This is a genomic window from Mariniflexile sp. (genome assembly GCF_052728615.1).
On the sequence record NZ_JBFVFE010000004.1, the window covers coordinates 57,672 to 115,342 of the forward strand.

At 35.3% G+C, this 57,671-nt stretch carries 46 protein-coding genes (2 of these 46 cut by a window edge); 21 read left to right on the forward strand and 25 right to left on the reverse strand.

Annotation, left to right across the window (positions count from 1 at the left end; translation table 11 throughout):
- The 13 genes from recN to ACU1LP_RS03115 form a co-directional block, all read left to right on the forward strand.
- Nucleotides 1-1,440, forward strand: partial view of a DNA repair protein RecN gene (gene recN / locus ACU1LP_RS03055; RefSeq protein ID WP_445735526.1) — the 3' portion only. The gene continues 213 nt to the left of window position 1, outside the view; 1,440 of the gene's 1,653 nt are visible here — the last part of the coding sequence; its start codon lies off the left edge, out of view; its stop codon occupies nucleotides 1,438-1,440.
- Nucleotides 1,441-1,567: 127 nt separating this feature from the next.
- Nucleotides 1,568-2,386, forward strand: coding sequence for an enoyl-ACP reductase FabI (locus tag ACU1LP_RS03060; RefSeq protein ID WP_445735527.1), 819 nt, complete (start codon nucleotides 1,568-1,570; stop codon nucleotides 2,384-2,386).
- 169 nt (nucleotides 2,387-2,555) lie between these two features.
- Nucleotides 2,556-3,020 carry a PIN domain-containing protein gene (locus ACU1LP_RS03065; protein WP_445735528.1) on the forward strand — a complete coding sequence of 155 codons (465 nt, stop codon included), beginning with the start codon at nucleotides 2,556-2,558 and terminating at the stop codon, nucleotides 3,018-3,020.
- Complete coding sequence (locus tag ACU1LP_RS03070) at nucleotides 3,010-3,165, forward strand: hypothetical protein (RefSeq protein ID WP_445735529.1); 156 nt, start codon at nucleotides 3,010-3,012, stop codon at nucleotides 3,163-3,165. The genes ACU1LP_RS03065 and ACU1LP_RS03070 overlap by 11 nt, the downstream gene beginning before the upstream one ends.
- Nucleotides 3,166-3,793: 628 nt before the next feature.
- Complete coding sequence (locus ACU1LP_RS03075) at nucleotides 3,794-4,417, forward strand: phospholipase D family protein (RefSeq protein ID WP_445735530.1); 624 nt, start codon at nucleotides 3,794-3,796, stop codon at nucleotides 4,415-4,417.
- 302 nt (nucleotides 4,418-4,719) lie between these two features.
- The gene (locus ACU1LP_RS03080; protein ID WP_445735531.1) at nucleotides 4,720-4,965 is read left to right on the forward strand and encodes an AbrB/MazE/SpoVT family DNA-binding domain-containing protein; all 246 of its coding nucleotides are present in this window, start codon (nucleotides 4,720-4,722) and stop codon (nucleotides 4,963-4,965) included.
- Entirely contained in the window at nucleotides 4,956-5,279 is a 324-nt protein-coding gene (locus ACU1LP_RS03085) for a type II toxin-antitoxin system PemK/MazF family toxin (protein WP_445735532.1), read from the forward strand. Before ACU1LP_RS03080 ends, ACU1LP_RS03085 begins: the two co-directional genes overlap by 10 nt.
- Before the next feature lie 199 nt (nucleotides 5,280-5,478).
- Nucleotides 5,479-6,273 (forward strand): hypothetical protein, encoded by a 795-nt coding sequence (locus ACU1LP_RS03090; protein ID WP_445735533.1) that lies wholly within the window; start codon nucleotides 5,479-5,481, stop codon nucleotides 6,271-6,273.
- Nucleotides 6,274-6,502: 229 nt separating this feature from the next.
- Nucleotides 6,503-7,513 carry a glycosyltransferase gene (locus ACU1LP_RS03095; protein ID WP_445735534.1) on the forward strand — a complete coding sequence of 337 codons (1,011 nt, stop codon included), beginning with the start codon at nucleotides 6,503-6,505 and terminating at the stop codon, nucleotides 7,511-7,513.
- Nucleotides 7,507-8,466 carry a CdaR family protein gene (locus ACU1LP_RS03100; protein WP_445734935.1) on the forward strand — a complete coding sequence of 320 codons (960 nt, stop codon included), beginning with the start codon at nucleotides 7,507-7,509 and terminating at the stop codon, nucleotides 8,464-8,466. The genes ACU1LP_RS03095 and ACU1LP_RS03100 overlap by 7 nt, the downstream gene beginning before the upstream one ends.
- A complete protein-coding gene (gene coaE, locus ACU1LP_RS03105) occupies nucleotides 8,463-9,047 on the forward strand; it encodes a dephospho-CoA kinase (RefSeq protein WP_445734934.1) in 585 nt (194 codons plus the stop codon). The genes ACU1LP_RS03100 and coaE overlap by 4 nt, the downstream gene beginning before the upstream one ends.
- An 80-nt stretch (nucleotides 9,048-9,127) precedes the next feature.
- Nucleotides 9,128-10,699, forward strand: a complete 1,572-nt coding sequence (locus ACU1LP_RS03110; protein ID WP_445735535.1) for a sensor histidine kinase — start codon at nucleotides 9,128-9,130, stop codon at nucleotides 10,697-10,699.
- A 2-nt stretch (nucleotides 10,700-10,701) separates the two neighbouring features.
- Complete coding sequence (locus ACU1LP_RS03115; protein ID WP_445732433.1) at nucleotides 10,702-11,403, forward strand: response regulator transcription factor; 702 nt, start codon at nucleotides 10,702-10,704, stop codon at nucleotides 11,401-11,403.
- A 420-nt stretch (nucleotides 11,404-11,823) separates the two neighbouring features.
- On the opposite strand, the gene ACU1LP_RS03120 is transcribed toward ACU1LP_RS03115, so the two are convergent.
- The 7 genes from ACU1LP_RS03120 to ACU1LP_RS03150 all read right to left on the reverse strand — a co-directional run bounded on the left by ACU1LP_RS03120 (nucleotide 11,824) and on the right by ACU1LP_RS03150 (nucleotide 20,224).
- A complete protein-coding gene (locus ACU1LP_RS03120; RefSeq protein WP_445733710.1) occupies nucleotides 11,824-12,708 on the reverse strand; it encodes a hypothetical protein in 885 nt (294 codons plus the stop codon).
- Nucleotides 12,709-13,147: 439 nt separating this feature from the next.
- A complete protein-coding gene (locus ACU1LP_RS03125; protein ID WP_445732431.1) occupies nucleotides 13,148-14,386 on the reverse strand; it encodes an ATP-binding protein in 1,239 nt (412 codons plus the stop codon).
- Nucleotides 14,387-14,479: 93 nt separating this feature from the next.
- Nucleotides 14,480-15,139 carry an alpha/beta hydrolase gene (locus ACU1LP_RS03130; RefSeq protein ID WP_445732430.1) on the reverse strand — a complete coding sequence of 220 codons (660 nt, stop codon included), beginning with the start codon at nucleotides 15,137-15,139 and terminating at the stop codon, nucleotides 14,480-14,482.
- A 2-nt stretch (nucleotides 15,140-15,141) separates the two neighbouring features.
- Nucleotides 15,142-15,474 carry a hypothetical protein gene (locus tag ACU1LP_RS03135; RefSeq protein ID WP_445732429.1) on the reverse strand — a complete coding sequence of 111 codons (333 nt, stop codon included), beginning with the start codon at nucleotides 15,472-15,474 and terminating at the stop codon, nucleotides 15,142-15,144.
- Nucleotides 15,475-15,476: 2 nt separating this feature from the next.
- Nucleotides 15,477-16,733 (reverse strand): dihydroorotase, encoded by a 1,257-nt coding sequence (locus ACU1LP_RS03140; RefSeq protein ID WP_445732428.1) that lies wholly within the window; start codon nucleotides 16,731-16,733, stop codon nucleotides 15,477-15,479.
- On the reverse strand, nucleotides 16,730-18,655 hold the full coding sequence (locus tag ACU1LP_RS03145; RefSeq protein ID WP_445733709.1) for a vWA domain-containing protein: 1,926 nt from the start codon (nucleotides 18,653-18,655) through the stop codon (nucleotides 16,730-16,732). The genes ACU1LP_RS03140 and ACU1LP_RS03145 overlap by 4 nt, the downstream gene beginning before the upstream one ends.
- A 561-nt stretch (nucleotides 18,656-19,216) precedes the next feature.
- On the reverse strand, nucleotides 19,217-20,224 hold the full coding sequence (locus ACU1LP_RS03150; protein WP_445733712.1) for a glycosyltransferase family 2 protein: 1,008 nt from the start codon (nucleotides 20,222-20,224) through the stop codon (nucleotides 19,217-19,219).
- 107 nt (nucleotides 20,225-20,331) lie between these two features.
- Here ACU1LP_RS03150 and ACU1LP_RS03155 point away from each other — a divergent pair, with 107 nt between their 5' ends.
- On the forward strand, nucleotides 20,332-22,224 hold the full coding sequence (locus ACU1LP_RS03155) for a M61 family metallopeptidase (protein WP_445733708.1): 1,893 nt from the start codon (nucleotides 20,332-20,334) through the stop codon (nucleotides 22,222-22,224).
- Nucleotides 22,225-22,473: 249 nt separating this feature from the next.
- Here ACU1LP_RS03155 and ACU1LP_RS03160 read toward each other — a convergent pair whose 3' ends face one another.
- Nucleotides 22,474-23,238 carry a TIGR02757 family protein gene (locus ACU1LP_RS03160; RefSeq protein ID WP_445733707.1) on the reverse strand — a complete coding sequence of 255 codons (765 nt, stop codon included), beginning with the start codon at nucleotides 23,236-23,238 and terminating at the stop codon, nucleotides 22,474-22,476.
- Between the two features lie 204 nt (nucleotides 23,239-23,442).
- Between ACU1LP_RS03160 and ACU1LP_RS03165 the strand changes: the two genes are divergently transcribed.
- The 3 genes from ACU1LP_RS03165 to ACU1LP_RS03175 all read left to right on the forward strand — a co-directional run bounded on the left by ACU1LP_RS03165 (nucleotide 23,443) and on the right by ACU1LP_RS03175 (nucleotide 27,902).
- Nucleotides 23,443-24,252 (forward strand): hypothetical protein, encoded by an 810-nt coding sequence (locus tag ACU1LP_RS03165; RefSeq protein WP_445733706.1) that lies wholly within the window; start codon nucleotides 23,443-23,445, stop codon nucleotides 24,250-24,252.
- Between the two features lie 1,069 nt (nucleotides 24,253-25,321).
- Nucleotides 25,322-26,203: a TraB/GumN family protein gene (locus ACU1LP_RS03170; protein ID WP_445735536.1), complete on the forward strand. Its 882-nt coding sequence runs from the start codon at nucleotides 25,322-25,324 to the stop codon at nucleotides 26,201-26,203.
- Between the two features lie 811 nt (nucleotides 26,204-27,014).
- Nucleotides 27,015-27,902 (forward strand): NmrA family NAD(P)-binding protein, encoded by an 888-nt coding sequence (locus ACU1LP_RS03175; protein ID WP_445735537.1) that lies wholly within the window; start codon nucleotides 27,015-27,017, stop codon nucleotides 27,900-27,902.
- Between the two features lie 288 nt (nucleotides 27,903-28,190).
- Here the strand turns inward: ACU1LP_RS03175 and ACU1LP_RS03180 are convergent, their stop codons facing one another.
- The 3 genes from ACU1LP_RS03180 to ACU1LP_RS03190 are packed head-to-tail and all read right to left on the reverse strand — an operon-like array spanning nucleotide 28,191 to nucleotide 34,984.
- Entirely contained in the window at nucleotides 28,191-29,081 is an 891-nt protein-coding gene (locus ACU1LP_RS03180) for a transglutaminase family protein (protein ID WP_445732916.1), read from the reverse strand.
- Between the two features lie 2 nt (nucleotides 29,082-29,083).
- Nucleotides 29,084-31,639 (reverse strand): circularly permuted type 2 ATP-grasp protein, encoded by a 2,556-nt coding sequence (locus ACU1LP_RS03185; protein ID WP_445735538.1) that lies wholly within the window; start codon nucleotides 31,637-31,639, stop codon nucleotides 29,084-29,086.
- A gap of 12 nt (nucleotides 31,640-31,651) precedes the next feature.
- Nucleotides 31,652-34,984: a transglutaminase family protein gene (locus ACU1LP_RS03190; protein WP_445735539.1), complete on the reverse strand. Its 3,333-nt coding sequence runs from the start codon at nucleotides 34,982-34,984 to the stop codon at nucleotides 31,652-31,654.
- Between the two features lie 319 nt (nucleotides 34,985-35,303).
- Here ACU1LP_RS03190 and ACU1LP_RS03195 point away from each other — a divergent pair, with 319 nt between their 5' ends.
- Complete coding sequence (locus ACU1LP_RS03195) at nucleotides 35,304-36,200, forward strand: SMP-30/gluconolactonase/LRE family protein (RefSeq protein ID WP_445733865.1); 897 nt, start codon at nucleotides 35,304-35,306, stop codon at nucleotides 36,198-36,200.
- Here ACU1LP_RS03195 and ACU1LP_RS03200 read toward each other — a convergent pair.
- From ACU1LP_RS03200 to dnaA, 4 genes are read right to left on the reverse strand one after another with little or no spacing between them, the layout of a single operon-like run.
- Nucleotides 36,197-36,916, reverse strand: a complete 720-nt coding sequence (locus ACU1LP_RS03200) for an SAM-dependent methyltransferase (RefSeq protein WP_445733866.1) — start codon at nucleotides 36,914-36,916, stop codon at nucleotides 36,197-36,199. The genes ACU1LP_RS03195 and ACU1LP_RS03200 overlap by 4 nt on opposite strands.
- Before the next feature lie 4 nt (nucleotides 36,917-36,920).
- Nucleotides 36,921-38,336: a PQQ-dependent sugar dehydrogenase gene (locus ACU1LP_RS03205; RefSeq protein ID WP_445735540.1), complete on the reverse strand. Its 1,416-nt coding sequence runs from the start codon at nucleotides 38,334-38,336 to the stop codon at nucleotides 36,921-36,923.
- 54 nt (nucleotides 38,337-38,390) lie between these two features.
- Nucleotides 38,391-38,846: a low molecular weight protein-tyrosine-phosphatase gene (locus tag ACU1LP_RS03210; protein ID WP_445735541.1), complete on the reverse strand. Its 456-nt coding sequence runs from the start codon at nucleotides 38,844-38,846 to the stop codon at nucleotides 38,391-38,393.
- Nucleotides 38,847-38,856: 10 nt separating this feature from the next.
- Nucleotides 38,857-40,284, reverse strand: a complete 1,428-nt coding sequence (gene dnaA / locus ACU1LP_RS03215) for a chromosomal replication initiator protein DnaA (protein ID WP_445735542.1) — start codon at nucleotides 40,282-40,284, stop codon at nucleotides 38,857-38,859.
- Between the two features lie 189 nt (nucleotides 40,285-40,473).
- Between dnaA and ACU1LP_RS03220 the strand changes: the two genes are divergently transcribed.
- On the forward strand, nucleotides 40,474-40,872 hold the full coding sequence (locus ACU1LP_RS03220) for an acyl-CoA thioesterase (protein ID WP_445735543.1): 399 nt from the start codon (nucleotides 40,474-40,476) through the stop codon (nucleotides 40,870-40,872).
- A gap of 1 nt (nucleotide 40,873) precedes the next feature.
- Here the strand turns inward: ACU1LP_RS03220 and ACU1LP_RS03225 are convergent, their stop codons facing one another.
- From ACU1LP_RS03225 to ACU1LP_RS03240, 4 genes are read right to left on the reverse strand one after another with little or no spacing between them, the layout of a single operon-like run.
- The gene (locus ACU1LP_RS03225) at nucleotides 40,874-41,482 is read right to left on the reverse strand and encodes an IMPACT family protein (protein ID WP_445735544.1); all 609 of its coding nucleotides are present in this window, start codon (nucleotides 41,480-41,482) and stop codon (nucleotides 40,874-40,876) included.
- Nucleotides 41,483-41,487: 5 nt separating this feature from the next.
- Nucleotides 41,488-42,099, reverse strand: coding sequence for an HAD family hydrolase (locus ACU1LP_RS03230; RefSeq protein ID WP_445735545.1), 612 nt, complete (start codon nucleotides 42,097-42,099; stop codon nucleotides 41,488-41,490).
- On the reverse strand, nucleotides 42,092-43,096 hold the full coding sequence (gene ribD / locus ACU1LP_RS03235) for a bifunctional diaminohydroxyphosphoribosylaminopyrimidine deaminase/5-amino-6-(5-phosphoribosylamino)uracil reductase RibD (RefSeq protein WP_445735546.1): 1,005 nt from the start codon (nucleotides 43,094-43,096) through the stop codon (nucleotides 42,092-42,094). The genes ACU1LP_RS03230 and ribD overlap by 8 nt, the downstream gene beginning before the upstream one ends.
- A gap of 6 nt (nucleotides 43,097-43,102) precedes the next feature.
- Nucleotides 43,103-43,555, reverse strand: a complete 453-nt coding sequence (locus tag ACU1LP_RS03240; protein ID WP_445735547.1) for an LEA type 2 family protein — start codon at nucleotides 43,553-43,555, stop codon at nucleotides 43,103-43,105.
- A 67-nt stretch (nucleotides 43,556-43,622) separates the two neighbouring features.
- Here ACU1LP_RS03240 and ACU1LP_RS03245 point away from each other — a divergent pair, with 67 nt between their 5' ends.
- Nucleotides 43,623-44,114 (forward strand): GNAT family N-acetyltransferase, encoded by a 492-nt coding sequence (locus tag ACU1LP_RS03245; RefSeq protein ID WP_445735548.1) that lies wholly within the window; start codon nucleotides 43,623-43,625, stop codon nucleotides 44,112-44,114.
- Between the two features lie 170 nt (nucleotides 44,115-44,284).
- On the opposite strand, the gene ACU1LP_RS03250 is transcribed toward ACU1LP_RS03245, so the two are convergent.
- Both ACU1LP_RS03250 and ACU1LP_RS03255 read right to left on the reverse strand, forming a co-directional pair.
- Nucleotides 44,285-45,475 (reverse strand): pyridoxal phosphate-dependent aminotransferase, encoded by a 1,191-nt coding sequence (locus ACU1LP_RS03250; protein ID WP_445735549.1) that lies wholly within the window; start codon nucleotides 45,473-45,475, stop codon nucleotides 44,285-44,287.
- 843 nt (nucleotides 45,476-46,318) lie between these two features.
- Nucleotides 46,319-46,744: a DUF1573 domain-containing protein gene (locus ACU1LP_RS03255; RefSeq protein ID WP_445735550.1), complete on the reverse strand. Its 426-nt coding sequence runs from the start codon at nucleotides 46,742-46,744 to the stop codon at nucleotides 46,319-46,321.
- 392 nt (nucleotides 46,745-47,136) lie between these two features.
- Here ACU1LP_RS03255 and ACU1LP_RS03260 point away from each other — a divergent pair, with 392 nt between their 5' ends.
- Nucleotides 47,137-49,830: a valine--tRNA ligase gene (locus ACU1LP_RS03260; protein ID WP_445735551.1), complete on the forward strand. Its 2,694-nt coding sequence runs from the start codon at nucleotides 47,137-47,139 to the stop codon at nucleotides 49,828-49,830.
- Nucleotides 49,831-50,497: 667 nt separating this feature from the next.
- On the opposite strand, the gene ACU1LP_RS03265 is transcribed toward ACU1LP_RS03260, so the two are convergent.
- The 4 genes from ACU1LP_RS03265 to ACU1LP_RS03280 form a co-directional block, all read right to left on the reverse strand.
- The gene (locus ACU1LP_RS03265) at nucleotides 50,498-51,256 is read right to left on the reverse strand and encodes an outer membrane beta-barrel protein (protein ID WP_445735552.1); all 759 of its coding nucleotides are present in this window, start codon (nucleotides 51,254-51,256) and stop codon (nucleotides 50,498-50,500) included.
- 198 nt (nucleotides 51,257-51,454) lie between these two features.
- On the reverse strand, nucleotides 51,455-53,035 hold the full coding sequence (locus ACU1LP_RS03270) for a hypothetical protein (RefSeq protein WP_445735553.1): 1,581 nt from the start codon (nucleotides 53,033-53,035) through the stop codon (nucleotides 51,455-51,457).
- Nucleotides 53,036-53,601: 566 nt separating this feature from the next.
- Complete coding sequence (locus tag ACU1LP_RS03275; RefSeq protein ID WP_445735554.1) at nucleotides 53,602-55,749, reverse strand: cation:proton antiporter domain-containing protein; 2,148 nt, start codon at nucleotides 55,747-55,749, stop codon at nucleotides 53,602-53,604.
- A gap of 257 nt (nucleotides 55,750-56,006) precedes the next feature.
- A protein-coding gene (locus tag ACU1LP_RS03280; protein ID WP_445735555.1) for a TonB-dependent receptor plug domain-containing protein crosses the window boundary here: on the reverse strand, nucleotides 56,007-57,671 show its 3' portion. The gene runs 648 nt beyond the window's last position; only the last 1,665 of its 2,313 coding nucleotides appear in the window; its start codon lies beyond the right edge, outside the window; the stop codon is at nucleotides 56,007-56,009.

Genomic DNA, 57,671 nt, shown 5'->3' on the forward strand with positions numbered 1-57,671 from the left:
AACTACAAATTGCAAGCGCTTTTTAAGGCTGAGGATTTTGATTACGAAGCACAAACTATTATTCGTAGAGAGATATTGCCTTCAGGAAAATCTAGAGCCTTTGTAAATGATTCGCCCGTAAATTTGAATGGTTTACAATTGTTGGGAGAACGACTGATCGATATTCATTCGCAACACGAAACCTTACAATTAACAAGCAACGGGTTCCAGTTTCAAATTATTGACGCCTTGGCAAATAATGATGAAACACTTCAAAGCTATAAAATAGAATTAAAAGGCTATAAAAAACTAAAAAAAGAACTTCAGGAACTTCTGGATTTTCAGGCAGATGCCATTAAAGAGCACGATTACAATTCGTTTTTATTGAATGAATTGGTGGAAGCCAATTTAGTCGATGGCGAAATGGAATTACTTGAAGAGGAATATGAAACCTTAAATAATATTGAAGCCATCAAGGAAAAACTTTCTGAGGCCTATTTATTACTGAATGAAGAGCAAATCGGGATTATTTCTGCCCTTACTTCCTTAAAAAACACGTTTCAAAAGCTATCTGGTTTTTCGTCAAAATACGAAGATTTATTCAATAGGGTAAATAGTAGTCTTATTGATATGGACGATATCTATTCCGAAGTAGATGTGTTGCAGGAGCAATTGGAAGCAGATCCCAATAGGTTGGAAGTGGTCGATTCTAAATTGAGAGTGCTTCATAACTTGATGCAAAAACATGTTGCGAATAATATTTCAGAATTAATCGACATTAAAAATCAACTGGAAGAAAAGGTGTCTTTTACCGAAAACCTGGATGACTCCATTCAAAAGAAACGGTTGGAAATTGATGCAAAAGAGATCGAACTCAATACGATTTCCAATGACATCCATAATAAACGAACTGCCATTATTCCGCAGTTAAAAGAACAATTGGAAACTATTTTAGGAAGTTTGGGAATGCCCAATGCACAGTTTAAAATAGAGATAATTTATGGTGAAGAATTTTTTGCCAACGGAAAAGACGATTTGTCATTTTTGTTTTCTGCCAATAAGGGAGGCAATTTTAATGAGCTTAAAAAAGCGGCTTCAGGTGGTGAATTATCACGTATTATGCTGGCCATAAAATCGGTATTATCAAAATATATTCAATTGCCAACTATCATGTTCGATGAAATTGATACAGGAGTTTCAGGAGAAATATCCAATAAAATGGGAGATATCATGTTGCAAATGAGTAAAACGATGCAAGTATTCTCCATCACGCATTTGCCACAAATTGCCGCCAAAGGACATTCGCATTTTAAAGTGTTTAAAGAAGATGTAAACGACGTAACCCAAACCAATTTGGTAAAACTAAACCACGATGAGCGCATTGTGGAAATTGCACAAATGCTGGGAGGATTGGAAATGTCGTCATCAGCCATCGCACATGCAAAAGAATTACTCAATTAAAAAGTTTAAAGTTTAAAGTTTTAAAAAGTTTAGTATTTTTGAACTTTAAAACTAACTAAGATAACAATTACCCGATTTTCCCCTTTGGGGAAATGTCCGAAGGACAAAGGGGCATAAACCAAAAAATATGGCATACAACTTACTAAAAGGAAAAAGAGGGATCATTTTTGGAGCATTAGACTCTAATTCAATTGCTTGGAAAACAGCCGAACGTGTTCATGAAGAAGGGGGAACATTTGTTTTAACCAACGCACCGGTTGCGATGCGCATGGGACAGATAAATGAGTTAGCTGAAAAAACAGGGTCACAAATTATTCTTGCCGATGCGACTTCTGTGGAGGATTTGCAGAATTTGATTGAAAAATCTACTGGGATTCTTGGCGGTAAATTGGATTTTGTATTACATTCCATCGGGATGTCCATTAATGTTAGAAAAGGAAATCACTACACAAATCAAAATTACGAATGGACACAGAAAGGAACCGATGTTTCTGCCATGTCTTTTCATAAATTGATGCAAACACTTTACAAGCAAGATGCTATGAACGAGTGGGGAAGTATAGTGGCGTTAACCTATATGGCGGCACAACGTGTGTTCCCAGATTATAATGATATGGCAGATAATAAAGCGTATTTAGAAAGCATTGCCCGTAGTTTTGGGTACTTCTTTGGTCGCGATAAAAAGGTACGTGTCAATACTATATCCCAATCGCCAACCCCAACCACAGCAGGTAGTGGTGTAAAAGGTTTTGATGGGTTTATTGCCTATGCCGATAAAATGTCGCCACTTGGTAACGCCACGGCTTTAGATTGTGCGAACTACACCGTGACCTTGTTTAGCGATTTAACAAAACGTGTTACGTTGCAAAATCTATTTCATGATGGCGGTTTTAGCAATATGGGCGTTAGTGATGCTGTAATGAGTACCTTTATGGGAGAAGAGTAAATATGAGCACCAGACCTCACGGGTTTTGAAAACCTGTGAGGTCTTAATAAATAAAATCTAGCCACTTGCATAAGGTGGCTTTTTTGTTTTGGTTATATTTGTGTTAGCCACAAGGCAAGAAAAATCGTGCTAACATTAAACATCTCGCTGAATTTCGTAAATTTATAAAATGAAAAAACAGCGAATATATTTTGACACGTCAGTTTTTGGTGGATATTTTGACAAAGAGTTCGAGGAATTTACCAAACCTCTATTCGAACGAATAAACAACGGCGAATTCAAAGTGTTGCTGTCTGCTGTTTTGCAAAGAGAACTTGAACCTGCACCAGAAAAGATTGTCAATCTAATTACCAATCTGAAAAGTGAATTTACGGAATTCCTTGATGAAGATGAAGATGCGGTGGATTTGGCGACGGAATATATAACTGAAAAGGTTGTCGGACAAACAAGTTATGCGGATTGTCTGCATATTGCTCTTGCTACAATAAACCGAGCTGATTTGCTCGTAAGTTGGAATTTTAAGCATATCGTAAACATAGAGCGGATACGTGGCTACAATTCCATCAACATAAAAAACGGATATAAACAATTGGAAATCCGCTCGCCAAGAGATTTAATGAATTATGGAAACTAAAACAAAAAAAGGATTTGATGCTGTCAAATTTGCGAGAGAACAAAAAGACAAATTGAGCGCTGAATTAGCAAAAATGACCAAAGAAGAAATCGTTGCTTATTTCAAAAAAGTAAGATTGGAAAGCCGGATAAAGCCCTGTGGCTAACACCGTATATAAAACATAGTGCGAGCCGTTGCTAACACGAAGGTTCGGGCATTTTTGCGAGGTCGCCATCCCGATAGCTATCGGGATTAAATTTGGCTAATTGAGAAAGAAAGGTAATTAGAAAAATTTAAAAATTCGGCTTGTGCCTATCCGAAACGTAACTGCCTATTTTATGCACTACGTTTCATATACAAGACCGTTGGCAACAATTTGAACAAAACGAAATTAATCAACACAAAAACCAATTTATTATAAATTTTTATGGATGAGTACATGACAAAAATTGAAAAATAAATGTTATATAACTAATTGTCAGCAGTTTAATAATCTCATGTGTTCCAGACCTGTCAGGTTTTAAAAACCTGACAGGTGGGGTGTCAAATTTGAAGTATCCAAAATTTAAAATTCCGTTCTCTTTTTTATCTTCATAATGAATTTAAAAATGACCTAAAGTCTTTATTTTACTAACTTTTTAGGTTTTAAACACCGAAAAAGTTTAAAAAACAGACCGAACGATTTTTTATGAATACGCACAAATTTGACATCCCACCTGACAGGTCTCAATTTCAGTGGGATTAGTACCATTTACAGAAGGTCAATCTAATTTTTTGTCATGTACTTAATTTTTATGGCTAAATATTTAAGAACTTCTAGCATTACAGCAGAATTAGAAAACTTAATCAGAGATGCAAGAAAGGAACTTTACATTATAAGTCCTTATCTGAAACTTTCTGATAATATGAAAGAATTATTAAATGATAAAGAAAGAGAGAAAGTAGATGTTAGAATCATTTTTGGAAAACAGGAACTTGCACCAACTGAAATGAGTTATTTAGAAAAATTAAAGTATGTAAGACTATATTTCTCTAAAAATCTTCATGCAAAATGTTACTTGAATGAAAATAAAATAATCATTGCATCAATGAATCTTTATGAATTTTCTCAACAACACAACCGCGAAATGGGAATTTTAATTGATACTGTAAATGAGGAAGATAAAGAAGTATATGATGATGCATCTAGTGATATTGAATCAATTATGCATAATAGTGAGGATTTCTCTTATATACAAGCTCCACAAAAAATATTAAATGAAGAAAAGGATTCTGGTGCTTCTAACACTAGAAGAGAAGAACAAAAAGTACATAATTATGCAAATTCAAAATTATTAACAACTAAAGAATTATCACAAAAAACTGGACTCAGTAGCCGAAAAGTAAATTCTTGGTTTGTAAACAATAAATTAATGTAAGAAAAAGATTATGATTGGTTTGCGACAAAAAAAGGAAATGAAATAGGAGCAAAACAAATGGAAGGTTCTTATGGCAAGTTTATCATTTGGCCAGAAGAAATAATTGCTGAAATAAAAGAATAAATACTTTTTACACTTAGAGTTAAAATAATTGCTCGCTTGTTGCCTACTTTGAATATTCTACGGATTTTGTTTTACTAAGTTTATTATTTGCACGCTCTAAAATCATATACAACCTGTTACCACAAAAAAACTTGCACAATAAATAAAATGTGATAACTTTGTAATTACAATATAAGGTTATGGAAACAGCAATTATAAAAATAGGAAATTCAAAAGGATTACGTCTAAGCAAAACGATTTTGGAAAAATATAATATTAAGGACAAGGTTGAAATGATTTTGGAAAAAGGACAAATTATTTTGAAACCAATTGATACTCCAAGAAAAGATTGGGACAAAGCTTTTGAAAAAATGCACGCAAACAACGATGACCAACTCTTGTTCAACGATGTTTTTGAAGAGGAGAATTTTGAGGAATGGAATTAAAACAATATACCATCGTTCTCGTAAATCTTGACCCAACTATTGGTAGTGAAATCAAGAAAACCCGTCCTTGCGTAATTATATCACCCAATGAAATGAACAAGTTTTTGAATACCATTGTTGTTGCACCCATAGCAACGAATTTGCAAAAGTATCCAACACGCATTGAGGTAGTGCATAACAATAAAAAAGGGATGGTTGCCATTGACCAAATTCGGACTATTGACAAAACACGTATCATAAAAAAGTTTGACCGATTAGCAAAATCCGAAATACAAAAATGCAAAGATATTATCAGAGAAACTTTTGTGGACTGAAAATAAAAACTGTATTACCACAAAGGGTTAATTAATCTAGTGCGAACATTTTGACCAATAGCTAAAAATAAGGAATTTATTTTTTCATATCTTCTATTTATTAGCGTTTCAAAAAAACTGAAAATCTAGCCACTTGTATAAGGTGGCTTTTTTGTTTGGATTAGTTACATTTGTGTTATGAGTAAATGGCACTATTGAAATGAAAGTTTTACTTCATTTAGCAATTATTTTATTTCTGACTGTTTTAACACAGATAGGAGGTGTTATTTATTTAATAACAATTTTAATAATTAATCGAAAGTCAGAAAGAAAAAGATTGAAAAGAACGTTTACGTTTTTGCTTTTATATGCTTTTACAACTTTTATGATTATTCCACATGTAGCAGAAATATTTGGAAGGGAAAAAGTTAAAGAGACTGAAATAATTAAGGCAAATACATTTTTTACAAAACTTTTGAATCGGAATTATGTGAAGCCTGAATTAAATATGTTACTTCAGAAAATTTCAACTGATTTCAGGGAAAGTCATCAAGGAATTAATATTGTTTATCTAGATGCAAATTTCCCATTTATTAACAAATTCCCACTCCTTCCTCATTTGAGTCACAATGACGGGAAAAAAATAGATTTATCTTTTATATATCAACTGGAAACGGGAGAAATTACCAATAAAAAGCCTTCTATTAGTGGATATGGAGTATATGTAAATCCAAACGAAAACGAAATAAAGCAATATCAAATTTGTGAAGAAAATGGTTATTGGCAATATGATTTTTCTAAATATTTGACTTTTGGAACAATTAATAGGGATATTCAGTTTTCACAAAATGCCACTAAGGATTTAATATACTCAATTATAAAACAACAAGAAACAGGAAAAATTTTCATTGAACCTCATTTAAAAAACAGAATGAAGTTAACGAGTGATAAAATTAGATTTCAAGGTTGTAGAGCCGTAAGGCACGATGACCATATTCATGTTCAACTAAAATAATTAGGCACATAATTATTTGATTAAAAATTTATTAACATCAAATTATAAAAAAAAGCTCCTTAAATAATTCCTCCCCTTTTTTCAAGGGGAGAGCCTGTGCCGAATTTATTTCGGTATGCCGATAGGCGGAGGGGTCAACTTTATTAGTTATTTTAATCATATGAGATTATTTTTATCATGCACTAAAATTAAAAATATTAAAAACTTAAAATAGCGAACAAACTTTTTTATGCCATTACAATTCTCATTCATCATTCCCGTTTATAACCGTCCCGACGAAATACAAGAGCTTTTACAAAGCTTTGTAGGATTGAAAACGACCACGGATTATGAAATTGTTATTGTTGAAGATGGTTCCTCCATTTCTTCCAAAGAAGTAGTGGAAACTTTTAAGCAGAAACTAAGCATATCTTATTTTTTTAAAGAAAATTCAGGACCTGGAGATTCCAGAAATTTTGGTATGAAACATGCCAAAGGTAACTATTTTATTATACTGGATTCCGATTGTATTTTACCGGAGAATTATTTAAATGAATTTGAAAAAAGCTTAAAACAGGATTATGTTGATTGTTATGGCGGACCCGATGCTGCACATCCATCATTTTCCAATTTGCAAAAAGCCATCAATTTTTCCATGACGTCTTTTATTACCACTGGTGGTATTCGAGGAAATAAAAATAGTGTGGACAGGTTTCAACCTAGAAGTTTTAATATGGGTATTTCAAAAAATGCGTTTTTGGCTTCAAACGGGTTTGGTTTTATACACCCCGGTGAAGATCCCGATCTGTCCATCCGCCTTTGGGATTTAGGTTTCAAAACAAAACTGATACCCGAAGCATTTGTATACCATAAGCGACGGATTTCTTGGAGTAAATTTTATAAACAAGTACATGAATTTGGTTTGGTACGCCCCATTTTAAACTTTTGGCACCCTTCAACAAAAAAAATCACCTATTGGTTTCCGAGCTTATTTGTTTTAGGTTTTTTATTTTCAACTTTATTGTTTCTTTTTAATGTAAAAGTCTTTTTATTGGTATATGTTTTTTATTTTGTGTTCGCATTTATCATCGCATTAATATCAACAAAAAATGCAGTAGTTTCAGTGTTGTCATTAATCGCCATTGCGGTTCAGTTTTTTGGTTATGGCTATGGGTTTTTAAAATCGACTTTAGCCATTAACTTATTTAAAAAAAATCCAGAAACATATTTCCCTAATTTGTTTTTTAAATCGACATGCTAAAAAAAATAAAGTCCGACATACTCGCTTCCATAAAGAACAAAAGAATAAATGTATTTTTTTTATTTTTATTGTTGGCATTTATCATTTTAATATTTACCAAGCTTTCCAAAGAATATACCAACACCATTACATTTGCTATTGAAAAAACAAATGTGCCGCCGGAAAATATTATTTTGAATAATAAAACGCCGTTAAACATCACTTTAAAAACCCATGGGTTTAAATGGCTTAATTATTACATTTCCAAACCAAAGATCAAAATTGATTTTGGCAAAGATGTTTATAAAAAGGATTCAGTTTTTATATGGCATAAATCAAAAGTGTATTTAGAAAACACCCAATTTAATAAAAACGTGCAATTGCTTAATATCTCTCCAGATACGTTGTTTTTTAATTTTAGTGCCAACATGGTAAAAAAAGTCCCCGTTAAGTTGGATGCAAACATTCAATTCAGTCAAGGCTACGATGTTTCAAAATCGTATGTTTTGCAACCCGATTCCATTGTAGTGATCGGTCCAAAAAAGGTAGTGTCCAATATCGATTTTATTGAAACATCAAAATTTAATTTAAAAGAAGTAAGATCGGATATTTCAGAAAGCGTCAAACTTAAATTTCCAAAAAACAGTCCAGATTTAACGTACTCCACTAATGCCATCACCTTGAAAGCTACCGTGGAGAAATTTACGGAAGGCACTTTAAAGATCCCGGTAACCATGTTGAATGTACCCAACAATATAAAACTTAAATACTTCCCTAAAGAAGTAAACGTGTCCTACTATGTAAGTTTAAACGATTTTAAGTCCGTTTTGGCAAAAGATTTTAAAGTGGTATCCGATTTTAATAAGGCCACAAGCGAGCAATCGTTTATAGTGCCAGAGATTGAAACGTTTCCAAAAGTGGTAAAACATGTAAAAATCAATCAGCAGCATATCGAATTTATAATAATAGAATGACTATAGTTGGCTTAACAGGAGGTATAGGAAGTGGTAAAACTACCGTTGCAAAACAGTTTACGGATTTGGGGATCCCTGTTTATATTGCCGATGAAGAAGCTAAAAAACTCATGGCAAGGTCTAAAATCATTAAACGGAAACTCATTAATCTGTTTGGTAATGATGCGTATATAAACAATCAATTAAACAAACCATTTGTTAGAAATATTATTTTTAAAGATGCATCCTATTTGCAAAAAATGAACGCTATTGTACACCCAAGGGTTGCTGAACATTTTGAAAAATGGGTGTTAAAACAAGATGCACCCTACGTAATAAAGGAAGTGGCTATTTTATTTGAGAGCGGTGGTTACAAACAGTGCGATTTTGTTATAACCGTTACCGCTCCCAAACAACTCAGGATAAAACGTTTGTTAAAGCGCGATGGTTCCACTGTTGAAACCATTGAAACCATTATGAAAAACCAATGGACGGATGCCCAAAAAGTGAAGCTTTCACAGTTTGTAATTACCAATACCGAACTTGAAAAAACTAAAAATCAAGTGGTTAAAATACATCAGGAAATTCTTAAACTAATATAATAAACATAAAATTTTAACATTTTTGTTAATGTAAGGTTAAAAGGCAATAACCCTAAATGTTAAAATGTTAATTTTGACCGATGAGCAAAAAAATATTCGTCCTATTGATCATACTAATGAGCTTGTCTCTAATAGGAATTATTTTTGTACAGGCTTATTATATCAATGCTTCGGTAAGCAACGAAAGGGAACGTTTTAAGTTTAATGTCAATAAAGTACTTAATTATGTTTCCAACACTTTAGAAGACAGAGAGAAGGCTGAATATGTTTACAAGCTTCAAGACCTAATGTCCCAGGGAGTCGCCGTTGATACTGCCGCCATTCGGAATTTGTACATAATTCAGGAAGATTTTGACTCTAAGGAAACCGTTGTTTACAGAAATGGTACTTTAGAGGAAAACTATAAATTTAATTCGTCGGTCTTTGACATAGGTTTAGATACCATTAACGTAAAGCGTATTTTAAGCGAACGTGAAACCAAGGTTTTTAAAAATACGGGTTCGGATATAGATTTCGATCTAAGCTCGAAAGACAAGTTGCTGTTGTTGGATAAAATGTCCAGCACCGATAAAATCATTTTTGAAGATGTTTATAAAGATTTGGCTTCCAGATTGCCCATCCATAAACGGGTGGCCAAAGAAGAAATTCAGGAACTTTTATCCACTAAGCTGAAAGAAGATGGTATAAATATCGATTTTGAATTTGCTATTTACAGTAATGATTTAGCAACCAGGATACGAAGCGATAATTTTGAAAACGATAAAACTTCACCATTTAGCGTACACATGTTTTACAATGAAAATAATCAGAGCTCGTACAAACTTTTGGTAAATTTTCCAGATGACAAAAAGTTTATATTATCGTCCAATATGGGAATGATTATATTGTCAATAATTTTTACGTCCATCATTATTATTGCTTATGGCAGTGCTTTGCACCAATTAATCAAACAACGTAAAATTTCTGAAATTAAAACAGATTTTATAAATAACATGACGCATGAGTTTAAAACGCCCATAGCCACTATAAATTTAGCCTTGGACGCCATTAGAAACCCAAAAATCATAGATGATAAAGAAAAAGTATTGCGCTACCTTGGCATGATAAAGGAAGAAAATAAGCGTATGCATGCTCAAGTAGAGAACGTTTTAAGAATATCTAAACTAGAGAAAAACGAGTTGAATATAAGTAAGGATAGGTTAGATTTGCACGAGATAGTTGAAGATGCCATTACACATGTTGAATTGTTGGTTGAGGACAGACAAGGTTATATCAAAACTTTTTTTGATGCACCAAAATCGTCTGTATTGGCAAATGAAACCCATTTTACCAATGTGATCGTGAATATTCTGGACAATGCCATTAAGTATTCGCCAGATGCACCAAAAATAGAAGTGTACACAGAAAATGTTGGGAACAATATTTTATTGAAAATAAAAGATCATGGTAGCGGCATGAGCAAAGCGGCTGCCAAACGGGTGTTCGAAAAATTTTATAGGGAACACACCGGGAACATTCATAACGTTAAAGGCCACGGTTTAGGTTTGGCCTATGTAAAACGGATTGTAGAAGACCATCAAGGTCATGTATCAGTAGAAAGTGAAAAAGAAAAAGGAAGCACCTTTATAATAAAGCTTCCAATAATATCATAAACATGGAAGAGCAAAAAAAGAGAATTTTATTAGTTGAAGACGACCCCAATTTTGGAACCGTTCTTAAAGATTATTTAATGATGAACGATTACGATGTGGTCCATGCTAAAAACGGTATGGAAGGATTCGAAAAATTCAAAAAAGACGATTTCGATTTATGCATCTTGGATGTTATGATGCCCTATAAAGATGGGTTTACATTAGCAAAAGAGATACGCGAAAAAAACACCGATGTACCAATCGTTTTCCTAACCGCTAAAACGATGAAAGAAGACGTGTTAAAAGGCTATAAAGTGGGTGCGGACGATTATTTAAACAAACCTTTTGACAGCGAAGTGCTGTTAATGAAAATAAAGGCCATTATACAACGTAAAGCCACTGAAACCATTTCAGACAGCAAGCAATTTGAGTTTAAAATAGGTAGGTTCGATTTGAATTCCAAACTGCGTTTTTTAAAATTTAATGGTGGCGATCCCATAAAATTATCACCAAAGGAAAACGAATTGTTGCGCTTATTGGCATTGCATGAAAACGATTTAATGCCTCGGGAATTGGCACTTACCAAAATTTGGAGAGACGATAATTACTTTACCTCGCGTAGTATGGACGTGTATATTGCGAAACTGCGTAAATACTTAAAATTGGATGATAAAGTAGAAATACTTAACATCCACGGAGAAGGTTTTAGATTGGTGGTAAACTAATTGAAGCTTTTACTTTCACATAATTAAAATCCAGCAATAAGCTGGATTTTTTTGTTTTTGGACGTTACACTAAAAAGGGTCGGGCTATACATTACAATCTTTTTAAAATGTCATAGCGAGGACGAAGGACGAAGCTATCTGTCAAATATTTGTTCCGTCCAAAATTTGTTTTTCACATCTATTAAAAAGGATTTTCATTTCTATCCCTAACGCAAATAAAATCGTAACTAACAATCAACCTTTTTGTTATATCTAATAATTGATTTTTCGTTTAATGTTCATGTTCTTGGTAAGTTGCGTGTTTGTATGTGAGGATTTCTGCAGGAAAATAAGGATGGGCAGGTAAACACGCAAAGTCCTTAAAGTAAGTCTAAAAAAGCAATTTTTAATTTGTTATATACGCATGTTGTGCCTTGTTGTTTATTTCCGTTCATATTTTTTTATCATATCTCCATATTCATCGAGTGTAATTATTTGATAAATTTCAAAATAGTATCTCGGTAAATCCGTTCCGTTATAGTTGTTCCTTACAATCTTACCGAATACATTAGCTCTGTTTAAATTTCTCAAAGCATTCTCATCTGATTTGTAAAGTTCTTTATCAGAGATTATTTCAAATGCCATTTCCTCGGAAATCGTTGGGTAAATTTTATAACTGTTTTGCGAGAAGTCGCCAAGGTCAATCCCAATAATTGGAAATCTATAATTTTTATAGTCATTTAAAACTTCACGAATATTATAATCCCATTCAATCGATTCGTCAGGTAATACTAAATAATTTTCAAATTTATTGGGGAATTTTTTAAGTAATTCGAAATCCTTTATTGTTAAAACGGAAGTCAAAGTATCTTTGATAAAATTTGATTGAGTTGTTTGTTCTTTGTTTTTGTTTAAAGTTAGTTTATAGAAAGATTCAAAGTCATAAGGCGATGTGTATTGCTCATTTCCTCGATAAATATTTCCTTTATAAACAGCTAAAGTAGAAGCACCACCATCTACTAAATAGTCAAATACATTATTTAGGGTGTCAGCTTTTATTGTGAAAACTGTAACTCCATTGCCTAAAGTTCTGGTTGCTCCAAAATTTGTCTGTGTCAAAAGACTGTAATCTATTATCAAATCAGAAACTCCATCTTGGTCAATGTCCGAATTAATTACATTTTTATTTAATTGAACTTCGTCTGGTGGAAATCTCTTTTCCAAAATTCCTTTGTGATATTCTAAAATTCTACTCTCTAAAGATTGGGCAAATATCTGTCCCGTAAAACTAAAAAGAAATAAAAATGTCAGTATAATTTTCTTCATATTTGGTTTTTTTTCAATAAGGCACAACTCGTTATATAGTTACTTTTATCGTCCATATCCCGTAAATAGGTCAGGATATGGTACCTTTTTTGTTACTGTTATCCTGTAAATATAATTAATTTTTCCTACGGAAAACCTAATAGTTTTCTATTGGCTGTTTTTATATCTTCATCATCAATCTTAAACAGGAAAAACAATATACTGGTACGCCCCTAAGTAGCGAGTAATAGTTCTATTCATATTTAAAATATCAAAAGAAACTTAGGTTTTTATAGTTTCGAATGTATAGCGAACATAATTCCGTCTCAATAAATTGTGTTCAAAGTTAAACGAATTTATAATTTTTTCCGACAAAGTCATATTGAATTTTTTTGTTTTCTTAGGCAGTTAAGATAGAAAATTTAGTATTTATTATGTTGCGTGTTATAGCCAGTGTTTATTATTGATTTTGGTTTGCGTCAAGCAGCCAATTAAAAACATTTAGGTGTTTTACTCCGCTTCGGTTTTGAGTAAACGAATCTGTTGTAAGCAAATATTTAGGATAATTGTCATTGATTTTTTCTAATGCACCAAACTCTCGCTCTACGGTACTTTCGTTAGTTATTTGCCATGCTACTTGGTAGTATTCGATGTCGCCTGTGGAAGTTTTGCATACAAAATCTACTTCGGTGTTGCGTGTTGTTCCTGTCCAAATTTTGTTTCCTCTGCGTAGAAGTTCAAGATAAATAACGTTTTCCAATATATGTCCTCTGTCAGTGGTTCGTTCTTTACCAGCCAAAATATTTAGCAAACCAGGATCTACCAAATAATATTTTTCTTGTGTAGCCAATTGTTTTTTGCCTTTTAAATCAAAACGGTTTACTTTGTAAAACACAAAACTTGCCACCAAATATTCCAAATAATTTTCAACGGTAGCGTGGTGTGTGTATTGTTCGTCTTGTTTGAGTGCTTTGGAAATATTACTTGGGGATAGTGAATTGCCAATATTAGAAGCTACAAATTTTACGATGTTACTAAAAGCCCGTTTGTCGTTTATTTGGTGGCGTTGCGTAATATCTTTTTCAATTATGGTAGTATAAATGGCTTCCAAATATTCATAAATTTTATCGAAACCACCTTCACGCAATGCTACGCCTTTGGGCAATGATGTTTCGTTTATATAATCAAAAAATAAGGCTTCGTAATTAAGGTATTTGTTGCTTGTGTCTATGCTACGTGCCATTAAATACTCTTTAAACGAAAAAGGTAAAATTGAAATTTCAATATAACGACCACTCAACAAAGTTGCCAACTCACTACTAAGCAAAAAAGCATTTGAGCCTGTTATGTAAACATCTGTATTTTCCGTGGCGAAAAGGCCATCGACTAATTTTTCAAAAAGCGTAATATTTTGTACTTCATCTAAAAAAATATAGTTTGGTTTTTCCGATTGTAGTTTTTTCTTTATCTCAAAATAAATGTCACTCCACGTTTTGTTTAAGTAGTTTTCAGGCAATTCAAAATTGTAGAACTGAATTTGTCGTTTACCAATACCTTGTTTTTGCAGTTGTTCACGGTAAAGTTCTAATAAAGTACTTTTACCAGATCTACGTAAACCGCATATTACCTTTATAAGGTATTCATCTTTGTAAGCTAGCAGTTTTCCTATGTACTCTTTGCGATTTGTATAACTATTCATATTCAAATATATAAAATAAATTATCAAAACTTGTATTTTTTACAAGTTTTGATAATTAAAAAATATTTAGAAGAATGAATTATAAATGTAAAATCACAATATCCGCTTACTCAACCAATCCTTAAGTTCATAAAAATTTTGAGGTGCCACGCCATGTCCCACAGGAAATTCAGAGTAATTGTTCTTAATTTTTAAACTATTTAAAAACGGTGCGGTTTGTCGCGCCCATGCCACAGGGATTACTTGGTCCACACTTCCGTGCGAACAATAGAAATCTAAATTGGAATAATCCTTTTTCTGTATATCCTCAGGCAAGATATCTTTGTTTATATAGCCACTTAAAGCAATGATGTTTTTCACTTTTTCAGGATAGGTCAATGCCACGGCGTAACTTAAAATACTGCCCTGGCTAAAGCCCAATAGGGTTACATTGTTTTTATCAACAGGATATTCGGCAATAGCTTCATCTATAAACCTCGCCATTAGATCCCGCGATTGTGTTGCTTGTTCGTTGTCGTTCCATCTGCCTTGTTCTTCATCAAAATTAATGGCATACCACGCATTTCCGTAAGGTTGCATAGGGTAGGGCGCTCTTGCTGAAATGATAAAAAGTTCCGCTGGTAACTCAGAAGAAAATGAAAACAGATCGTTTTCATCGCTTCCATAACCATGCAACATAATTAATAGGGGCGCATTTTTTTGTAGTGATGATTTCCGAACGATGTGGTGTAAAGAGCGTGATGTATTCGTCATAGTTATTTTCCTAAATTAGCAAACCATTTTTGAAATAATTCTCCCATTAGTGGCACCGTTTGGTATTTTCCAGCAATGGCATTTACAAACCCGTATATAAACAATACGCCAAAAAACAACCAAAAACCAAAAGTGGCAAACCAACTATCCAATCCGCTAACCACCCATGCCAAAATAAAATACATGGCCCACAAGCCTAATGCCTGCCTAACATGAAAACTGGTAAAGTTGTTTTTTTTGTCGTTATTCATAAAATAGGCGATGATGGTGCCAATAATGGTTAAGTAGCTAATAATGGCCAATCCTTTTCCTTCTTCAATCTCTTGCTCGGTCATAATTATGGGTTTAGAAAAACCTTATTGTTGGATATGATTCCGTACACTTTCCCTTTTAAGGTTTCATTTTCAAAAATAGCATTTTTGGACTTGGAAATAATATTTTTAATTGAAAAGATATATTTGGAATCTGGATTAAAAAGCGTGATATTCAATTTGTTGCCGATATTGATGGGTGTTTGCTCCAAACCAAACCTCAATTTTCCTTTGGTTAAAACCTCAATGGTTTTTTTGGTTGTAAAAATGGTTTGCAATGCGCCAAAAGCAGATTCCAATCCTATGCTCCCGTAAGCTGCGTAATCAAATTCTATTTTTTTATGTTCAATGTCGAGTGGAGTGTGGTCGCTGGTTACCATATCAATGGCGCCGTCTTTAACAGCTTCTATTAAAGCATCCACATCTGTTTGTGTTCGCAAAGGTGGCAACACTTTAAAATGGGTGTTAAAATCGGTTAATCTCGCATCGGTAAAGTATAAATTATGAATGGCAACACTACAGGTAACGTCCAGTTTTTTCTTTTTGGCTTCCCGAATCAATTCCACCGATTTTGCGATGGAAATGGTTGGGATGTGTAATTTGCCACCTGTGTATTCCAATAAAAACAGATCGCGCGCCACTTGCATTTCCTCGGCTAAGGCAGGAATGCCTTTTAAACCCAATTTGGTACTTGTGATGTGTTCGTTCATAACCCCGTTTCCTGCAATTTTGTTTTCTTGCGGAAATGAGCATACCAACCCATCAAAATTACTGGCGTATTGCAGTGCTATTTTCATGAGGTTAGGGTTTGAAATCGTTTTTTTATAATCGTAAAATGCCACAGCCCCAGCAGTGTTCATATCGAACAATTCCGCTAAATCCTCACCTTTGCTGCAATTGGTCAATGCCCCAATGGGCAACAGCGTAACCGCATGATTTGCGGCTTTTGAGTTAACAAAAGTAATGTCGGCATTCGAATCTATTACCGGATGGGTGTTCGCATTCATTGCCACGGCTGTAAAACCGGATGCTGCTGCCGTTTTTAATCCGTTTACAATGGTATCGCGTTCTTCAAAACCAGGTTCCCCAAAACTAACGCTACTATCAAACCAACCTTGCGAAATATGCAGGTTTTCAAAAGTGATTTCTTGATATGTTTTTGGGTTTTTAATGGCCTTGGCAATTTTGGTAATCACGCCGTTTTCAACCAAAATATCTTGAGTGGTGTTATGAAACTCGCTTTTAGAATCGATTATGGTGGCAGATTTTATAAGTATGTTCATTTAAAGTATTTTAATATGAGCATTTCAATAATCAATAACGCTATCGCAAAAATAACAAACCATTTCCACAAGGCATTCACTTTTGTGTCACTTTTTATGGTATCGAAAATTTTACTAATGGAATCGCTGACAGTTATGTTTTTTGACCCGGAAATGGTTCGGTAAACCAAAGTGCTTTCATCTCTATTATAATTATAGCTCACGTTATTAATGGTTTCCTCTTTATTTTTAATGGTATAAATACCTGATTCGTAAGGAGTTTCAAGAGTTGTTATCACTACTTTATCATTAAAATACTGCTGTTTGGGTATAATGTTTACATCTTTTTTAGCAAGCGATAAAATATGGTCTTGCTGTAATTGGGTTTCTACATCAAAAGCATTTTCTGTTCCAATGGTGTAATATAAAGCGGGATTTTTAAAACTGAATTTCCCAATATTATAAAGTGTCGGCACAATTAAAGGCGAGTTTTTAAAATTGGAATTAGCGGTGTTTAAAGCCGAGGTAAATACAAATAGGTTGTTGTTTTGGTATAAAAATGGTTTGCCATCCTCAAATTGTAAAATGCTGGAAACCTTGTTTGAAGCAACATTATAAAAACTGTTCACTTTTGGATATTGAAAATTACTGACTTGCTTTTCAAACACCCCATTGCTAAACAGGGGATGCGAATAGTTTATGGTTGTGATGCTTTTTTCAGTCTCGGTTAGGCTATTGAAATTGGAGCCGTAATGAGTTAAAAACGTGCTATAAGATGCTTTTTCAATGGTTTTTGAAGGAATGACCACAACCGAACCACCTTGTTCGGTAAACGATTTCAATGCGACAGATAAAGCATTGGGTATGCTGTTCAATTCGTTTAAAACAATCAACCGTTGCTGATTGATGATGTTATAATCCAACTGATTTGAAACGGTAGAAGTGACATTGAATTCATTCGCTGAATAAATGCGTTTTAAAAACGAATCGTCCTCAGCATTTATAACCAGCACGTTTACTTTGGACGTTTTATTGATATTGAAATAAAGCGTGTTATCAAATTGCAAATTGGCATCGTCAATGGTTATTTTTCCGTTGATTTCCTTACCAATAGGAAGTGAAAAAGTCGTTTCTGTTTTATCGTTGATGGCCACTGATGTTTTTGCAATAAGCACCTCATTATTGAACAAGGAAACGGGTAGGTTTTCAATGGCAGTTCCGCTGTTTTTTAAAAGGACTTTTAATTGGATGGCAGTAGCAGTAGTTTCAGAAATGTTGGCACTCTCAATAGTTATATTAGTAGTGTTAATGGGTTCAAGTTTAACTAAATATACATAAAGCGTTGAGTCTGTTTTTATATTAAAATCATTCCCATCTTGTTGAAAATCAGAAATAAAAACCAAGTTTTTTAAAGTATTGGTTTGCTTGCTGAAAAACGTCCTGCTTTTTAATAAAGCGGCTTCAAGCGATAATTTATTTGAAGAATACCCCATCTGTAACAAGTTGTTTTTAATGGCTTTTAAACTGGTATTTCTAAACGTGTCATCGTTGGTAATTAAAGATATATTTTCATCTTCGGGAATATTACTAATAATATCCTGCACTGCACGTTTTAAAAGTTCGCCTTCGCGTCCTTTAGCCTGCATGCTAAAGGAATTATCCATATAAATAACCGTTTCTTTTTTAGTGTTGAAAGCGTTTGTGTTAGAAGTGAAAGGTTGTGCGAAAGCCAATACAATAGCGGTAAGCAATAAAAGCCGTGTACAAAGCACCAACCACTTTTTAATTTGGGAACTTTTACGTGTTTGTAAAGTAGCTTCCTTTAAAAATGCCACGTTTGTAAACGCCACTTTTTGGAATTTCCGTAATTGAAATAAATGGATAATAATGGGGATGAGCAGTAAAAATAAGGCGTAAAGAAGTTCGGGGTGTTTAAACTGCATTGTGTGTTATATTTTTCAAAACTACATATTTTTTTTTCATCTGTGGGTATTTATTGTTTTTTGCAGGGTAAACGTATGAGTTTATTTACCGCAAATTCGCAAATTTATTCATCAATTATTAATAAAATATAAATTTTTAAGAAAAAATCTGCGACACGAGCCTGAAAGAGGGAACTGGCGAAGCAATTTGCGGTTGTTTTTTTACTCATGCGTTGCCAGGTTCTTTGAACCTTTATTTTTTAATTATTTTGTAAAATGAAATGTATCAAGTTTATTTTTTATAAATTTCGCTTACCGGTTTCGCTTCATTCCAAAATTTAATTAAAGCTTCGTTATCCAACATCAATTGGCACAATCGTTCCATCGGCGATTTTTCGAGCCATATTTTTAATTGTAAATCCTTAATATTTTGTGGCGTATCAGTCTTTTTTTATATAAGATTAAAGGTTTTAAGGTTCAATTTTAAAATCCATTCATTTATATAATCCCAATTTAAGGTTTCTAAGTATGAAAGATTTATTTTCACGCTTCATTAAAAGGCAATTTTTCAAAATCATAAAATTAACAAAAGAAGATATAAGCTTGCACGGGTTCCATATTCAACGTTTCCAAATAACTTCTAATTTCCAATTGTGCCGTTTTGTTGGCTACCGTAATGATGCTTTGCGGGTTTTTAATTTTTGAAAGGGCATCAAAGTTTTTCATTTCTTTTCCATAAATAGCTTTGCCAATTTTTTTTGGGTTATCGCAAATCCATTCAAACGGAATGTTTTGTTCAATCAATATTTTGGCTATCAGTTTCCCTTTGGTACCTGCGCCCCAAATTATTAGTTTCTTTGTTGTGTTGTAATCAATGTCTAAAAAATGATGCGTTTTTAATTCCGTAAAGTGGTTTTGTGCATAATGCACATGGGTGCGCGAGGTTCGGGTACTGTAATCGCGCCATTTGTGTAATATTTCATTACATGGAATACACTTAATTTGGTTTTTATAAAACCGAAACGTTAAGTCGTAATCTTCAGGATATATATTTGGGTTAAATGCATCACAAGCTATAAAATCGCTTCTGAAAGCCATCCAACAAGGGGAGGGGATCACACATTCTTTATAAATTTCAGAATAATTATTCCCCATTTTTGTTAAGTTGTTCAACCAAGTTTCATAACTTTTATAACCTTCGCCAACGCCCGTTTCAGAAAAATATTCCACTAGCCCGATGGCGACATGTTTTTTTCCGTTGGCAATCAAATGTTGCAACAGTACTTCAAGTTTATTTGGCAACATGATGTCATCACTATCCATTCTAGTAATAAAATCGCCTTTGCTGTGCTTAAAAGCCAACTGTAACGCATCGATAATACCGTTTCCGTGGTTTTTAAAAAGCTTTATCCTGCTATCAGTTTCCGCGAAAGCGTTAACTATTTTATAGCTTTCATCCGTTGAAGAATCATCAACAATAAGCAGTTCCCAATTAGTATAGGTTTGTTCTAAAATAGATTGAATACAGTCCGCTAAATAAGCTTCCGTATTCTTAAAAGGCGTTATGATACTTATAAGCGGGTCTTGCATGGCACGAATATACATATTAAAGCTTTTTAACAAAACCTTATGACAGCAATTTGCCGCATAATAGTAATTTGGACGTCAATAAAAAAAATCTAAAAAAAAACGCATTGATGAACACCAAGACTTTAGCCGCTTTTTGTGCGGGTATTTTGCTAGCTAGCTGTAGTACTACAAAAACTTCCGGTAACGATTTAGCTACAAGTTTACCCATTGAAACCTCCATAAATTTAACTAAAATTGAAAATGATAAAGCACCGGTAACGATTGATCCGGGGCGTTTTACCGAGCAAACCGTTACCTATCATTTGCCCAAAGTAGTGCCTGGAACCTATTCTGTAAGCAATTTTGGAAAGTACATTGACAGTTTTAAGGCTTTTGATTATAAAGGCAACGAAATGCCTGTTATTAAAACCGATGTGAACACATGGACCATTAAAAACGCCAAACAATTGGATAAGATTACCTATTTGGTGAATGATACTTTTGATATTGAGGAAGAAGGTGGCATTGGAAAAGAAGAACCTTTTTCGCCTTCCGGGACTAATATAGAACCATCCAATTATGTGCTTAATCTTCACGGATTTATAGGGTATTTTGATGTGTTGAAAAACAATCAGTATAAATTGGAGGTAACATCTCCCGTCGGTTTTGAGCATACGTCCTCGTTATCAGAGGTAAGCTCTAAAACAAGTGAAGACGGCAGTAGTGTAACAACCAGTTATTTTGCTACACGGTATTTTGATATTACCGACAACCCCATGATGTATGGTGATTTGGATGTTGAAGAGTTTCAAGTAGGTGACATTAAAATTGTGTTGAGCGTATATTCCCCTAATAAAGTACACACCGCAGTATCTTTAAAAGAAACCATTTTTAAAATGATGCAAGCCCAAAAAACGTTTCTGGGCGCTATTAATTCCACCCCACGTTATGATATTTATTTGTATCTGTCTGAAGGAAAGGAAAATTCCCCAAAAGGGTTTGGAGCTTTAGAGCACCACACCTCTACAGTGGTGGTTTTACCAGAATCCATGGATGAAGAAGCCTTGGCTGAAAGTATGGTTGATGTAGTGTCGCACGAATTTTTCCATATTGTAACCCCATTAAGTGTACATTCTGAAGACGTTCATTATTTCGACTATAACAACCCAACTTTCTCAAAACATTTATGGATGTATGAGGGTGTAACCGAGTATTTTGCCAACTTATTTCAAGTAAACCAAAACTTGATAGACGAAAACGAATTCTACAACAAAATAATGGAGAAAATCCAGCACTCAAAAACGTTGAATGATGCGATGAGTTTTACCATAATGAGTGAGAATGTTTTAAAAGAACCCTATAAAAGCCAATATTTGAATGTGTACCAAAAAGGCGCGTTGATAGGCATGTGCATCGATATTTTAATGCGCGAGGAAAGTAATGGAAACCGAGGTATTTTATCGCTAATGAAAGAACTGTCAAACAAATACGGGAAGAATAAACCGTTTGAGGACGATAAGCTTATTGATGAAATTTCGAGTATGACGTACCCTTCGGTGCACCACTTTTTAATGGCCCATGTTGTTGGCGATATTCCAATTAACTACAACGAATTTTTTAATAAAGTAGGGTTGGAAATTGGCGAAACCAAAGTAGAGACCAATTATATTTTAATGAATGGTGCGCCCATTGTTAGTGGCGACGGACAAAAAGGGACCATCTTTTTTACAGATATGGTATTACAAAACAGTTTTTGGGCAGATAATGGCGCACAACCAAACGATGTTATAAAATCCATAAACGGTACCGATTTAACCATGCTAAACGCCAATCAGGTTTTACAAGAAGTTTTTATGTGGAAACCTGGTAAAGATGTAGAAGTGAAATTAGACCGAAACGGTAAAGAAGTAGTCATTAAAACCAAAACAACTCCAACCTATACGATGGGCGAGGGCATTGTTGAAAAAGCCGATGCTACTCCTGCTCAAAAATCATTGCGTGACGCTTGGTTGAAAGGATAAGGTGAATTAAGTTTTAAGTATTAAGTATTAAGTATTAAGAATTAAGTAAGAATTACGATTGATGGACTTTGGTTTGTCAATCGTTTTTTTTTATGGCGTTACCCATCCCCTGGATTCCGCTCGGGGCAGGCGGTCGCACTGTCCGTTATATCTTTTTTTCGTGCCTCAAAAATGGATGCCACTTCAAATACGAAGTATTCACGATTTCCAAATTATCAAAACTAAAATGTATGAGTAATCGCTAACGCACTAAAACCCTTCAAAAACGCCTAAACCAAATAAAGCAAAATCGTATTTTACAGGGTCGTTGGGGTCAAGTTTTCTTAAAGAAGTGTCCAATTCCAACAACGCTTTTCCATCATTTTGTTTTCTTTTTAAAAGGCCTAATTTCCGGGCTACATGACCCGAATGCACATCCAACGGACATGATAGTTGCGCAGGCGAGAGGCGGTTCCAAACACCAAAATCCACGCCCGTTTTATCGTTTCTAACCATCCAGCGTAAAAACATATTGATACGTTTTGCTGCCGAATTTCTCAATGGGTCACTGATGTGTTTTTGGGTTCTTGGTAGATGGTCCACCTCAAAGAAAGTGGTTTTGAATTTTGAAATGGCGTTTTGTAATGATCTATGTTCAACGTGTTTTAAAAAAACCGATTCCAGGCCCCCGTAATTTTTATAAATATGGTTTAGAGAGCTTATAAATTGAATAAGATCTTCACCGTTAAAAGTACGGTGCACAAAAGGCAATAGTTTTTCTAAATCTTTTTCTTCATGATTGATTATAAAATCAAAAGGCGAATTATCAAGCAACACCATCATCTTTTTTGCATTATTGATAATGCTTTTACGGTTTCCCCAAGCAATAGTTGCCGTTAAAAACCCAGCTATTTCAATGTCTTCCTTTAACGAAAATTGATGTGGGATTTGAATGGGGTCGCTTTCAATAAACTGTAGGTTGTTGTATTGAGTTACTTTATTATCCAGAAAGTCTTTTAGTTCGGTTTTATTCACGGCTATTTGTTTAAAAATTCAAAAATAGGTCAATTTTTTACCCTTAGCGGTCAAATATTTTTTATAATGAGCAAATGCTCAATGTATCTTTAACCATAAAACATCGATAAAAGACAAAAATAAACTTTTAAAAGCATTATTTTATTATGGATATAAACTAAAATCTAAATTTATATCGTTATTTGGGCTGTAAATAAATATATTATGAAAAAAATCATAGCCCCAATTCTTGCATTACTTTTATTAGGTTGTCAAGAAGACGAAGTCAAGAATAATGTGGATTCGGCATCAGCTATTGAAGCATTGACCGAATATGCCACGGTAAACAAGGTGTTCCAGGATGTTGGCAACAATAGTGCTGATGCTGTTTTAAGTGGTGAAAATGCCACATCGGCTTCAAAGTTTAGCAATATTAAAACCGATGGTCCCATAATAACGGTGTTGCCGCTGGATTTCACAACCTTTCCTAAAACCATAACCATCGATTACCAATCGGGTGTGCTCTGTAAAGACGGAATTACGCGTAAAGGAAAAGCGATCATAGTTTCAACCAATTGGTATGGCGTCGTAGGGAGCGAACACACCACCACCTTTATTAACTATTATCATAATGATTTTAAAGTGGAAGGAACTCATTTTGTGAAAAATTCAGGTACGGATCAAGATGATAATTTGAAGTATAGTGTTACCATTGAAAACGGAAAAATAACCACAAGTTCAGGTAAAACCATCAATTATACCGAGAATTCTACCAGAACTTGGGTGGCAGGTTTTGATACACCCTTAAATATTTGGGATGATGAATATTTGTTGGACGGTACACAAACTGGGGTAAGTTCTAAAGGTGTTAAATACTCATTAACAGTTGAAGAACCATTGCATTTTGTGTTATTGCCAAGGAGTATAAAATCTGGTATTCTTAATGTGGACGTTGCGAATATAAAAGACATTAAATTGAATTACACCACTTCTACAATAGCCATATTGGGGCAATCATTTCCATTTAGAATTTAAATAAAGTATCACAATTATTGAACAAAAAGGGCTTACTGCATATACAGTAAACCCTTTTTGTTTTGATTTAAATCTGAGATTTCTACCAACTATTACCGAATATAGGTATTCTTAACAACTGGTTTTAAGGTTGCAAGAATAAGAGTTAGCACTTGAAATTATAAAATTAAAGAGTTAACTTAGCTTTGGATATAAAACAATAAACGGATTTTGTATATTAATGTTACACAAAATTTTGTAAACGAAAATGGGCGAAATTAATAAAGAAGTAATTTTAGAAGCGATTAATAAGTCTGATAATAATTTAGAAACGCCTAAAAAGGCACATATTGATGCACTACAAATATTTTAACCGGACAACAATAAAAATCAATATATTAACGTGAATAACTTTAGAAACTTATTGTTGGCAGACCAAATTAATGGTTCTAGAACCATTAATCCGTATTCATCAGGTCCTTTTGTTTCAATTCTAAACACAAAAACGCCTTAAAAAACACAAGGGAAATTCTTCAATTATGTAAGAAAAAATAATTATATTTACCGGATAACAACAACAAAAAACTTACCATATCCTGACCTATTTACGGGATATGAACGACAAAAGTAACTATATAACACGTTGTGCACAATGGCCAGCTACCGAACCCATAACGGCAAACAGAACTCAAAACGTTACTTAGAATTCTTTACCCGCGCGATTTTTGCCAAATTTTTGGAATGGCCAACAAAGCAAAACAACGACCGACCTTTGCGGACTTTCCAAACGCTGAATTTCGCATGGAATCTGTCGGACACTTGAAATACGTCTGACCTTAGCAGGGCGCAATCCCGATAGCTATCGGGATACGGAATTCTGGCAAAGGCAAAAAACACGCTGGAACTTACGGTAAAAAAAAGCCACAGATGCACAACAACGCATAAAAAAAATTGCTATTTTAGGCTTGTATAAAGGTGGTTGCTTTGTTTGCCCGCTTCCGATTTTCCTGCGGAAAATCCTCGCACACAAACCCGCAACTTTTTTTATACGAAACCGTTGGCAACAAGCTGACAAGCAACACTCTGAAAAATGAAAAACAAATTAAATTTACTTATATTTTTGACAATTTCGCATTTTGCAATAGGCCAGAATACAATTTTATGGAAAGTAACAGATACGATAAATAACAAAACCTCTTTCGTTGTTGGAACATTTCATCAATTCGGAAATTCATTTGTTGATTCAATACCTAAAATCAAAGAATCTCTTTTTAATTCTGAACTTGCAATTTTTGAGTCTATTGACAACATTGAAAACACAAGAAAAATGATTGAGAAAAGAGAAACTTCTCTTGAAATCGAAAAGAGGCTGAAGAAAAAAGACTTGAAAAAACTACAAGAAATCGCTAAAAAATGGAAAGTAGATTTATACAAACTCAAACCATTAGAAATTAGATGGAAATTACAACAGGAATTTCAAAAAAGTAAATGCAAAACTACTAAACCTGGTGATAAATTTGACCATTTCGACAAATACCTACAATATATCGCAGAAGAAAACAAAATTGAGGTTTTAGGATTAGAAACTGATAGTTTGCAATTAAAACTTATAGAAAAAGAAAATAAAAATCCTAATTGGAAAAAGGAAAGAAAAAATATTAGTGCTTGGATTGAACAAATGACAACCGATAAGCCTAATATGAATAATTGTGGTCTTGCCAATAAATACAGAGAATTTGATTTGAACTACGAATTTGAAAAGGAATGTGAATCTGACATCAAAATTCTTCAAAGAAATAATGATTGGATGAAAACTATTCCAAATATATTGAGAACTAAAAATACATTTATCACTGTTGGATATTATCATTTAAGAAAAAAGTGTGGAATTCTGGAACAATTAAAAAATAAAGGATTTAAAATAGAACCAGTTGAAATAAGGCCAGTTGCCAACAACACTGTGTATAATTAATTGCTTGGTCATCGCTCATCTGAAAAATCCTCACGGATTTCCCTGCTGGGTTTTGTGCTTTTAATGGTTCGTGCCCAGACCCGCAACGGCTCATAGTGTGCAGAGCAAGCAATGGGCGGCAACATTTACCCATTGTGAACTGTAGATAAGATGGTGGAACCGACCCACCAATGTCGCTTTATAGGAAGCGGGATTAAACCACCTAAATGTGCTTTGGTAAAGAGCCGAGGTACTGAGCGTTCAGGAAACGGTCACGCCAAGAGCGTGGTCAGGTACGGATAAAAGAGATGAACGCAAGTGGGCCCCTTTCGAGGTGTCGAGAAGTTGCTACATCCTGTCAAAAGCTGCGGGGTATGGTACGGAGTTACGAGTATAGCGGTTACCTATTTATTGGCTGTACGGTAGGCGCCATTCAGGGGGCATGACCTTTATCCGGGCTTATATACGGAACTCGGGAACCTGACTGTAAATGCTAAGGGAAATACACAATAGGATCGCCCTAGCGGTAGAATACCAAAGTTATATTCAGGGGCGGACTAATCCGTAGTAGTGATGAAGTTCCTGTAATGGGAATGGAGCAAAGGGGTTAGGTTATACAGTCACATAACATTTACCAACTTGAAAGAGGATGAGTTTATGGGATGGGACAAATTCAATAGCCTTCAAACAGGTTTTTACTTACCTTGGCCATTGAAGAGTATAACAAGAGCCGTATGATGGGAGACTATCACGTACGGTTCTGTGAGAGGCTTGGGGTGAAATTCCCCTTGTCTACTCGACCACATTTACGTTAGCAATCATTTTGATAAAAATGAAACGAATACTTATAACAGGAGCGACAGGAAATATTGGAACAGAGCTAGTCCATTACCTGTGCGAATTGGACAATGGATCCGAAATAATTGTTGCTGTCCGAAACGTAGAAAGAGCAAAGGAAAAGTTTCCTAATCTTTCAGGTTTATCCTTTAGATTGTTTGATTTTGAAGAGCAAAATTCTTTTGATACAGCATTTAAAGATATTGATATACTTTTCCTTCTTCGACCACCACACATTTCCGAAGTCGATAAATATTTTCAACCTCTTTTAAAGTCAGCAAAAAATAATGGAATTGAGAAAGTGGTGTTTCTTTCTGTTCAAGGTGCAGAGAAAAGCAAAGTGATCCCCCACAATAGAATCGAGCGGTTAATTAAGTCGATTGGTTTCAAATACATTTTTGTGCGTCCAAGTTATTTTATGCAAAATTTGACAACTACATTACTTCCTGAACTACAAAAGAATCAAACCATTACCCTTCCGTCAGGACAGGCGAAATTCAATTGGATAGACCTAAAAAATATTGGTGAAGTATCGGCTGTATTGATTAAATCATTCGAGAAACATAAAAATAAAGCCTATGAAATTACGGGAACAGAAAACAAGAATTTTCAAGAAGTGTCTGAAATATTGAGTGAAACCATAGGGTCTAAATTCAATTTTAAAAGTATTAACCCAATTAGTTTCTATTTCAAAAAGAGAAAAGACGGGATTGAAAATGGATTTGCCATTGTAATGACCATACTTCACTTCTTGCCAAGATTTCAAAAAGAACCAGAAATTTCAGATAACTTTAATAAACTCACAGGAAAGAAACCAACGACACTAAAAGAATTTATCAACAGAGAAAAAGATAGAATAACGACACCCCAAGCCGTGTATTAAAAATTGCTTATTTTGGTTTTGTAAGCTTCACCCAAAACCGAACTGTTTAAAAGTGTAATATTACTTATTGAACTTATTTTAAGTTTTTAGCCAATTAAATAAGTTAAATGAGTTCAGAACCAAAGGGAGTAACACTGGTAATAGAAAAGCAGGATTTAAGTTCAGAAGATTAAATATTTCATAAAGAAAAGCAAGCCTAAAAACAAGAAATCCATTGAAAGCCTAAAAGCCACATCAGAAAAATAACGCTTGCCAATGGAGCCTATACAACAAACAAAACAAGCTTCCCTAAACCGCTGGCCTGATATCCACAGCCACCTTCATCTTGTTTTTACCCGTACTGTAAATCACACCTTTTAAAGGGGGCACATCGTAGTAATCGCGTCCCCAAGACACGGTAATATGCTGGTTTTTTGGTATTTGATTGTTCGTTGGGTCAAAATCTACCCAACCAAATGTTGGGATGTAAACAGAAAACCATGCATGCGATGCATCGGTACCAACCAATTTTACTTTTCCGGGAGGAGGCAAAGTTTCAATATAGCCGCTGATGTATCTGGCGGGCAACCCAACAGCACGAACACAGGCAATCGCTATTTGTGCAAAATCCTGACACACGCCTTTTTTCTCTTTCATCACTTCATGAATGGGAGTAGCGACCGTACTAAACTCGGGGTCAAATTCAAAATCGGTGTAAATACGTTGCATCAATTCATAAGCTGCCTCAAAAATGGGTCTGTTTGGTTTAAACGATACTTCGGCATACGCTTTTATTTCTGGGGTTATAAGGGCAACTAAAATAGAATCCAAGATAAACTGGCGTACCCCTACAATTTCTGGGTCAATGGATTTTAATGCGATTCGGGCTTGTTCTAAAGTAATGGTTTTCCCCGTTTCCGATTTTTCAATATCGGGTTGTAAATTGTAATCCCTAAGCACTTTGCTTTTGGCCGTCACTTTCAATTCGGTATGGTGCTTTTGGATGGAAAATCGCGTTATGGTATTCCCAAAAAAGTCGGTGCGCTCGGAGATTTCAGATGGTGTGGGACTAATTTCCAATGTATAATCCAACAGGGTTTGCCCCAACATTGATTTGGGCTTTATGGTAGCTATATTATGGCAAAACGTAACGCCATTTTCGTAGTTATAGCTTGTGGTATGCGACAGTTGAAATTCCATGATTATTGCGGAAAGTTTTGATTGACCAATTGTGTTTGTTGGTAAGCATGATTGAAATACGTATCGGAAATTGCCATAGAGGTTTCATGAAGCAAATCACTTAACTCTGCAAGTACATCATCTAATCTTTGTCTCACAACACCGTCTTCATCCAATTCTAAAAGCGATTCCGAATTCAAACTTCGGATTCTAAAATTGGCTTCAGATATAAAAATTTGACATTCCGTAGCTTTTCCTGTAACCTCAGAATGCGGCAGTCGGTCAATATCCTTTTGTACCCTTCTTAGTTGGTAGCAAAGTGATTTCGGAAAATCCTTATCCAATAAAACCAAATTGATCACGTTTTCAATATTCAGATACGAACGGTAACTGTATCTGTAAATATTAAGGCTTTCATGGCTGGTTAGCAACGATTCTAAAATTTCATATTGCGTTTGCTCGTTATAATTAATGGCTAAAAGCGATCGGCATTTGGCGATGTTCATCATGGCTTGTTCGGTTTGCAACCCAATAAAATATAAGAGCAAGCCTTGTTCTACTAAAATACTTTCTTCAATAAGTCCCATAAACGCAATAAGGCGCGTAATGATGCGATCCAGTAATTTTGTTAACGTAGAAATGGTGTAGTTTTTATCTTCTTGAAATTTTTCCCATAATTTTTGAATCGTGTCAAAAACACGCCACATGTCTTTGGACCATAAATTCCTTAATGAATAATAAGAGTTATTAAAGCTAGACATGGTTTGGGCAAAACTTCCCACACGATCCCTATCAACAATCAATGAGATGATTTCCTTTAAAGGATTTTTTAAAAGATCTTCACTTCCTTCCCCAACAAACCCGGGAAAGGTAGAAGTAATATTGGTAAGCGATTGAAATAGAATCTCTAAACTTTCAGAATCGGATTTCCGTTCGTTATATTGAACATTACCCATTCTGTTGAGTACAGTGCGAATAAATCGGGCGGTTACCAAGGCTCTGCCCAAATATCTTCCAGACCAAAATAGGTTTTCAGCCGTATTACTGGGTAAATCGTTGATGTTGGCAATGGCTGTTTTACTTGAATTGTTCCAAGCATAGTTTTGAATGTTGGTCTGTTGTTCGTCCGTAACAATCCAAAAATCCTTACTCACGCCACCACGTTGGTTAGAGACAAATAAATTTTCGCGTTCCGCAGCAACCCGAACCAAACCACCGGGCATCACTTTATAGCTGTCTTTTTTAGCAATGGCAAAGGTTCGGCACATCACTTTGCGTGGTTCTAACGTATCCTTTACAAAATCGGGGGCTGTGGAAAATGATATTTTTTCTTGCGCAACAAAACTATAGGGGCTGGATTGAATTTCTTTTTTTAACTTTTCAATTTGGGTGGCATTTAAAAATTCGCAGAAAAAAATGCTTTCCCTATTGGAACGGTCTATACGCTTGACCACTAAACTGGACAGATTATCCAATACATGGTTTCTTTCCTTTTCCTGTCCGCACCACCAAGAAGCGATTTGTGGTAAAATCAAGTCATCCTTAAAAAAGTATTTACAAATAGCATTCATAAAAGGAATCAATCCCGAATTTTCCAGCACCCCACTACCAATGGGGTTTACAATGGTAACGTTTTGTTGCCTTACCACATCGAGTAAACCGGCAACGCCTAAATAGGAGTCTTCGCGCAGTTCCAAGGGATCCATAAACACATCATCCACACGTCTTAAAATAACATCCACTTGCTTCAATTCTTTTAAGGATTTCATCCAAAGCTTACCATTACGGACTACCAAATCGTTTCCGTTTACCAGCGGATAACCCAAAAACGAGGACATATAAGCATGCTCAAAATAAGTTTCGTTTAATGGCCCCGGTGTGAGTATGACAATGGTTGGGTTTTCCTTATTTTGTGGAGCTGCCTCAATAAGCATTTGGTTAAAATCGTAAAAGAAACCAGAAGGTTGTTTTACGTTGATGTCCTTAAAAATACTAGGAAGGATTCGGCTTGTTGAATACCTGTTTTCCAAAGCATAGCCCATACCGGACGGGGCTTGCGTTCTATCGTTAACCACCCACATTCTGCCATCGGGACCACGTGCTAAATCGGCTGAATGGATCAATAAATTTTTTGCAGTTTTATACTGAATTTGGTCACATTGTCTTAAAAAACCACGATGCGCATAAATAACCTCTGGTGGAATGATGCCATTTTTTATCAGTTCGCGCTTGCCATAAATATCCTTTAAAATAAGGTTTAATAATTCGGCACGTTGTTTTATTCCTTTTTCAACAGTGTCCCATTCTTTTTGATGAATTATGAAGGGTACAATATTTAATTCCCAAGCGCGGTGCATCCCTTTCGGGTCGTTGTAAACATTATAAGTCACCCCGTTTTCGTCCATCAACCAATCCATCTCATTTTGCTTTGAGATTAAGGTTTCGGTGCCCATTTGTGTAAGATTATTTAAAACCTTTTCCCAATTAGGGTTAATGGACATATTGGATTTTAGAACTTCATCATAATTCTTAAAATCGGAAAAATAATTTTTAAATAGAATATTCTTATCAAGCAGCATGTATGGTCTCAATTATTTTTTTCTTAAATCTAAGGTATAAGGAAATTCGAAATTAATTGGTAATTCTTTATAAGTAAATTTTTTGGAGCTTTCCAATTTCTGAACATTTTTGACTGATTTGTTATCGTTTTGCGCTATTTTTTCAACATCAGTAACTTCACCTTGTGTATGGCCCTGTTCCCAAAAACGATTGATTCTTCTGGACTCCGCTTCATAACTATTAACAGGATACGTTTCATAAGAGCGTCCACCAGGATGCGCCACAAAGTACGTGCAACCACCAATGGAACGTTTGTTCCAAGTATCAATAATATCAAAAACCAAAGGCGTATCAACACCAATGGTTGGATGTAAGGAGGAGTGCGGATTCCAAGCTTTATAACGGATTCCGGCAACATATTCGCCCTTAACACCCGTATTGTTCAATTGAACTTTAACACCATTGCACGTTAAAACATAGCGTTCATCAACAAAATTGTTCAGTTTCACTTGAACACGTTCCAAAGAAGAATCAACATATCTGGCAGTACCGCCACCGGCCATTTCTTCCCCTAAAACATTCCAAGGTTCAATGGCAGCACGTAACTCCAAATGCATATTGTTAATGGTTACCATGCCATGTAACGGGAATCTGAACTCGAAAAACGGATTGAACCAGTCTTCCTTAAATTTGTAGCCCGCTTTATTTAATTGCTCCACAATGTCTTTAATATCTTCCCGAACATAGTGTTCAATCAAAAATTTATCATGTAGTTCGGTGCCCCAACGCACTAAATTATGCTCATACGGTTTATTCCAAAACCAAGCGACCAAGGTTCTAACCAACAAGTTTTGCATTAAGCTCATTTGTGGATGCGGTGGCATATCAAAAGCGCGCAATTCCAGAATCCCTAACCGTCCAGAAGAGGAATCAGGGGAATATAATTTATCTATACAGAATTCCGCACGGTGAGTGTTTCCTGTTAAATCGGTAAGTAAATGACGAAATAAACGGTCGGTTAACCAAAAAGGCACTTCGCCATCTTCAGGAATTTGGCTGAATGCAATTTCAAGTTCATATAAATTTTCCATGCGAGCCTCATCTATTCGAGGTGCTTGACTGGTAGCCCCGATAAAAGCGCCAGAAAATAAATAGGAAAGCCCAGGATGGTGTTGCCAAAACGTCAATAAACTCCGCAATAAACTCGGTTGGCGCAGCAACGGACTATCAGCTGGCGAACTGCCTCCTAAAGTCACGTGGTTTCCGCCGCCAGTACCGGTGTGTTTTCCATCGAGCATGAACTTTTCGGTGCCTAAACGCGATTCCTTGGCTAATTTGTATAAGTTTAAGGTATTGTGTGTGAGTTCTTCCCAGTTTTTAGCAGGATGCACATTCACTTCAATAACCCCCGGATCTGGAGTTACTTTTAAAGATTCCAGTCGAGGATCTTTAGGAGGGTCGTAACCCTCTAAAATAACAGGAATATTCAATTCGATGGCAGTAGCTTCTATGGATGCCACTAAATCCAAAAATATCTCGGCAGAATCCAATGGCGGTAAAAACAAGTATAATTTTCCATCCCTAATTTCTGCACATAATGCGGTTCTAATAAAATAGTTGAATGGGTTTTCAGTAATACCACGCTCATTTATTTCTTCCACACGCTTGGCAACTTTATTTTTAAAGCTAGGAAGTTTTTTCTTTTTTGAAAAATTATCGGGTTCAAACTTTGGGAATTCTTCGTGTTCCGGTTTTTTAATTAGGGAATCCAACGGCAATCGTAATCCTATAGGGGAATTTCCGGGAATTAAGAACAAATGGTTTCTTCTAAAATTCCAATCGCTGGTGTACCATCTATCTTGTGAGTTGTTTAAAGGCAAAACGTACCCAATAGCCTTGGATTTTCCATCGTTAAGAATTTCCTTTAATTTATTTTTGACCAACAATGCGCCATCCTCTTTGGTGGGATCGACATCAATGGGCAATTTTCCTTCTTCCCACATAAAATAAAAAGCATCCTCGTAGGTAGGGATAATGTATTTATTGGTAACACCTAAATACTTGGTCAATGTTTCCAAGAATTTTTTATCGGTATTTTCGGGTATGATGGGATTATTTGAAAATAAAGACAAAAGTTCCTTGTTGCGCCAAATAGGTTTACCGTCTTTTCGCCAGCAAATTTCAATAGACCAGCGGGGTAGCGGTTCCCCAGGATACCATTTGCCTTGTGCTTGGTGCAATACGCCACCTGCACCAAATTCATCATACAATTTAGCCGATAGGTTTTTAGCCAATTCCCGTTTATGTGGGCCATCAGCATCTGTATTCCATTCGGGTGACTCCATGTCATCAATGGAAACAAAGGTGGGTTCACCACCCATAGTCAATCTTACATCGCCTTTTTGCAGTTGTTTCTCAACTTTAAATCCGAGTTTGTAAATAGCGTCCCATTGCTCTTCGGTGTACGGTTTTGTAACCCGTGGCGATTCAAAGATGCGCTTTACGGAATTTTCAAAAAAGAATTCCGTTTCACAAACATCGCTCATTCCCGAAACAGGGGCAGCACTTTCAAAAGAGGGCGTACAAGCCAAAGGAATATGTCCTTCGCCCGCCAATAAACCAGAAGTCGCATCAAAACCTATCCAACCAGCACCGGGTAAATACACTTCCGCCCATGCATGTAAATCGGTAAAATCTTCTTCAGGACCCGACGGACCGTCCAATGATTTTTCATCAGATTTTAATTGCACTAAATAACCCGAAACAAAACGCGCACCAAACCCTAAATGGCGCAAAACCTGAACAAATAACCACGCATAATCCCTGCAAGAGCCATTTTTTTGTTCCAGCGTTTCATCACAGCTTTGCACACCAGGTTCCATACGGATGTTGTAATTTAAATACTCATATATTTTTCTGTTGATATCAATTAAAAAATAAATGGTTTTTCTCGGCGTATAATCAATGGTTTTGATAAAATCCTGTAATAATTTCCCATTATCCGTAATTTCCAAATAGGGCAGAAGCTCTTTTTTGGTCGTTTCTTCATATGTGAAAGGATATTCCTCGGCGTATTCCTCAACAAAAAAATCAAAAGGATTGATGGTTTTTAAGTCGGCAATAATTTCAACATCAATAGATAGTTCTGTGGTTTTTTCAGGAAAAATCAAACGCGCCAAATAGTTCCCAAAAGGATCCTGTTGCCAGTTGAAAAACTGGTTTTCAGGTTTGATTTTTATCGAATAGGCTTCAATGGGCGTTCTGCTATGTGGTGCAGGGCGCAATCTGAAAATATGTGGGGAAAGCGAAACAGGACGATCGTATTTATATAATGTTTTATGTGAAATTACAATTTTTAAAGCCATTTAAATGCGGGTTTTAACAGGATGCAAATTACGTGTTTTTAATTGGAATGGATATGCTTATTATAAACTCTAATTTATAAATAACTGACGACCAATTATTAAAAATTTAAGAGGGACCAAGAATTTTATAAAAAAATTAAAATAACAATTTTAAATTAGGGTTATCACATATTTAGTAGTTGAAAAATCAAATATTGGTAATAGTGTTTTTGTTAAAACATCCATTCATTATTCAAAAAACTATTGGAAATCTATAATAGCATTTTAATATACATCTTTTATGTGTATTTTTAAACTTTTAATTTGAAATTATATTTCCATGAAAATCCAAAACACGGTCTATTTTCTATTAGTTATCCTATTTTCCATGCCATCCATATATAGTCAAAATACCATTGATATAGTTAAAAAAAATGCCCAAGTTGAAATGGCAGGAACTGGTTTTCTTTTTACTGAAGGACCCGCTGTGGCAAATGACGGACGTGTTTATTTTACCGACCAGCCCAATGATAAGATTCATGTTTGGGATGAAAAAAAGGGTATTTCCCTTTATTTGGAAGAAACTAAACGGTCCAACGGGATGTATTTCAATAAAAAAGGGCAGTTGTTCGCTTGTGCCGATGAAAATAACCAACTCGTTTACTTTGATGAAAACAAAAAAATAAACGTTGTTTTTCAAGACTTTGAAGGGAAACATTTGAATGCCCCTAACGATTTATGGATTGCCCCAAATGGAACCATTTATTTTACCGATCCTTATTATCACCGAACTTGGTGGCATGATGACCATAAAGAGGTCCAAGACGTACAAGGGGTTTATTTATTAAGTCCGTTAGGTAAAGTAACACGGGTCATTTCCGATTTTGTAAAACCTAATGGTATTATTGGGACACCAGATGGAAAGACCTTATATGTCGCCGATATTGGGGACAATAAAATATGGAAATACACTATTCAAGACGATGGGACTTTAGCAAATAAAACCTTTTTCGCGCCCCATGGTAGTGACGGTATGACTATCGATACTAAAGGAAATGTATATCTTACTTCAGGAAAAGTTTGGGTTTATAATGCTAAAGGCGCATTGATCAAAGAAATAGAAGTTCCTGAAAAACCCTCAAATGTTTGTTTTGGTGGTAAAAAAAGAAATGTGCTTTTTATTACAGCTCGAACCTCAGTTTACACATTGAAAATGAAGGTAAAAGGGGTTAATTAAATATTTTTATGAATAATGAATATAGTAGGTCTTTTATGAAGGTCTACACTATTTTTTTTCCACACGTGGGCAGCTTGTGTTTTTATAAATTCTGTTGGTAAAGTGATATCGCAAGCAACACAAATTTGTGTATTTAGGTCTAAAACAGAGCTTAAATCTTCAAGCATTTTATTGTTTCTATAAGGGGTTTCAATAAATATTTGCGATTGGTTATGTTCAAAAGAGAGGCGTTCCAAACGTTTCAGTTCGGCTTTTCGCTCGTCTTTGTCTATGGGTAAATACCCATTGAATGCAAAACTTTGACCATTCATGCCCGAACCCATCAACGCCATTAAAATAGATGAAGGCCCCACCAAAGGCACGACCTTGATGTTTTTTTGATGGGCTATTTTAACAATATCCGCACCTGGATCGGCCACTCCGGGGCATCCCGCTTCAGATAAGAGTCCTACATTGGTTCCTTTTAAACAAGGCTCTAAAAAACTGGGTAAATCACTGGGCTCCGTAAATTTGTTTAAATGGAACATTTTTAATGAAGGTTGCGATTTTTCGGGTGAAATCCGTTTTATAAAATGGCGTGCTGTTTTATCGTTTTCAACAATAAAAGTATCTGTACCGTCTATGATTTGTTTTACCGTAATAGGCAACACTTCTAAAGGTTCGTTGTCGCCTAATGTGGTTGGGATAAGGTATAATTTACCGAATGGGATCTTCATTTAATTAATTAACAATAAGTTTTTTTACAGCTTTTAAGTTGCTATTAAGATTTATTTCCAGAAGATACAAACCGCTTCTAAAACCCTGAGTTGAAATAGTCATGGTTTCCTGATTGGGTTTTAAAATATCTTGAATTTTTTGACCTTGAATATTATACACGGAAATAGATTCTACTTCATTAAACCTTACTCCTAAATATATAGCTACATGCTCCTTTGAAGGGTTTGGGTATAGTTTGAAACTAAAAACCTCATTTGTGTCCACACTTAAATTGGCGTCCACAATTTTATAGACCGTAGATCCACCAGCAATATAAATTTCACCATTAACATCTTCTCCAAAAGTAGTCCAACCTTCAGTAATGTTTGGAGTTTGCAAAGCGAGCGACCAACCAGCTCCACTATCGGTTAAAACTCCAATGGTCTGCTTACAATAGTCTGCAAAAAAATACTTTCCTATAAAACCGCTATATGCAGAGCCTCTATACAAATATCCTCCTGTTATGGCGCCCGAACACCCATTTCCTACGTGCGCATATTCCGCCACGGGAGCAACCGTGTTATTGAAGTTTACTGAACTGCAGTTGCCTGTTGTATTGAAAATATGGTTATTGCCCTCAAAACAACGCCAGCCAAAGTTGTTAACAGCCCCGTTTGCAACACTTATTTTATTAATTTCTTCATAGTTGTCTTGACCAACATCGGCAATCCACAAATCGCCATTGGTTTTATCAAAGGAAAATTTCCAAGGATTTCTTAAGCCTATGGCATAGATTTCCGGACGTGGGTCGTTTGCACCATTGGCAGAACCTGAATAAGGATTTGTTGGGGGGATGCTATAATTGGCGCCGCTAACATCTATGCGCAAAATTTTTCCTAAAAGGGTAGTTGGGGCTTGTGCTCTGTCGCCTGGGTCCCCACCGCTACCACCATCACCCGAACCTATATACAATAAACCGTCTTGCCCGAAAGCTAGTTTCCCTCCATTATGGTTACTAAAAGGTTGTTGGTATGTAAGCAATATTGTTCCAGAGGTATTCGCTGCATCTTGGTTAGCACTAACGGTATATCTGGCAATAATGGTTTTGGGCTGTGTAGTACTCGAATTATCGGTATAATTTACATAAAATCTACCTGATGTTGAATAATCTGGTGCAAAGGCTAATCCTAACAAGCCGCGTTCACCACCAGAGCCAACTAGAGCGCTAATATCTAAAAAGGGTGTTGGGTTGATAGTGCCATTGTTGTTGACTATTTTAATAACACCAGTTTTTTCGACAACAAAAAGTCTATTGTCACCTGCATTGACAATCTCTACCGGCTGGGAAAAACCAGTTGCGAAATTTTGAATTTCAATGGTTTGCGAAAAAAATGAATAAGGAAAGCCTATAAAGATAATCGTAAAGAGTAGTAGTTTCATAGTGCAGCTTTTTATGTAAAGTTAATAAACAAGCAGCTATTTTTTGATAAAAAATTAAGGGTTTAACTTTTTGGAAATAGCATCACATGCCTCATCCAACATGTTATAAACATTTTCAAAGCCATCGTTTCCACCATAATATGGGTCGGGAACATTCTGATTTTGATCGGGATAAATTTCATTTAAAATGAAGTTCACTTTAGCTTTATCCTCTTCGTTTCTTGCTAGGGTAATGATATTTCTATAGTTTGATTCATCCATGGCATAAATAACATCGAAGGCATCAAAATCGGACACGCTAAATTGGCGTCCTTTTAAATTTGAAATATCTAAACCATGTTTTTTAGCTACGGCTATGGAACGGCTATCGGGTTTTTTACCAATATGATAATCACCAGTACCTGCGGAATCCACAAAAAAAGCAGCACTTGATAATTTCGATTTTAAAATACCCTCTGCCAATGGTGAGCGACAAATATTGCCTAGACATACCATCAGAATTTTAGTCATTTTAATGAATTTAAACGGAGAGTTTTTTGGTGATATCTTCTACGTATTTTTTAAATTGCTTATCGGTAGAAGATAAATTATCTACCGTTTTGCAAGCGTGCAATACGGTGGCGTGGTCGCGTTTTCCTATTTGGGAACCAATGCTAGCTAAAGAAGCCTTCGTGAATTTTTTAGCAAAAAACATGGCCAATTGGCGTGCTTGGACTATATGGCGTTTTCTGGTTTTTGATTGTAAGGTGTCAACATCCATTTGGAAATAGTCAGAGACTATTTTTTGGATGTAATCAATGGAAACTTCGCGTTTTGTGTTTTTAACGAATTTTTCAACGATGATTCTGGCTAAATCAAGGGTAATTTCTTTTTTGTTGAAAGACGACTGTGCAATGAGTGAAATAATAGCACCTTCCAATTCCCTAACGTTCGATTTAATATGTTTGGCGACATACTCAACAATATCATTGGGCATTTCAACACCGTCACGATACAATTTGTTTTTCAAAATTGAAACACGCGTTTCAAAATCCGGTGTTTGCAATTCAGCAGAAAGTCCCCATTTAAAACGAGATAATAAGCGTTGCTCAATATCCTGCATATCAACGGGTGCTTTATCACTGGTTAAAATAACTTGTTTGCCATTTTGGTGCAAATGGTTGAATATGTGGAAGAATACATCCTGCGTTCCCGTTTTTCCGGAAAGGAATTGTACATCGTCAATAATCAGCACATCTATAATTTGATAAAAATGGATAAAGTCATTTCTATTGTTCTTCTTAACAGAGTCAATATATTGTTGGGTAAATTTTTCGGCCGAAATATATAAGACTGTTTTTTCTGGGTATTTATCTTTAATGTCAACACCAATGGCATGCGCTAAATGGGTTTTGCCCAAACCAACACCCCCAAAAATCAGTAATGGATTGAACGAGGTGCCTCCTGGTTTTGCTGCAACCGCTAAACCGGCACTACGTGCCAAACGGTTGGAATCGCCTTCTAAGAAGTTTTCAAAACTATAATTAGGGTTCAGTTGCGATTCAATCTTTACATTTCTAATGCCGGGAATGACGAACGGATTGCGTAATTCCGGACTTTTATTGTTTAGAGGAACGTCCACTTCCTGGGATTTCATGGCAGTTCTGTTAGAACTCGGGATTTTCTCGGTAAACGGTTGTTTGTTGCCATACGTGTTTTCCATTTTAATAATGTAAACAAGTTTGGCGCTCTCTCCTAGCTCTTTTGTAAGTGATACTTTCAGAATTTTCACGTAGTGTTCTTCAAGCCATTCGTAAAAGAATTTACTTGGTACTTGAATGCTCAATGCGTTATCGGTAAGTTTAACGGCAAGTATGGGCTCAAACCACGTTTTATATGCTTGCGGCTGAATATTATCCTTTATAAATTCAAGACAGTTATTCCATACCGATTGCGCAGTTATACCCATTTTTTTAATTCTAGCGGTTTTGTTAGTTAGCTTTGTGAAAGAAAATCAGATTCTCTTACTCCCCCTTTTTGTTTGGCAAATATGTGAACAAATTTCTTAAAAAAAAAATCATTTTCTATTGATTTTTAAGAAAAAAATGCCCATGTTTAACACATTGCCGAAGCTACAAAAAATTATTTAATTAACCTTATGAAAATCGACGAAATACAAATAAGAGTGAGATATGGGGAAACCGACCAAATGGGCGTGGTGTATCACGGAAATTACCCGTTATATCTTGAAATGGGGCGTATCGAGTGGTTACGGAAACTGGGGATTTCTTATAAAACCATGGAAGAGAATGGCATCATGCTTCCAGTAATTTCCTTGAGTATAAACTATAAAAAATCAGCGGTTTATGACGATGTAATTAATGTAAAAACGCAACTAAAAAATATGCCCACAGCCAAGATTGAATTCAACTATGAAATTACCAACGAAAAAGGGGAATTGTTAACCGTTGCAAGTACCACTTTGGTGTTTATTGATATGAAAACAAATCGGCCGGTGAAGGCGCCCCAATATATTTTGGACCTTATTAAGAAGTAGTCTAAATTTCTTTGATGTCGATTTCAAATAGATGATTAAAAATTTCAAAAACGGCATCTGCCTCTTTTTTCCGGACCGAAATGGTTATTTCACAATCCAGTTCCAGTTTTTGATTGGTAATATTTAGGTTTTTCTCCTTAATGATCCGCATGGCGGTGTTCATGTTTTTATAATCGAAAACGATAAGAAAGTCTTTGTTGATGGTTTTCTTTATGATTTTTGATGCTTCCAACGTTAATTGTGCGGTGGTTTTATAAGCACTTATCAAGCCGCCAACACCCAATTTAACACCGCCAAAATAGCGAACCACCACGATTAAAATATTGGTAACTTGAAACGACTGTATTTGACCGTAAATGGGCAAACCCGCAGAGTTGTTCGGTTCGCCATCATCATTAGCGCGGTAGCTAATAGTTTCGGTTCCTAGTTGGTAAGCATAACACCAATGTCGTGCGGCATGATGTTCTTTTTTTAAGGTTTCTAAGTGAAATTTTACATCATCTTCATTCAATACAGGATAGGCAAAACCAAAAAATTTGCTATTTTTTTCTTTGAATATAATGCCTTCCGTGGCAACTTCAATGGTTTTGTATGTGTCTTCTTCCGTCAAATAAATTAAAATAACCCAGATTTGATTTTGAAAAGATTGGAAACATCTTCTGTTTCAGGATAGATATGCCATGTTTCAATGCCCAATTGTGCAGCGGTTTTGCAATTATCTTTATTGTCGTCAATAAAAAGACATTCGTTGGCAACCAGATTATTTTCTTTTAAAACAAAGTCGAATATATCCCGATTTGGTTTTCTTAAATTGATTTCGTGCGATAAATAAAATTCATCAAAACAGTTTTTAAACTCGTCATAAAATGCAATGTGCTGTTTTACCCAATCTATATGAAGTTCGTTGGTATTGCTTAAAAGTATGAGTTTGTATTTTGATGTGGCTTTTAACTGTTTTAAAAAGTCCAACCGATGTTCAGGGAAATCTTTCAGCATGACATTCCAGATAGTTTTCAGTTCTTCTTCAGGAATATCGGGGAAATTTTCAGTATAGAATTCAATAAATTCTTCCGTTGAAATCAAGCCCTGTTCATAAAAACTGTTAAACGCCACCATTTCTTCCGAAAGGGCATCCATTTTAAATGCGTTGAAAGTGTGTTGAATGGCACCTTCAATATCTAAATTGATAAATACATTGCCAAAGTCGAATATTATGGTTTTAATCATTTTTGTATATTTTTAGAATGTCGCTTAAAATGTTTTTTTCGGAAATCAATGTCCCTGAAAATTCGGGTGCTTTCACGCCCTTTTTAAATGAGGAATTTCCTGTAAACACGCGGGCTTGGTCCCAAATATTTTCATCAATAAAAGTTTGTAAAGTTTTTGCGCCTCCTTCAACTATAACTGAATTGATGTTGTTTTTAAAAAGGACATCACATATTTGTTGGGCTACATTTTTAGAAAAATCTATGTCATTTTCAGAAACAATGATAGTTTTGGCTTCTTCATTAAAAATAGTATAATCCGTAGAAAGTCCAGCTTTTCTATCCATAGCTATTCGAATAGGGTTTTCCCCAGTCCAATCCCTTACCGTTAAACTGGGGTTGTCTTGTAAAACCGTATGGGTGCCCACTAAAATAGCTTGCTCTTCGGCACGCCATTTATGTACCAATTGTCTGGAATATGCATTGGTTATCCAAACGGGTTTTTGTTCGTTTTTAGTTTCAGGTGCGATAAAACCATCAGTGGTTTCAGCCCATTTTAATATAATATAAGGGCGCTTTTTGTTATGGAACGTAAAAAAACGTTTGTGGTGTGCTTTACATTCATTTTCTAAAACGCCTACGGTTACATTGCAACCGGCACTTTTCAGTTTGTCAATACCTTTTCCTGCCACTTGCGGGTTGTCATCAATACAACCAATAACCACATTTGGTATTTGGTGTTTAATTATTAAGTCGCTGCAAGGTGGGGTTTTTCCAAAATGGGAGCAAGGTTCCAAAGTCACATATAGAGTGGATCCTTTTAAAAGCGTTTTGTCCTTTACCGAATTAACGGCATTTACTTCGGCATGGTTGCCACCATAGGCACTGGTGTATCCTTCGCCAATAATTTGGTTTTTGTAAACAATAACACTGCCCACCATGGGATTAGGTCTGGTATTTCCTAAACCGTTTTTAGCAATTTCCAAACAACGTTTTATATATGTTTCGTGAACTGTCAACCCGTATTATTTTATTTTCACATCTTCAGTTTCATCCACAGCATAAATGTGTGAAAACCCTAAAATCTTATAGTTTATGTCTCCTTTGTACTGCACTTTCAATTTTTTGGTCAAAAAGGTTCCTATTAAACCACTCAAATTATTATCATTAAAAACACTGTCGGTGGGTACCTGGGCTTTTAACGGAATGGAAAATTCTTTTTTAGCGGGCACATTGAAACTTTCGACTGAAACTTTAGCCATTTCCCGATCGTTTATATACACTTTTATGTCATCGGTTTGCAATTTACCTCTAATAATATTCGGGTTTATAAACAAGGCATCGGCAGTGAATGTGATGTACGCTGAAGTGGATTCCAGTACTTTTATGTTTTCAACACCAACAAATTCCGGCTTTTCAATTACCGAGCAATTTAAAAAAGCAAATAATATTGTTGATAAGATTATAATGCGTTTCATTTCTGTTTTTTTTAGATTTAATGTATCTTCATCCCGATAAACATGGACACAAAATTAACATTTTAAAGTGAGTAAAGATAGGATAGTGATTCGGAAAATTGAACCCAACGATAATGCGCCCTTAGAACAGGTCATCAGGGCGTGTTTCCATGAATTTAAAATTCCTTTGGAAGGTACGGCCTATGCAGATAAGGAAACGCCACAGATGTATGAATCCTATCAAAACGATAATGAGGTGTATTTTGTAATTGATGCCGATGGTGACATTTTAGGTGGAGGAGGCGTTAAGCCTTTAAGGCATTTTGAAGCGGATGTTTGCGAGATACAGAAAATGTATTTTTCGCCTAAAGTTAGAGGCAAGGGTTATGGCAAACTGCTTTTTAAAAAATGCTTGGATGCTGCAAAAGAGCTAGGTTACAAGCAATGCTATTTAGAGTCGGCACCACAACTTAAAGCGGCTGTCCATATTTATGAAAGTTTCGGTTTTAAGCATTTAGAGGGTGCTTTAGGAAACACCGGGCATTATTCGTGCGGTGTTTGGATGATAAAAGATTTATGAATAACGATTAACGAATGTAATTCTAAGTCGTTTCTCGGGAATGATTTTTCCCTTCGAGTTGTTTTTTCAGCTTGTGCATAACTACAATCTATCACGATAACAATCCATATTGCAGTAATCGGACAGCCTTAAAAATAAATAAAAATTTACAGTTATTTTATTTAAAAAAACTAGTCTTTATAAACTTTAAGGGCTTCTTTTAAAATATGGACCGCTTTAACCAAGCTTTCTTTATTGAGCACATACGCAATGCGAATTTGGTTTAAACCCAAACCGGGCGTGGAATAAAACCCGCCGGCAGGAGCAACCATAACCGTTTCGCCATTTACCTCAAAATCTTCTAAAAGCCATTGCGCAAAATGGTCGGTGTTTTTTATGGGCAATTCTACAATACAATAAAATGCCCCTTTTGGTTTTGCCACTTTAATGCCTTCAATTTTTTGCAGTTCATGTATCAACGTATTGCGTCGTTCAGCATACTCCGCAATCACATCGTCAAAATAACTTTGTGGCGTATCTAAAGCTGCTTCGCTCGCAATTTGTGCGTATGTGGGCGGACTTAAACGTGCTTGCGCAAACTTTAATACCGTTTTCATAACGGTTTTGTTTTTGGATACTAAACACCCCACCCGTGCACCACACATGCTGTAGCGTTTTGATACAGAATCAATTATAACCGCATGTTCGTCAATGCCATCAACCTGCATAATGGAATAATGGGTGTTTCCGTCGTACACAAATTCACGATAGACTTCATCGGCAATTAAAAACAAATCATGCTTGATGGCTATCGCCGCTAATTTTTTTATTTCAGCCTTAGAATATAAATAACCAGTGGGGTTTCCAGGGTTGCATATTAATATCGCCTTGGTTCTTGGAGTAATCAATTGTTCAAAAGCTTCAACAGAAGGTAAACCAAAATTGTTATCCATGGTACATACAGCAGGCACCACCGTAACCCCATTAGCTGTGGAAAAAGCGATGTAATTAGCGTAAAAAGGTTCGGAAATGATAACTTCATCACATGGGTCCATAATGCTGCTAAATAAAAAAAGCAGTGCTTCACTGGCACCAGTGGTTACAACAATATCTTTATAAGAAACCTTAATATCAAACCTATTATAATATGCCGCCAGTTTTTGTCTGTAGATATCAGAACCTTCCGATCTGGAATAAGACAGTATTTCCAAATCATTGTTTTTTACGGCATTTAAGGCCACTTCAGGTGTCTTTATGTCCGGTTGCCCAATGTTTAGATAGTAAATATATTTTCCGTCCTCAGCGGCTTTTTCAGCATAAGGAACTAATTTTCGAATAGGAGATTCAGGCATTGATAGCCCTTTTCTGGATATAGTTGGCATTATTAAAAATTATTAGGCGCAAAGTTGAGAAAATTATCTTAAAGTTTTAAAAAAAACATCACTAAGTACAGGACAAAAATTATAATAGTGTCTTCCAGAACGTTCCCGATAATTATTGGGACGAAAGGTTGTTTATATTGAAAAAAACAAGAAAAGGTCTGGGCAAACATATCAAAATCAAATCATTCATTTCTATCTTTGCGAACCTTTGTGTGTCTCAGTGTTACAGCTATTATGCGAAGTTGCTCAAAGTTTACACGAAATTACACCTAAAGATTTATTATTTGTAACCATTTTATTTTTAGATATACTTTATTTATTTGCCTTGAAGAAAAGGTTTCGTTCCGATAATTATCCTATCGTATGGGCACATGTTTATGGATCGTCCACCCTTGCATTGCGGCTTTGAAATGTTTCAGTCCTACCCATAGGGTTGTTATTATCCTTGGGTGTCTTTTGTTTTCATATCCTTTCCAACCACCCAGTCTAGCTATCGCCCAAACCTATCTTTTTAGATCTTTTTTCTTATAGAGTCTTTTCTGATTTGGGTTGTAGATAACCAAAAGACACTTATAATTTTACCATACTGTAAAGTGAAGTTCAGTTACTATAAAAGTGGCAAATAACCGGCGCATGTCGGTACTAGGTTTTTTAAAAGAGCAAGATAAGGGCATTGTAAATAAAAGATCCTTTACAATACAAGATGATGATGCTTTTTATGGAACTGGAATTGTTTTAGATAAAAAAACCTAAGCGGTAAGCCTAGGTTTTTTGTTTAAAACATATTGAACTCATTTAAACTTTTTCAATTGGCCAAAAAGTTTAAACGAGTTGATTGTTTTTTTATTTTTGGACCATACTTTTTTCTTTCTTTTCAAGAACATTGGTACTGTTGGAGTCTATAACCTCTCCTTTAATTTTCAAAGCTACGGTTGGCGTATCGGCATTAGAAATAACGGTAATTGTTTTTCTAATTGGGCTTACTCTATTAGTATCGTATTTCACTTCAATCTGGCCCGTTTTTCCTGGTAAAATTGGGCCATCTGGTTTTTTAGGAATGGTGCACCCGCAGGTAGAAGTCACATTTGAAATTATCAGTGGGGCATCACCGGTGTTGGTGAATTCAAAAATACGCACACCATTGGAGCCTTTTTCAATCGTTCCATAGTCTATTGTATCCGATTTAAAATCGATTTTAGCTATTTTGTCTTGTGCATTTATGGATAAACTTATTAATCCAATAAATAAAATTGTAATTGTTTTCTTCATTTTTTTATTGATTTATTTTTTATTGACCTGGTTTTTGTTAACTTATATTTGCCTTTTTCAGCAATTGATAACGACCACAATTCGGTCATCATGATATGCCAAACATACTTATTTTTTCTGCAAAACGCAAAAATAATAGATGAAACGCATATTTATTAACACATAGATCTTTTTCAAAAGTACCTATTGATTTTCAGTATTGTGTTTAAAAATTGTTAAATTACTCTTAAGCATTTGTGTTATAGTTCAATCCGTTTGTTTTTATATTCTTATGTACCCTATTCAATTCGCATGGACCATCTTTTTAAATTGACATTTTAAGCCATGCCCATTTCACATAAAAAGAAATATAAGTACTTTAGCCCTTTATTATTCAAAAACTATTCCAAAGTATGCACATGCCGTCAAAATATGATGCCAACCAAGTAGAACGTAAATGGTACAACTACTGGATGAAACACAATTACTTTCATTCAGAGCCCGATGAAAGAGAGCCATATACCATTGTGATTCCGCCGCCAAACGTTACGGGCATACTTCATATGGGGCACATGTTGAACAATACCATTCAAGATGTATTGATACGTCGTGCCCGTTTACAAGGTAAAAATGCGTGTTGGGTACCTGGAACCGACCATGCTTCCATTGCTACCGAGGCCAAAGTAGTTGCGAAGCTTAAGCAGCAGGGCATAGACAAAAATAATTTAAACCGTGAGGAATTTTTAAAGCATGCTTGGGATTGGACGCACGAATATGGTGGTGTTATTTTAGAGCAACTTAAAAAACTGGGCTGTTCGTGTGATTGGGATCGGACGAAATTCACCATGGATGACGACATGAGTGAAGCCGTGATAAAAGTATTTGTCGATTTATTCAACAAAGGCCTGATATACCGCGGTTACCGTATGGTAAATTGGGATCCAGAAGCAAAAACCACACTTTCTGATGAAGAAGTGATTTATGAAGAACGCCAAGGAAATTTGTATTACTTGAAGTATAAGGTCCTCCCCCCAGCCCCCTCCGAAGGAGGGGGAGAAACTAACGGTTCCCTCTACTTTGGAGAGGGTCGGGGTGAGGATTTAATCATTGCCACCACTCGCCCGGAAACCATTTTTGGCGACACCGCTATTTGCATCAACCCGACCGATGAACGTTTTGCACATTTAAAAGGTAAAAAGGCGATGGTGCCCATTTGCAATCGCGTTATCCCTATTATTGAAGACGATTATGTGGATGTAGAATTTGGTACAGGCTGTTTAAAAGTAACGCCTGCCCACGATGAAAATGATAAGAATTTAGGCGATAAACACAACCTTGAGGTTATTGATATTTTTAATGAGGACGCCAGTTTAAACAGTTTCGGGTTGCATTATCAGGGCAAAGACCGATTTGTTGTTAGAAAGGAAATTATAAAAGAACTTGAAGATAAAGGTGTTTTGGTTAAAACCGAAAGCCATATCAATAAAGTAGGAACTTCCGAAAGAACCAAAGCCGTTATCGAACCTCGATTAAGTGATCAATGGTTTTTAAAAATGGAAGATTTAGTGAAGCCTGCCATTAAAGCGGTATTGGGCGAAGATTCTGAAATCAAATTATTCCCAAAAAAGTTTGAAAACACCTACCGCCATTGGATGGAAAACATTCGCGATTGGAATATTTCGCGCCAGTTGTTATGGGGGCAACAAATTCCAGCGTACTATTATGGTGATGGCAAAGAGGATTTTGTAGTTGCGGAAACAGAAGAGGATGCTTTAAAACTGGCTAAACAAAAAACCAACAACCAACAATTAACAATTAACGACTTGCGTCAAGATACCGATGCGTTAGACACTTGGTTCAGTTCATGGTTATGGCCTATGAGTGTATTTGATGGCATAAGAAAACCTGAAAACGCCGATATAAAATATTACTACCCAACCAACGATTTGGTTACAGGCCCCGATATTTTATTCTTTTGGGTGGCACGAATGATTATTGCAGGTTACGAGTATAAAGGTAAAAAACCTTTTAATAATGTGTATTTAACGGGATTGGTTCGCGATAAGCAACGCCGAAAAATGAGTAAATCTTTAGGAAACTCGCCCGATGCCTTAAAACTGATTGAGGAATACAGTGCCGACGGGGTTCGCGTTGGCTTGCTTTTAAGTAGCGCCGCAGGCAATGATTTGATGTTTGATGAGGCACTGTGCCAACAAGGAAAAGGCTTTGGAAACAAAATATGGAATGCCTACCGTTTGGTTGATGGTTGGGGAATTAATGCTGCTATTCCGCAACCAAACTCCAGTAAAATAGCTATTGAATGGTACGAATCGAAGTTCCAAAAAGCGTTAGTGGAGATTGAAGACCATTTTAGTAAATACCGTTTAAGCGATGCTTTAATGGCAATTTATAAATTAATTTACGATGATTTTTGTGGCTGGTTATTGGAAATGGTAAAACCTGCCTACCAACAACCTATGGATGCTGTTACCTATAAATCGGTTATTGCCATTTTTGAAGAAAACTTAAAAATTGTGCATCCGTTTATGCCGTTTTTAACCGAGGATATTTGGCATTACATTGCTGAAAGAACTCCAGAAGAAGCATTGATTATTTCTAAATGGCCAGTACCAAAATCTGTAAATGAAACGTTGATCAATGAATTTGAATTTGCTTCGGAAGTTATTTCTGGTATTAGAAACATTCGGAAAGAAAAGAACATCGCTTTTAAAGATGCTGTTGGGTTTTCGGTGATTAATAATGAAAAATCCGGCACCACGTTTGATGACATTATTATTAAGTTAGGTAATCTTGAACGTATCCATTATGTGAACGAAGCGGTTGAAGGCGCTTTGACTTTTAGGGTAAAATCGAATGAGTATTTTATTCCAATGGAAGGAAGCATTGATATTGATGCTGAAATTAAAAAACTGACCGAAGAATTAAACTATACAGAAGGCTTTTTAAAATCGGTGCAAAAGAAACTTTCAAACGAGCGTTTTGTGGCTGGTGCCCCCGAACAGGTTATTACCAACGAACGTAATAAGGAAGCGGATGCTTTGGCTAAAATTGAAACGTTAAAAGCGAGTTTAGCGAGTTTGAATTAAGGTTTTTTGAAGATTGGCTTTCTGTATTTATTATCAAGTTAAAGGTTAAAACCCTGCTCCCGATAGCTATCGGGATTCATTGCAGTTACTTTAGTTACTATAAATGTTTTAGCCACGTCCCGATGGCTACCGGGAACACAAATAATTATGTGTTTTTCCCCTATACTTTATCGGCTATTTCACGAAGCAGACTTTCAGTCTGCCAATATAAAACTATGGATTTCCCCTTGGCTAGCGCTCGTTTGCAACGAGTGCTGTGCCAGTTGTCTCGTCCTAAACAAATGTTTAGCTCTGCGTAAGCCCAAAGTTCCGCTTAACGGATTTAGTGAAGCCATAAATGGTTGTATTAACAAATTTTGTGAAGAAACGAATATAGATTATTTGTTAAATACATGATTTGAAAATGGCAGTAAATCGTCGAAAAAAATCTTTTTTAGTGCTATTCATCTGATTTTTTGTAATTTATATCGATAAAATAGTCTTGAAAATGGTGTTTTCTTAAACGAGGACTCTTTTTAAGTTTTGAAAGAAGAAAGATTTGAATCGATAGATTTAAAACTTATAAGGTAGTGTTGTTTCTGTTGATGTTCAGAACCAATTATTAATTATTTTTAGCTTTAAATAAATTGTAAAGGCAGCAGGAATCTTATTTTCTCTTTTTAGATATTCATAATTTGTGGGCTCTTTTATCAAATCTGGTTCCAAGGGAAAACTGATATTGCAACCCTAACTCCAAACCAAAACGAATATTATGAGTAGTTCCCTCTGGTTTTGTGTTGCCAGGAATCTTGGAATAATATGGAGTATTGTCTGCGGAGTTAATATCGTATTCATATCTTAAGTTTACGGCGTACAAAACTTTATCCGACACAAATCCTTTTAAACCTATGCCACCGATGATGCCATATAAAAAATCATTATGGTTTAAACCATTATAATTTGGATTAAACTCATTGTTTTCTGGATGTTCTGAAAATATAATCTCAGCATAAGTGGATGTAAATGTCCTTAGTTCATAGATGCCTTTTATAACTGTTTTGTAATATTTAAGGGAAGAAAATTGAAAACCTTGGCTAAAAGTTAAAAACAACTTTTCATTTAATGGGTAATAATATTGAAGGGTTATAGGGAATTTAACATATTCAAAATTCATATTTATTCTAATGTTGTCTGCACTATTATCTCCAAAATGATATTTTTCATTTTGTTTAGTATTTTCAATACCTGTTTTTATACCCCAATGGTCATTCCAGTTTTTTTCAATGGTTAACCCGTAACCAAAACCATTTGGAAAGTCTTGTTTGTCTCTTAGATAATTATATTCCGAATTCACTCTTTTAAAAAGAAACGGACTGGCGTTAATACCAACTTGCCAATCATTAAATTGTTGAGAATAACCGGTTAAGGAAATTATTGCTATTAACATTAAAATTATTTTTTTCATAGGTAGATATCTGTTGTTTTTTAACTGTTATATTTAATTATTGCGGGCAGGTGCAAGTTCGGGTCGCATATCATCATTAGTATTTACTATCAATTTTCGCTCACACTCATTTAGTAGATTAAGATTTTTTTTATTAAGTATGCTGTATTTAATTTTTCTAAAAACAGCATACTTAAAAATTTAATATTTTACAATTGTATGGGTTTCTATATGATTATCAAAGGTAATTGCTATATACATTGTGTTATACGAAAACATGTAAACATACACCATCGCAGATGACTTATTGTACATTTGAGTTGAAGATAATTCTTGCCCAAATATGGTATAAAGTTTTATAGTAATAGGGTTAGTTGTGGTAGGTACAATAGTAGGGTCGCGTAATGAAATATTGGCAGCATATCCACCTGAAGGGTTAGGTGCTACAATATAATATTTAGATGGTGGCGTTTGCGGTGGTGTTATAGTAGTTGTGCCATCATTCCAGACAAAGTAACGCCATGCCCCCCAACCGCAAGCATTTTTAACTCTACATTTAAATTGTATAGGGTTATCTGTGGGATTTGGTCCGTTAAGATAAATATTGCATTGCTTGCCAGCATGAGTGGCACTATTATATTGACCATTTTCCAGAAAGTAAAAATTACCGGAAATTTTTTCCCACTGCCAATCAGAATCCTGTGGCACATAACTGCCAACAGGTGCGGTTAAAGAAAATAATAAATAGTTATTATTTGCAACAACATTTAAATTGCAAGGCGCGCTATCTGTAAAACAGTTATAACCATACATGGTTGGCATAGGCGAACCAAAAATGATGTTTCTAGATATAGTTCTTGTTTCGTTGCAAGCATTAATTAAAGTTGCTGTCAATGAAACATTACCTTGTGCAACCTTTGTTAAAGAAGCTGAATTGCCATTGGTGTTAACTATTGTTGCTACATTACTATTACTAGAACTCCACGATAGAACGGAAAGTCCTGCTTCTAAACCTGAAACAGAATAATTACCACTACCACAAACAGTTTCACTTCCTGTAATATACGCTGAAGTGTTAAAAACGGTCCTGGTGGTTGTTTTGGAAGAATTTTTTGAATAATTAGAATCTGCTCCCAACCTTTTAACGGTACATGTAACATTATAGCTCCCAGATAATGGCGGAGTGACGGTTACTGATGTGCCAGTGTTTACCCCAACAATGGAAGCACCATTACTCGTTGTCCAAATTCTTTGATTACTATTTGTATTGTTTGAAAAGGAATAGGTTTGATTTGCTTGGACACAACTTGTTATAGTTGAAGGGCCTTCAATATTTGGAGCAACTATTCGTTCAACAGTCACGGGTTTCACTTTTGGTAAGTAACTAAAATAACCAATATGCTCACCAGTACTCTTTTTTATGTATATGCCACTTACTTTTACAGTAATATTATCATCACTAATGTAAGAACCATCTCCCCATTGTATTGGAACTGTTTTTGGATTTGAATTATTGAATGTGCCATCATAATAATAGCTACCATGGTTATCGGGACTGTTTATATAGCCTAAAACTAAATTGGTATCTCCATTAGTACCTGTACTCACTATCCATTCGGTAATTTGATAGGAATCTGCCTTTACACCTGCGCTATTTGTGGGGTAAACATGATTAAAAGTAAAAGTGTAATTGTAAGGAACGCCAACTTCGACGCTTGAAGGACCACTAATGGAAACCGATTGTTGTGCTGAAAATGGATTAGAAAAAAATAAACAGCACACTATGCAAGAAAAATATATGTTTTATTTTCATGATTTTAATATTATTGTTTGTTAAGATCAAATAGCTTGAAAATTTGCAATATTCTATTTACCTTAATGTCTATTGGCATAAAGTTCTAAAATGTTTATTGTATATAAATAAACTATACATTTTGTCTATATGTTCAGTCTATAAAAAAGGTCTATAAAGTCTATTTTTCTTTAGGGATAAATGTTTGGTCTATAAATTTAAATAAAGCTGTCTAAAAACTTTAATTAAACGCTATTACAATTATTATTTAGAGAGCAAATAAAAAAACTAGCGCTAGTTAAAAAGTACTCTTTCTATCCTCAACTTATTTTTTGCATAGACAAAACAAACAATACGTTTTTTAGACACATCAAAAATATAAAAAAGAAATAATAATGTAAGATTTTTTTTGTGAAAATAATTGTTATTTCTTCGAAAATACGAAAAGAGATTACGGGTTTACCGTAAGAGAAGTCTTTTTATTAAATGATTATAAAATTTCAATCCTAAAATCCTGGAACAAAACTAATTTTATCTTTTAATCTAATTCAACTAATCATTTCTTCCTAAAAACATTCGCAATCGATTTCCCTATTTCATCCAGCTTTTCTAAAGGTTCCAATAAGGAAGGATTATTAAATTCAATGGTTTCATTAATGGTGAGGTTTTTCATAATAGGACAGACCAAAATAAAATTATTCGATTTAAAATAACGGTTTAAGTAAATGGAAATGTTTTTTATATTTTTATGGTAAGAAGGCTCGTCTTTTTTGGTTAAAATAAAAATTAAATTGTCATCTAACTTAATATTGCTAGAAAGTGCTTTGGTATTGTTCCAACTATTAAAAGTGATAAAATCGGCATCAATAGGATGTTCTGTATGCACATTTTGAATGACTTTTATAGTTTGTTCGGTGCCATAAAAAATGAGTTTAGCACCAGTGTTGTAGGATATATTCCAAATATTCAGTAGCCAAAACGGGAAGCCAACTTCATTTTCTACGTTATTTGGCATAATAACAATGTGTCTTTTTATGGTAGCCATAGGCTGGGACGCTTTGTAGATAAAACTTGTGGCGTTGCATTTTGACAACACACCTTCGGTCAATTCACCTAAAAATGACTCGGAAATATCAGTTTTAACATGTAGGCCCAAAACCAAATCGGTCGCTTTTTTTTCTTTGGCAACATTTAAAATGCCATTCATGATATTCAAATCATAACGCAGCAATTTATTGAGTTTAATATCGGTAGAAGCCCCAATTTTTATGGCTTTATCAAGTAATTTTATGGCGCTGGTTTCTGCATTAACATCGGTAGTGTCGTTGTTTATAACGTGCAAAGCAAACAACGCATTTTTATTTTCCTTGGATTTTATAATGGTGCTCAAACTGATCAGTTCCTCAACCGTATCGGCATTGTTAATGGCAATGACAATCCTTTCTTCGTTCCCCACATTTTTTTTGTCTTTTGCCGTAGATTGAAACAACGAGAGGTTTCTGGCACCTTTTTGAACCACAAATGTTGAAATGGTACAGGTAATTAAAATCATGATAATGGTGCCGTTTAAAATGCTATCACCTAAAAGTCTAATGGGTTCGCCCGTGGCGGTTTCACCAATAATGATGTTGTAACCCACGGTTACGGTTGCCAAGGTAACGGCAGCATGGGCAATGCTCAAACCAAAAATGATATGGCGTTCATCTGCCGAAAATTTAAACGATTTTTGTGTTGCCAATGCCGCAAAAAACTTGGCTAAGGTTACGGCAATGGTCATAACCCCGGCCACCAAAATAGTTTCAAAATCCGTAAAAAAAACGCGGTAATCAATGAGCATGCCTACGCCAATAAGGAAAAAGGGAATAAAAATAGCGTTTCCAACAAATTCAATCCTGTTCATTAATGGGGATGCAGATGGTATGAGCCTATTAAACGCAAACCCAGAAAGCAGTGCGCCGATAATGGCTTCAATGCCTGCTACTTCGGCTAAAAAAGCGCCTAAAAATAGCATGGCCAGCACAAATATGTATTGCGAAATAGGGTCGTGGTTGCGTTTTAAAAACCATCTACCAATAATGGGGAAGCCATATAAAACAATAATTCCAAAAACGATTACGGATATGATGAGGTTAATCCAGAACTGGGCATCTACCGTGTCTTTGGTCATGCCTACAATAATGGCAAGTACCAAAAGTGCGAGGGTGTCGGTTATCATGGTACCACCCACCACGAGGTTTACTGCTCGGTTTTTTGTGATTCCGAATTTACCTAAAATGGGGTAGGCTATTAGGGTGTGCGAAGCGAACATACTGGCAAGCAACACCGAGGTCATTACAGAGAATTCCAGCACATATATACCAACTAAAATCCCAAAGACCATGGGAATAAGAAATGTGTACAACCCAAACAACAGACTTTTAAACTTGTTTTTTTTGAATTCGTTCATGTCTATTTCCAAACCTGCTAGAAACATGATGTAGAGTAAGCCTGCTGTACCAGAAAGAATAATGCTACTATCGCGCAGCAATAAATTAAAGCCGTTGGGACCAATAATTGCACCGGCAACAATAAGCCCAAGAATATGCGGGATTCTAAGTTTATTGAGAAGAATAGGGACCAATAGAATGATGATTAAAATAATAAGAAACTTTAATACCGGATTGATAAACGGAAGTGAAAAATCCAAAATGTTCAATAACAACATAGTCCTTATATTTTTCAACCAAATATATGAAATGCATTGTTTCGTTTGCTAAAATAAAAAAAGAAGCGTAGAGCAAATGTTTTTATGGATTCAAGAACCTTTGTGCAACTTCGTGTAAAATTTTGTGAACCTTTGTGGAACAACAATTACACAAAACACACCAAGCGAAAACCATATTAAATTAAGAGTCCATTATAAGAGGGATAAGACTATTTTTAAAAGTGTTTGCTGAGAGAAGGTTGAAATGGAAATGAAGTCTAAAAATGAACTCTTAAACTCACATTCGGAGTGATGCCTAAGGATTGATTTTCAATTTTGGTAATCTTTTCATCAACCAAGGAGTAATAGGTGTTTAAAATGTTCTTTTTGTTGAAAATATTCCAAACGGAAGCACCAATTGTGGCATGTGAACCTTCGGAAACATTAAAACGATACGTCGCAGAACAATCGGCTCGTAGGTAATCTTTTAAATTGGAACTATTGGGTTTGGAGTAGGTAATTTCATTGTTATCTGTATCGTCATTGGGGTTTGGAAGGGTAGTGGGCTTTCCGGAATGCCAATTTAAACCCATTGCGAATTTAAAATGGTTGTGGGTAAAAGTACCCGCAAAATCAACGACATGTTTTATGTCGGCATTATTTGGGAACGTTTCCCCATTGTTTAAAGCATCAAACGTGTAATTATTAATGCTGTACGCGTATGAAACCCAAGCACTAACAATATCGCTAAATTGCTTGTTCAACAAAAAGTCGATGCCCTTAATTTCATAACTTCCCATACTGTTAACAAATTGATATTGGTTTTGGAACCCTTGGCTTCGGGTAGTGATACCGTTTACTTTTTTAATGTAAGTTTCGGCACTTATCAATAATTTGTTTTTGTTGTAATGAACACCTACCGAAGCTTGTTTGCTTTTTAAAACGGGAATGTCTTTATTGTTGGAGAGGATCCATCGGCGTTTTTCAATGCCTAAAAAATCGTTTTGCAAATCGATGATTTGTGTGGTAGTCTGACTTTTAAATTCACCCAAAATCTCCATCCTAAAATCGTTTAAAAAGCGTTGGCTAAAACTTAATCTGGGCTCCGCAAAAAGCATATCGAATTTTTGAATGTAATTCAATCGCGCACCTAATTTTAAATTCGTTTTTGCGTTGCTGGACAATAAACCGGTTTTGGCATAAACAGCATGGCTTCGAATCACTTCTTTTATATAACTTCTAAAAGCCGGATTGTTAATATCCTCTAAATTGCTGATGCCAACTTCGGTAAATTGATACCCACCATTTATTTTTAGTTGATGGTTTGGGGCGTAATTAACATCCAGTTTTGCGGCACCATCATACACTTCGTTCTCTTGGATTAACCGCTGATTGTTGGTAATATCATAGTTGGTGGCATCCAAATCGTAATTCGAGACATACATTTGCGAGGTTGTTGAAAGCGATTCGCTCCAATCTCTCGTATAGGTTATTCCAGTTGCAAGATTTTGTTGGGACAGTTTGCTGTTAAAAGCCTCGTTTCGGTCGTTGACTGTGGATTGTTCGTCGTAATTTAATTGGTTATTGACGTTTAAAAAATGAATTCTAATCCTATCTTTTTTAGTGATATCGTACAGTAGTTTTACATTTACGTCATAAAAGTAAAACCGTTCGTTTTGCGAAATGGAGTTTCTGTTTTCGTTGGTTAAATCGGAATCCTGGAAAATACGTTTGAAATACTGGTTGTAAGTAGGGGTTAAGATCAAATCGGTTACCGAACGGCGCGACGACAGTTGTAACTCGGTTTTGTTTGATAACGGAATTTTAGCAAAACCATCGGCATTTATCAAATTAAAACCCAATCCCGCTTTAAATTCGTTGTCAATTTCATCGGGTAATTGCATATCGATAACGCTCGAAATACCATCACCATACTTGGCGCT

What these genes read in the sequence shown, in the direction of transcription:
- ACU1LP_RS03140 (WP_445732428.1), bottom strand. Translation starts at nt 16,733, where the DNA reads ATGAACATACTTATAAAATCTGCCACCATAATCGATTCTAAAAGCGAG.
- ACU1LP_RS03265 (WP_445735552.1), bottom strand. Translation starts at nt 51,256, where the DNA reads ATGTTAATAGCAATAATTTCCTTAACCGGTTATTCTCAACAATTTAAT.
- ACU1LP_RS03210 (WP_445735541.1), bottom strand. Translation starts at nt 38,846, where the DNA reads ATGACTAAAATTCTGATGGTATGTCTAGGCAATATTTGTCGCTCACCA.
- ACU1LP_RS03190 (WP_445735539.1), bottom strand. Translation starts at nt 34,984, where the DNA reads ATGGCTTTAAAAATTGTAATTTCACATAAAACATTATATAAATACGAT.
- ACU1LP_RS03130 (WP_445732430.1), bottom strand. Translation starts at nt 15,139, where the DNA reads ATGACGAATACATCACGCTCTTTACACCACATCGTTCGGAAATCATCA.
- ACU1LP_RS03185 (WP_445735538.1), bottom strand. Translation starts at nt 31,639, where the DNA reads ATGCTGCTTGATAAGAATATTCTATTTAAAAATTATTTTTCCGATTTT.
- ACU1LP_RS03155 (WP_445733708.1), top strand. Translation starts at nt 20,332, where the DNA reads ATGAACACCAAGACTTTAGCCGCTTTTTGTGCGGGTATTTTGCTAGCT.
- ACU1LP_RS03070 (WP_445735529.1), top strand. Translation starts at nt 3,010, where the DNA reads ATGGAAACTAAAACAAAAAAAGGATTTGATGCTGTCAAATTTGCGAGA.
- ACU1LP_RS03135 (WP_445732429.1), bottom strand. Translation starts at nt 15,474, where the DNA reads ATGACCGAGCAAGAGATTGAAGAAGGAAAAGGATTGGCCATTATTAGC.
- ACU1LP_RS03125 (WP_445732431.1), bottom strand. Translation starts at nt 14,386, where the DNA reads ATGAATAGTTATACAAATCGCAAAGAGTACATAGGAAAACTGCTAGCT.
- ACU1LP_RS03200 (WP_445733866.1), bottom strand. Translation starts at nt 36,916, where the DNA reads ATGAAGATCCCATTCGGTAAATTATACCTTATCCCAACCACATTAGGC.
- ACU1LP_RS03100 (WP_445734935.1), top strand. Translation starts at nt 7,507, where the DNA reads ATGCTAAAAAAAATAAAGTCCGACATACTCGCTTCCATAAAGAACAAA.
- ACU1LP_RS03205 (WP_445735540.1), bottom strand. Translation starts at nt 38,336, where the DNA reads ATGAAACTACTACTCTTTACGATTATCTTTATAGGCTTTCCTTATTCA.
- ACU1LP_RS03080 (WP_445735531.1), top strand. Translation starts at nt 4,720, where the DNA reads ATGGAAACAGCAATTATAAAAATAGGAAATTCAAAAGGATTACGTCTA.
- ACU1LP_RS03110 (WP_445735535.1), top strand. Translation starts at nt 9,128, where the DNA reads ATGAGCAAAAAAATATTCGTCCTATTGATCATACTAATGAGCTTGTCT.
- ACU1LP_RS03260 (WP_445735551.1), top strand. Translation starts at nt 47,137, where the DNA reads ATGCACATGCCGTCAAAATATGATGCCAACCAAGTAGAACGTAAATGG.
- ACU1LP_RS03075 (WP_445735530.1), top strand. Translation starts at nt 3,794, where the DNA reads ATGGCTAAATATTTAAGAACTTCTAGCATTACAGCAGAATTAGAAAAC.
- ACU1LP_RS03240 (WP_445735547.1), bottom strand. Translation starts at nt 43,555, where the DNA reads ATGAAACGCATTATAATCTTATCAACAATATTATTTGCTTTTTTAAAT.
- ACU1LP_RS03195 (WP_445733865.1), top strand. Translation starts at nt 35,304, where the DNA reads ATGAAAATCCAAAACACGGTCTATTTTCTATTAGTTATCCTATTTTCC.
- ACU1LP_RS03180 (WP_445732916.1), bottom strand. Translation starts at nt 29,081, where the DNA reads ATGGAATTTCAACTGTCGCATACCACAAGCTATAACTACGAAAATGGC.
- coaE (WP_445734934.1), top strand. Translation starts at nt 8,463, where the DNA reads ATGACTATAGTTGGCTTAACAGGAGGTATAGGAAGTGGTAAAACTACC.
- ACU1LP_RS03230 (WP_445735545.1), bottom strand. Translation starts at nt 42,099, where the DNA reads ATGATTAAAACCATAATATTCGACTTTGGCAATGTATTTATCAATTTA.
- ACU1LP_RS03150 (WP_445733712.1), bottom strand. Translation starts at nt 20,224, where the DNA reads ATGCAAGACCCGCTTATAAGTATCATAACGCCTTTTAAGAATACGGAA.
- ACU1LP_RS03085 (WP_445735532.1), top strand. Translation starts at nt 4,956, where the DNA reads ATGGAATTAAAACAATATACCATCGTTCTCGTAAATCTTGACCCAACT.
- ACU1LP_RS03060 (WP_445735527.1), top strand. Translation starts at nt 1,568, where the DNA reads ATGGCATACAACTTACTAAAAGGAAAAAGAGGGATCATTTTTGGAGCA.
- ACU1LP_RS03275 (WP_445735554.1), bottom strand. Translation starts at nt 55,749, where the DNA reads ATGTTGTTATTGAACATTTTGGATTTTTCACTTCCGTTTATCAATCCG.
- ACU1LP_RS03120 (WP_445733710.1), bottom strand. Translation starts at nt 12,708, where the DNA reads ATGAAGAAAATTATACTGACATTTTTATTTCTTTTTAGTTTTACGGGA.
- ACU1LP_RS03090 (WP_445735533.1), top strand. Translation starts at nt 5,479, where the DNA reads ATGAAAGTTTTACTTCATTTAGCAATTATTTTATTTCTGACTGTTTTA.
- ACU1LP_RS03115 (WP_445732433.1), top strand. Translation starts at nt 10,702, where the DNA reads ATGGAAGAGCAAAAAAAGAGAATTTTATTAGTTGAAGACGACCCCAAT.
- ACU1LP_RS03255 (WP_445735550.1), bottom strand. Translation starts at nt 46,744, where the DNA reads ATGAAGAAAACAATTACAATTTTATTTATTGGATTAATAAGTTTATCC.
- ACU1LP_RS03250 (WP_445735549.1), bottom strand. Translation starts at nt 45,475, where the DNA reads ATGCCAACTATATCCAGAAAAGGGCTATCAATGCCTGAATCTCCTATT.
- ACU1LP_RS03165 (WP_445733706.1), top strand. Translation starts at nt 23,443, where the DNA reads ATGAAAAAAATCATAGCCCCAATTCTTGCATTACTTTTATTAGGTTGT.
- dnaA (WP_445735542.1), bottom strand. Translation starts at nt 40,284, where the DNA reads ATGGGTATAACTGCGCAATCGGTATGGAATAACTGTCTTGAATTTATA.
- ACU1LP_RS03175 (WP_445735537.1), top strand. Translation starts at nt 27,015, where the DNA reads ATGAAACGAATACTTATAACAGGAGCGACAGGAAATATTGGAACAGAG.
- ACU1LP_RS03220 (WP_445735543.1), top strand. Translation starts at nt 40,474, where the DNA reads ATGAAAATCGACGAAATACAAATAAGAGTGAGATATGGGGAAACCGAC.
- ACU1LP_RS03065 (WP_445735528.1), top strand. Translation starts at nt 2,556, where the DNA reads ATGAAAAAACAGCGAATATATTTTGACACGTCAGTTTTTGGTGGATAT.
- ACU1LP_RS03170 (WP_445735536.1), top strand. Translation starts at nt 25,322, where the DNA reads ATGAAAAACAAATTAAATTTACTTATATTTTTGACAATTTCGCATTTT.
- ACU1LP_RS03145 (WP_445733709.1), bottom strand. Translation starts at nt 18,655, where the DNA reads ATGCAGTTTAAACACCCCGAACTTCTTTACGCCTTATTTTTACTGCTC.
- ACU1LP_RS03095 (WP_445735534.1), top strand. Translation starts at nt 6,503, where the DNA reads ATGCCATTACAATTCTCATTCATCATTCCCGTTTATAACCGTCCCGAC.